Genomic DNA, 57,671 nt, shown 5'->3' on the forward strand with positions numbered 1-57,671 from the left:
GGCTTGCTCCAGCGCTGCATTGGAAGGCAGCGTAGTTGGTCGAGGGCGCGATCAAAGTGCGCGCGTGTCTTTATTGCCCAGTGGCTTGACTCGATCCATCGAGAAATTACTCCACTATCGCGATCAAGTCGCTCATGGAAGTTCCATGGTCCCACAGGCGGTAGCGGCACAACCACTAATGGCCCTTGCGGGGCCTTTTTTTGTGCCTGTCTCTTTCGGTCTTTTTTTTCAGTCATCTTCAAGAATGGGGCGGCCGACGGTGCGCGCATTGTCACACGCAGGTCGGCGTCGCTTGTGTGCTTCAAATCACGGTGTGGGAACCATCGAGCGCCGCCGCAAGTTTTACAAGATGGCTCGGTGTGGGCCTCAATCTCTCGCTGGCCTACCTCGCAGCGATCGTCGAGCGGTCCGATAGGATGAGTGGCTTATCGCGCACCACACGCGCATTGCGCACTCACGATGCAGACCCTTCAAGCCTTCGCCCGACTCGTCGGCAGGCACACCCTCACCGCCTCGTCGCGCAGTGCGTCCATCGTCTGGAAACCCAGCACCTGCGCCATGCGGTCGAAGTCGTCTTTGCCGAATGACCTGAAGCCGTTGTGCGCGTGCTGGCGCCACTGCCGGCCCACCATGGGCACGTGAACCGGCCAGGTTGACCGGTTCGGATTGGTCCACGGCTTGGCGATGGCCAGGTCGAGCAGGAACTCGCAGCACTGGCCGGCCTTGCTCATCATGTCCAGCACCGGCATCACGACCTCGCGCCGGTAGAGCTTCACGCCGTGGACGTGCACGCCCTTGCAGACGTGGCTGACCGGATCGTAGCCACCGGCCCACACGTGCGGCCGCATTGGCCAGGGCTTCAGGTGCTCGTCGACCATCTGCTCGCCGGCCCACGCGAATGGCGCGGTGGGGTTGTCCTGCAGCGCCTGCAGCAGCGCGGCATAGGTGCCCGGCATGATGCGGTCGTCTGGGTCCGCACTGCTCACGAAGGGCGCACTGCCTGCAGAAAAGCCCGCCACGCGCGACGCGGCCAGGTCGCCATCAATTCCAGGCATCCAGTGCTGATTGACGGGCTCACGGTCCAGATCACTTCGCAGCTCGGCAACCCATCGGGCATCGAAGCGCGGCAGCGTGAGAACGTGGCAGTCGATCAGGTGGTGTCCCACACTTTTCCTTCGTTGCACGAAAAGGGGTGCAATTCGAGGTTGCACCCCTACGCCCATCGCTTAGGCCCGAGCGGTGCACGTGAGATGGGGCGCGGTTTCCAAAAAAGGCTCTTCCGCCAATGGCGGATGTCCCCCCGGGTTCACTGCGCCGACTCCCGCCGGTGGATGTTGCAGAGCCAGCCGAGGCAGAGACGCTTGCAGCCAGGTGCATGGCAGAGGTAGATCGAGGCCTTGCCCATCAGTGCAACGCCCCGGCGTGGCGTGCCACAAAGGCTTCTATGCTGGCTCGCACAGTCTCGGAAGCCATCGTGGCTTCGAGATAGACATCGACCATGTCGGCGGGAACGCTGCCCGCGCGCACGCCGTCGGCCACTTGGCGCGCAATGTCCTCGCGGAAATGCTCAACGACGGAGGCCCGCAGCTCGGTCAGTTGCTCTGCGTCCATCATCATCGTGCGTCCTTTCCGCGTTTCACCGCTAGCGTCCATGCCTGGCCATCGCCGGGCCGGCTGGCTGTCCGATAGTTGCAATGCCAGAGACTTCCTTCATGTGTGACAAACATGCCCTTGCCGTAGACCTTGCCGCTTTCGTGCGGACCGTCGTACTGCACCGGGTTGGCTTCAAGAGTGGCCAGGCGCTTCTCCAGCGGCTCAACCACCTCCCGAATAAGGTCGCCCATTGCGGCGCCGAAAACTTCCGGATCGATGTTCATGCCGCCCCTTTCAGGCCCAAGCGCTGCAGGATGCCGGGTCGTTGTTGTTCGGTCTTGAGCTTTGCGACTTCGCGCTCCAGTTCGGCAATGCGCTCCTTAAGCGGCGCCAGCTGAATCTCGACGAACTTTGGAATTGCGTTCGGGTTGTCCATCAGCCCACCTCCACCACGGTGTCGCCCTGGGCGATGCGGAACATGCGCTCCACGGCGATCGCCTTCGAGTTCGTTTGAAACAGCGAGACCTGCGTCGCCGGGGATGTGGGCGAGTCGGCCACGCTGAGCGAGGTCTGGGACGCGCGGCGCACTTCCAGGCCATAGTCGACGATCGCAATGCGCGAAGCCGGAATGACACGCAGCTCAGGCACCGCAGTGCCGAAGTCCTCGACGGCCACCACATGCACGCCGGGCGTGAACTCACCGCCGTTGATGGACATGCGGCCGTCGGATGCCAGGGCCAGCTCGCGGGTCACGCTGGGCTTGGCGGCCACCACGTACACGTCGGAGTCGGGCGCGATGGCCAGGCCGGCTGCAAGGTCGCCGGTGGCAGTGCCCGTGCTGGCGATGTTGGTGGTCTGCGTCAAGGCCTGCAGGATGGCCAGGTTCATGGCCCGCAGGACGGAGGTGCGCAGCTCGGCCTCGAAGATGGCGTCACCGCCGATCATCCGCTCCAGTTCGGCGGTGTACATGGTCAATGCCACTGCTTTCACGCGATCGGTGTCGAGGTTCGTGAAGTTGAGTTTGGACACCAGCTTGGGCGCCCCCTCGGAAACGTTCGACGCGAAGCCCCCAGACGCCAGCAGCACATGCTGGATCTTGTCGGGAATCGATCGGCCGTTGGCCAGCACCAGGTCAAGGACGCTGCCCGGGGCGATGCTGGCCAGGTAGCCGGCGGCCATTTCGCGGCCTTCGGCAGAGTCCCAGCCGCCCGTGGTGCTCGCGGTGGCGGCTTTCACGAAACCCAGGATCCGATTTGTCGGCAGGTCGCTCAGCGCTTTGAACACAGCCTCGTCATTGCTGTACGCGCCGATGGCGCTGGCCACGCGCAGGAACTCGCGCTGCGCCCACCCGTCGGCGCTGCGATCCTGCCGTGCTTGAAGGTCTATCAGTTGTTCAGGTGTCATGTGGAAAATCCGTGACGGTTGCGATGCCATCAGTGTGTTTCGCAGGCCGCCCGCAATCAATGCAATGCGATGACGTTTGATGACGCTCGATGCATCAATGTCCGCGCCGGCTTTCAAGCCAGGTTGCGAGGTCGATGATTCGGACCGTGCGCTGGTGGCCACCACCGCCGAGCTTGTAGGTGGCCGGACCCTTGCCCTGGGTAATCAGGTTGCGCAGAGAGCCCTCACCCATGCCGATCAAGCCGGCCGCGTCGCGCAGGCCCACGCGCAAGTCGCCGGAAAGCCACAGGCCTTGCTCGCGAGCCGCGCCGAGCAGCACCTGGGCCGTGCTTTGAATCTGGTTGTTCATTTTGATTTCGGCTGTTAACAGCGGGTTGTTAACGAATTCAAACGGGGTCGATCGGTCTGGAAGCCGCGTGCACGCTGGGTTTCAGGGCTTTTTGATTTCGGCATTTGCTGATTAACAAATTCAAAAAGGGGAAAATTTTCTGCGCGTGAGATGGGGCGCGGTTTCCGCCCCGAGGGCTGGCCCACTTTTGGACCTACCCCCCGGGGGGGGGTGCACAGATTCGTGCACCGGATGGTCTTTGGACACCGCGCCTCCAGTCTTTTATTCACACCGTCAAGTTAGAAAAACGGTTTTTTGACACTGCCCGGCCTTCGAAAATGGGCTCCCTACGCCCGTGCGGCGTGCTGCCGCGAGGGTCAACTTTTGAATTGCGGATGTGCGAAAAGACGGTGGGGCGCGGTGTCCGCCAGTAACCGTTACCAGCTTGTCATGGCCCCCCCGATGTTGGCCATCCCGGCTCATGGCGTGCTCTCTTCCGATATGCACTTCGCGCCGTCTTCTGTGTGCGCTCTAACCCCCATACCCCCTACGCAGGTGGGCGCGGTGGGCGCACCCCCTGCGCCATGCGCGCCATCCTCTTGGGTGGGCGCGGTGGGCGCGGTGGGCGCAGACAATCCAGCGAAGGCATGACCCGTTGGCGTGACCATCCACCGCTGGCGTTCCTTCCGGTCCGCACTGCGGTAGTCCAGCACCTCAAGCCAGCCGGCGCGCTGGCACTGGTTCACGATGCGGCGGGTGTCGTCCGAGCGCAGCTTCAATGCGAGGAATGCAGGCTCGCTCTTGAGAAGAGAATGGACGTTGTTGCGCGCGAACGTGGCCGGGCTGGCGTACTGCTCTCGGCTCTCGAACTCAATCAGCAGGCGCAGCACGGCAGCGGCCTTTTCGTCGTTGATCCTGCTCTCCATGCGCGTTGTGAAGGCAGACGGCCCGGCTTGGTTGGCCAGCTCAGGAAGACCACCGTCTGGCCAGTGCAGGGACAGGGGTTCCTGCAGCTTTCCCAGGTTGCTCTTCTGATGCTCAAGGGTCAGGCTTCCATCCTCGGCACGGCTCAAGAACAGCCGACTGCGTGCGGAGTTGTGCCAGGCTGTCGAGCCCGAATAGCCCTCGGACCCTTCACCCTTGCGCGCGCGGCTCGTGCTTTTGTCCACGTGGGCCAGCAGCAGAACAGCCGCATTGGTGTCGCGGGCGATCTCGACCAGGCTGCGCATGAACGCGCGCACCTGCCGGCGCTGGATCTCATCGCCGCCGAATGCATCCGATGCGTTGTCGACCACCACCAGGCCGGCGCCCACCGACTGCACCAGGTCGCGCATCTCGGAAAACGTCGCTGTGGTCTCGCCCGGCCCGCGCGTCTCGGCGGTGAACAGCTCGGGGTACTCCGTGCCATCAACGATGTGCAGGCGGCCGTCGAGCAGCGCCGGGTTGACTCCCCAGCATCGGCAGACATGGGCCAGGCGGTGGCGCACGATGCCGGGGCCGTCTTCCAGGCTCACGAATACTGCGGGGCCAGGCTCTACCGCAATGTCGAACAGCGGCCGGCTGGTGGCAGCGGCCACCCCCAGCATGAGCGCGAGCGTAGATTTCCCCGTGCCTCCGTGGGCGCTCAGCAATGACACTGTGCTGCGCGGCAGCAGGCCATGCCAAAGGAAGGCGGGCGGCGGCGATGGGTGGGTGAAGACATCGGCGACGCTCACGGGCTTGAGTCGAGGCGCGCGCTCGACAGTCTCAGCCGGCCAGTCCATAGCGTCCATCAGAACCTCTTGCATCAGCGCTTGCTCGCGTTTCATGCAGCCACCTCGCACAGCGCGTCGTTCAGGTCGTTGGCGGCCTGCCGGGTGACGCGGACGGCAGCACCAGCAGCGGACCAGCGGCTGGCGCAGGCACGGGCTGCGGCGTGGCCTGCCGGGTCGTTGTCGGCCGCGATCACAAGAACCTCCACACCGGCCAACACGGGCATCTCAGCGAGGTTTCCGGCATCGATGCATGCCCACACCGGCTGGTAGGCGTGCGCGAGGCTAAGGGCGGTCTCTGTGCCCTCAGCAATGGCGAGGCCATGGGTGACGTACTCATCGGGCCAGAGGCGGATCACGCCGCCCTGTTTGCGGTGGTTGCCCAGCAGCATGCGCGGCGGGTCGAGTTGAGCTTTGCCCGTGGGCGTGATCCAGGTGCGGTGCAGCGTCAATGGGGCGCCCGTCTTTGCGTCGGTCACCAGGCCCACCAGGGCGGGGCCGCTGGTGCCGCTCGGCTTGTGTGGCAGGGCCGGGTGGAAGCGCAGATCGCCGGGCGGGACCACGCAGCGGCGGTGTACCAAGTACTGCTCGCCCATGGTGCCGATCAGCGGCTGGCATGCGGCCCACAACGCGCGGCCGTAGTCGCTCAGGGTCTCATGCTTCGCCGGGTTGGGCTTCACCAGTGCCGGCGCGCGGCGCATCGCGCTGGTGTCGTCGCGCAGCGTCTCCGTGAAGCTGCATCGGAAACAGTGCGCAACGCCCTTTCCCGCGTCGATCGTGATCCCCAGCGTCTTGTCGCGCTTGCCACGGCTGCACGCGGGGCACGCTGTGCGGTGCTCGCCGTCGGCGAAGTCGAGCCAGGCGATCATGCAGCGCCCACCTGTTCCGCAAAGGCCTGCACGTCTTCCAGTGCTGCGCAGTACTTCGTCAAGTTCCATTTGCAAACGAAGAACCCGCCAACGGCCAGGGGATGCACCTGGAAGCCCTTGAGTGCGAGTTGAGCGGTAAGGGTGGCCTGGTACTTGCCGGAGTCAACCGGATCGATAGGAGTGCCGGTGCTCACAGCATCCCCTTCGCTGGCAGCGCTGCCCGTTCGCGGGTCAACGAGTCGAGGTACTTGGCGACGGCCTTGCGCGGATAGAGGAATCTGCGGCCGAGTCGCACATAGGCAGGGCCGGTGCCGCGCTTGCGCCATGCCTCCACGGTTCCTGGGGTTGCATTGGCCAGGAGGGTGAAGTCCTCCTCGGTCAGAAAGTCGAGCTTGTCGGCCATTTGCCGAATTCGCTCATGCTCTGCGGTATCGCTCATGGTGTCCATCCTTTTGCCAGCGCATTCACCGGCTGTTGTGATGGACAGAGAATTCCAGCGAGAGCGGAATTAACCGGGTTTCTTGTTTTTGGCTTGGTAGTTCCGGACGGTGCGGGAAGTGATGCCGTGTTTCTCCGCCGCGGCGACTTGAGGTGCAGGGTGCCATGCCTGCTCGAGCGCGCTTTGAGAGCGCAGCACGGCGGTCGGCTCGGCTTTCGTTGGCCGGCCGCCGCCATGGTTTGCGAGGAGTCGGCGCAGGGGCTCCACCAAGTCGCCCAGGCCATACCCGGGGACAAACTCTGCCAAGGTTTCGCGCATCAGGAACACGAACTCGCTCAGCACCGGCGACGCGCTCAGCTCAGGCGACATGTGCGCCTGTGTGAGAGCCTCCTCCAGGCGCTTGAGCGCTGTGGCGTCAGGATGGCGCTGGATGTCGTGCATCAGCTCGACGCGCGCTTCGGGCGTCATTCCGCTCATGTACGCGCCCAGCGCTTCCTTTGCCTTGGACACGGGCATAGGCGTTGCGTCGCGGGGGCCGGCGCCTTTTGCCTTTTTGGGGGTCTTCTTCGAGCTCATTGGAGTGCCACGCCCGAAGGCGCGGCTGTGGATCAGGGGAAATACCCTGTGGTGAGATGCACTGCATACGCTGCGGGCGTGCGCCGCCGCACTCGCTTGAGTACGCGCCTAGCAATCGAAACCCGGGCGAGCGGGCGAGAGAGGCGTTCTCCGATCAGCGTGCCACCTTCCTCAAGCCGGCGGTCTTGAACCACGTAGAAAGCCGTGCTCTGTGTGCATTCAGCCATGGCTCACCTCCTTACCTGCGCCGGCGAAGGCCCGGCCATAGTTCCAACAATCGTGATTGCCAATGATTGCGCCGCCAGGGCGCGCCGCGTTGTCTGCCATACCGCCGATGTACGTGGCAAGCATTTTCCCGGCGTCGATCAGGTTTGTGACCTGATGGTCTTCAGCCTCGATCGCCTCAATCAACACGTTTCTGAGCGTATCGCAGCAGCCGGCGATCCTCTCAAGAACTATTCGGTACTGCTCGGGAGTGAGCGCATTTGAATGCTTTGCGAGATCTGCAGGGGTGGCGGGGATAGACTTCAAAGTAGCCATGATGTGCGGTCCTTTCAGGTGTTGCACGTTGTGGTTAGGGGCCGGCTGGCGTTAGAGCGCCTTCTGGTCCCGCTTTTTCCCCTTGCTTGTCGGCGCAGGGGTTGCCGTTTTCTGAATCGCCGCGTGCACGTCCTCGGGCTTGATGTCGGTGTACCTGCGCAACATGGCCCAGGTCTTGTGCCCGGTGAGCAGCGCCACGCGCGGGATGTCCAGGCCCATGCGGAAGAACTGCGCCGTGGCTCGGTGCCGCAGGTCGTGGAATGTGAGGTCGAGGATTGGCGGCGTGACGTCCTGGCACGCACGCGTGAAGGCAGTCGAAACCGACGCGGCGCGCACGCCGAACACATTCCCCTCTGTCCTGTCCTTGATCAACGGCTCGACGATCGCCCAGGCATCAGGGAGGAGGGGAACGGTCTGGTGATTGCCGGCCTTGTTTCTTGGATCCTTGCGATCGCGGATCACCGCAGTCTTGCGCGCGCTGTCGACGTCTTCCACCTGCAGCCCGCATATCTCACCCTGACGCATGCCGGTGGCCAGCGCGAAGCGGCAGAGCAGGGGCATGTCGATGCGCTGGCGTGGTCGAGCGGCCCAATGGGCATACAGGCGTGCCAGTTCGTCGTCTGAGGGCTCGCGCTCGCGTTCCTTGCTGCGGGTGTTCAGGCCGCGATGCTTGAGGCTCTCGCGGGCCTCCAGTGCCAGCGCCTCCGGAATGTCGAGCTTGCGGGCGTGCCGGCCCCACTTGAGCACGGCAGAGAGAAACGACAGGTCTGCCGCGATAGTCACGCCGCCGGCGCCGGCCTTGAGCCTGGCGTCGATGAAATCGCGCAATACCACGGCGTTGAGGCTGGCCAGTTTGATCGCGCCAAGATCACGCCGAAACATGGCCAAGGTGGCCGCCTTGGTCTTGCCAGGCTCACGCCCATGGGTCTCGGTGTACTTGTCGATCAGGTCCGCGAGGGTGGCACCCTTGGGGATGGGCGCGAAGCCGGAGGCAGCTACATGCCCGAGCTGCGACTCCACCGCCATGGCCCAGTCCTTGGCCTCGCGCTTGGTGGTGAAGCTGGCGGCTCGATACAGCCCACCGCGCCTTACTTGCGCGCGCCACTTGCCAGAGGGTAACTGCGAAAATGTCGGCATTCGTGTGCAACCTGTGTACGTCCAATCGTGCTCACATGCTACACCTGTCATTCACCTTTTGTGCACTTCGTGTGCACTGATTACTGCACACGACCGATAAAAGGTCAAAATGCATCTGAAAAAATGCAATTAAATCAACAACTTAGCCCATGGCGGCTTTCCGTCGCGCCGATGATGGATTGGACGGACCGGCATTGCCGTTACTTGCACCGTTTGCTGTCCAAGCACACCTTGCTCTACACCGAGATGGTGACCACGGGCGCGCTCACCCACGGCAGCGTGCAGCGGCACCTGCGCTTCAACGCCGAGGAGCATCCTGTGGCCCTGCAATTGGGCGGCAGCGATCCCGCGGACCTGGCACATGCAGCGCGCCTGGGCGAGCAGTGGGGTTACGACGAAATCAACCTGAACTGCGGCTGCCCGAGCGACCGCGTGCAGCGCGGCGCGTTCGGCGCCTGCCTGATGGCCGAACCGCAGACCGTGGCCGATGGCGTCAAGGCGATGCGCGATGCGGTGTCGATCCCGGTGACCGTGAAGCACCGCGTGGGCATTGACCGCGTGGAGAGCTACGACTTCGTGCGCGATTTCGTGGGCACGGTGGCCGAGGCCGGCTGCGAGGTGTTCCTGGTGCATGCGCGAAATGCGTGGCTCGATGGCCTCTCACCCAAGGAGAACCGCGAGATCCCGCCGCTGCGCTACGAGCTCGCGCACCGGCTCAAGCGCGACTTTGCGCAACTCACTTTCAGCATCAATGGTGGGTTCACCACCAACGCGCAGATCGCCGAGCACCTGGCGCATGTGGACGGCGTGATGGTGGGCCGCGAGGCGTACCACAACCCCTGGGTGCTCACCACCTGGGACGCAGCCTTCTTCGGCGCGGCGCCGTCGACCGTGACACGCGAGGAAGTGGAAGACCAGATGGTGCGCTACATGGAGCGCGCCTTCCTGGAAGACGGCTGCCCTTGGTACGCGATTGCCCGGCACATGCTGGGCCTGCGGCATGGCCTGCGCGGTGCGCGCCGCTGGCGCCAGATCTGGAGCGACCACCGCTTGAAGCCCCTGCCGCCGCGCGAGGTCTGGCGCATGGCGCAGGAACATGTGGGCCTGGAGGCCGAGCACCCACTCGACGCCTGAACGCAGCGGCCCGCACAGCGGCGGAGCGTGGGCTCCAACAGCTCAAGCAGCGGCTTCCAGCCCGCCCTGAAAATGCTCGCGCATGCGTTGCACCGTGAGCGCCGCATCGCGCTGGAGCAAGGCCTCCACCACGGCGCGGTGTTCGGCCAGGGATTCCTCCACACGCCCGCTCTTGAGCAAGGAGTTGTGCCGGTTGAGCTTCATGACCTTGCGCAGGTCGGCCACCATCTGTTCGCGCCAGCGGTTGCGCGCCAGTTCGAGCACGCGCATGTGGAATTGCTCGTTGAGCGCGAAGAAACGGTCGCGGTCGCCCACGGCCGCTTCCAGTTCGTGGTGCAGCGTCTGCAGGCTGGCGAGTTCATCGTCGCTGGCGCGCTCGGCCACCACGCCAGCGGCATCCGATTCGAGCAGGGAGAGCAGGTGGTAGACGTCGGCCAGGTCTTTCTCGGACACTTCGGTGACGTAGGCACCGCGCCGCATCTTCATCGTCACCAGGCCCTCGGCGGCCAGCACCTTGAGCGCCTCGCGCAGGGGCGTGCGGCTGATGCCGTATTCCTCGGCAATCTTGAGTTCGTCGATCCAGCTGCCGGGCTCGAGCTCGCGCCGGAAGATGCGCTGGCGCAGCAGCTCAGCAACTTCTTCGTAGAGGGCGCGGGGGGCGAGGGACTGGACGGTCATGGAGGGCGGCAACGATCCGTGGGATGGGCGGGGGCCAGATTGTAGGCGCAAAGGAATATTCTGCATCAATAATTATGAATGATGTAAACTTCGGCCGGTCCGATCCAGCCCCGCTACCGAGTCACTCCCATGAGCGCCAAACAGCCCGAATTCGCCCCTGCCACCCTTGAAGCCTGGGCCCAGGCCGCCCGCAAATCCGCTCCTGGCGGCGATGTATCGGCGCTGGACTGGATCACGCCCGACGGCATCCGCGTCAAGCCGCTGTACACCGCCGAGGACACGGCAGGGTTGCCGCACACCAACACCTTGCCGGGTTTTGCGCCCTTCATCCGCGGCCCGCAGGCCACCATGTACGCGGTGCGTCCGTGGACCATCCGCCAGTACGCGGGCTTCTCCACCGCCGAGGAGTCCAACGCCTTCTACCGCAAGGCCTTGGCCGCAGGCGGGCAGGGCGTGTCGGTGGCGTTCGACCTGGCCACGCACCGCGGTTACGACAGCGACCACCCGCGCGTGACAGGCGACGTGGGCAAGGCGGGTGTGGCGATCGACAGTGTGGAGGACATGAAGATCCTGTTCGACCAGATCCCGCTGGACAAGGTGAGCGTGTCCATGACCATGAACGGCGCGGTGCTGCCGGTGCTCGCGGGCTACGTGGTGGCGGCCGAAGAGCAGGGTGTGGGGCAGGACAAGTTGAGCGGCACGATCCAGAACGACATCCTCAAGGAGTTCATGGTTCGCAACACCTACATCTTCCCGCCCGAGCCGTCGATGAAGATCATCGGCGACATCATCGAGTACACGGCCAAGCACATGCCGAAGTTCAACTCGATCTCGATTTCGGGCTACCACATGCAGGAAGCCGGCGCGAACCAGGCGCTCGAACTCGCGTTCACGCTGGCCGACGGCAAGGAATACGTGAAGACCGCCATCGCCAAGGGCATGGACGTGGACGACTTCGCCGGCCGCCTCTCGTTCTTCTGGGCGATCGGTATGAACTTCTATCTGGAGATCGCCAAGATGCGCGCGGCGCGCCTGCTGTGGACGCGCATCATGACGGGCTTCAACGCCAAGAACCCCAAGAGCCTGATGCTGCGCACGCACAGCCAGACCTCGGGTTGGTCGCTCACCGAGCAGGACCCTTACAACAACGTGGTGCGCACGACGATCGAAGCCATGGCCGCGGTGTTTGGTGGCACGCAGTCGCTGCACACGAATGCGCTGGACGAAGCCATCGCGCTGCCTACCGAGTTCAGCGCGCGCGTCGCGCGCAACACGCAACTGATCATCCAGGAAGAGACCCACATCACCAATGTGGTCGATCCCTGGGCCGGCAGCTACATGATGGAGAGCCTCACGCAGGAGATGGCCGACAAGGCTTGGGCCATCATCGAAGAGGTCGAAGCCATGGGCGGTATGACCAAGGCGGTGGACAGCGGCTGGGCCAAGCTCAAGATCGAGGCCGCCGCCGCCGAGAAGCAGGCGCGCATCGACTCCGGCAAGGACGTGATCGTGGGCGTGAACAAGTACAAGCTCGCCAAGGAAGACCCGGTCGATATTCTGGAGATCGACAACGTGAAGGTGCGCGAAGGCCAGATCGCGCGCCTGCAGCAGATCAAGGCCACGCGGGATGGCACGAAGGTGCAGGCCGCGCTCGATGCGCTCACCGCTGCGGCCGAGAGTGGTGAGGGCAATTTGCTCGATCTGTCGATCCAGGCGGTGCGCTTGCGTGCCACGGTGGGCGAAGTGAGCGATGCCCTGGAAAAGGTTTACGGGCGCCACCGCGCCGATACGCAAAAGGTGACCGGTGTGTACGCTGCTGCCTACGATTCCGCTGAGGGCTGGGAAGCCTTGCAGAAAGAGATCAACGCCTTCGCCGAAGACCAGGGCCGGCGCCCGCGCGTGATGATCAGCAAGCTCGGCCAGGACGGGCACGACCGCGGCGCCAAGGTGGTGGCCACGGCCTTTGCCGACCTGGGCTTCGACGTCGACATGGGTCCGCTGTTCCAGACGCCCGAAGAATGTGCGCGCCAGGCGATCGAGAACGACGTGCACGCGGTGGGTGTTTCCACGCTCGCGGCCGGCCACAAGACGCTGGTGCCGGCCATCATTGCCGAGCTGCGCAAGCAAGGCGCGGACGACATCATCGTGTTCGTGGGCGGGGTGATCCCGCGCCAGGACTACGAGTTCCTCTACGAAGCCGGTGTGAAGGGTATCTACGGTCCGGGCACCCCGATCCCCGCCAGCGCGAAGGACGTGCTGGAGCAGATCAAGAAGGCGCAGAAGGTCTGAGTGTGATACCGTATTACGGTATTTGATCTGGAGCTTGTCATGGCTGTGTCTGTGCGGATGGACCCGTTGTTGGAGAAGGAACTGGAATTGGCTGCGCGCCGACAAGGCGTGACGAAGTCCCAGTTCATCGTGGATGCGGTGGAGCGTGCGCTCGGCCGCAAGAACCCTTATGAGCTTCTGGTCGCGTTGAAAGCCGAAGAGTCCCGGCCGGAATACAAGGTTGTGAGCAAGGCCTTCAAAGGCGTGGAACAGGCTTACGAATCCGAGGCGTCGCGCGCTGCCATCGTGAAGAAACTCAAGGCCAAGCATGGCGGCCGTGCTGGTTGACGCGGGCCCGATGGTGGCGATCTTCGGTGCCAGGCAGCCTCGCGCCAAACACTACCTGGAGCTGTTCAAGCGCGCGGCCGAGATGCGCTGCTCGCTGTCCACCACCTGGCCCTGCGTGGTCGAGGCCAGCTACCTGCTCGCGCCGCCGCAGCGCTACACCTTCTTGCGCTGGGTGGGCGCTGGCGCGCTGGCGGTGTTTCCCTTCCAGCAGGAAATGCTGGAGGAGTTCGTGGCGCTCATGCAACGCTACACGCAGACGCCACGCACCGAGATGGACCTGGCCGATGCGTCGCTGCTCTGGCTGGCATCGGACACGGGCGTGACCACCATCATGACCACCGATGTGCGCGACTTTTCCCGCTACCGGCTGGCCGACGGACGAGGCTTCGACATCCTGTGACGCCAATTCCCTCCCCATTGCACGAGCGCGTGCAGACCATCGTGGACGGCGCGGCGCTGGCCCAGCGCCGCGCCATGGCCAAAGCCATCACGCTGCTCGAATCCACCCGCGCTGACCACCGCGCGCAAGGCGATGAGTTGCTCACCGCCTTGCTGCCCCACACGGGCCACGCGCTGCGCCTGGGCATCAGCGGCGTGCCGGGCGTGGGCAAGAGCACCTTCATCGAAGCGCTGGGCCTGTACCTCATTGGCAAGGGGCACCGCGTGGCGGTGCTCACCATCGATCCTTCGTCCACGGTCTCCGGTGGCTCGATCCTGGGCGACAAGACGCGCATGGAAAAGCTCTCGGTGCACGAGCAGGCCTACATCCGTCCCAGCCCGAGCAGTGGCACGCTGGGCGGCGTGGCCGAGAAGACGCGCGAGGCCATGCTGGTGTGCGAGGCCGCCGGCTACGACATCGTGATCGTCGAAACCGTGGGCGTGGGCCAGAGCGAGACCGCGGTCAGCGGCATGACCGACATGTTCGTGTTGCTGCAACTGCCCAATGCGGGCGACGACCTGCAGGCGATCAAGAAGGGCGTGATGGAGTTGGCCGACCTGGTGGTGATCAACAAGGCCGACATCGACCCCGATGCGGCCACGCGCGCCCGCGCGCAGATCACCTCTTCGTTGCGCCTGCTGGGGTTGCACGGCCATCCCGAGCACGCCCACCACGACGAGAACCTCTGGCATCCGCAGGTGATCCAGCTCAGCGCGCTGCTCGGCCGTGGTGTGGACGCGTTCTGGGCCGAGGTCTCGCGGTACCGAACGCTGCAGACCGCCAACGGCCACCTGGCCCAGCGCCGGCAACAGCAAGCCCGCGCCTGGATGTGGGAGCGCATCGACGCGGGACTCAAACAACGCTTTCGCGCACACCCGAAGGTGCGCGCCGAGCTCGACGAGATTTCTCACCGTGTGCTCGCGGGCGAGCTGCCACCGTCCACCGCTGCACGCCAGCTGCTCGACCTTTTTGACTGATCCAACGTTTCAGACCGACGGTTTTTTTCTGGAGAAATTCCATGCAGGACATCCTTGAACAACTCGAACGCAAGCGCGCCGCCGCGCGACTGGGCGGCGGCGAGAAGCGCATTGCCGCGCAACACGCCAAAGGCAAGCTGAGCGCGCGCGAGCGGCTGGAGGTGCTGCTCGATGAGGGCACCTTCGAAGAGTGGGACATGTTCGTCGAGCACCGCTGCACCGACTTCGGCATGGCCGACAACAAGATCCCGGGCGATGGCGTGGTCACCGGCTACGGCATGATCAACGGCCGCCTGGTGTTCGTCTTCAGCCAGGACTTCACGGTCTTTGGCGGCGCGTTGTCGGAGGCGCATGCCGAAAAAATTTGCAAGGTGATGGACCAGGCCATGAAGGTCGGCGCCCCGGTGATCGGCCTGAACGACTCGGGCGGCGCGCGCATCCAGGAAGGCGTGGCCTCGCTCGGCGGCTATGCCGACGTGTTCCAGCGCAACGTGATGGCCAGCGGCGTGGTGCCGCAGATCAGCATGATCATGGGCCCCTCGGCCGGTGGCGCGGTGTACTCGCCTGCCATGACCGACTTCATCTTCATGGTGAAGGATTCCAGTTACATGTTCGTCACCGGCCCTGAGGTGGTGAAGACGGTGACGCACGAGGAAGTGACCTCCGAGGAGCTCGGTGGCGCCATCACCCACACCACCAAGAGCGGCGTGGCCGATCTGGCGTTCGAGAACGACGTGGAAGCCCTGCTCATGCTGCGCCGGCTCTACAACTACCTGCCGCTCAACAACCGCGAGAAGGCGCCGGTGCGCCCCAGCGGAGACCCGAGCGACCGCGCAGAGTCCAGCCTGGACACGCTGGTGCCGGAGAATCCGAACAAGCCGTACGACATGAAGGAACTCATCGTCAAGACGGTGGACGATGGCGACTTCTTCGAGCTGCAGCCCGAGTACGCGAAGAACATCTTGATCGGCTTTGCGCGCATGGACGGCCAGACCGTGGGCATCGTGGCCAACCAGCCGCTGGTGCTGGCTGGTTGCCTGGACATCAAGAGCTCCATCAAGGCCGCGCGCTTCGTGCGCTTCTGCGACGCCTTCAACATTCCCGTGATCACCTTCGTGGACGTGCCCGGTTTCATGCCCGGCACCTCGCAGGAGTACGGCGGCATCATCAAGCACGGTGCGAAGCTGCTCTACGCATACGCCGAATGCACGGTGCCCAAGATCACCGTGATCACGCGCAAGGCCTATGGCGGCGCCTACGACGTGATGGCCTCCAAGCACCTGCGCGGCGACGTGAACTTCGCCTGGCCCCATGCCGAGATCGCGGTGATGGGTGCCAAGGGCGCGGTGGAGATCATCTTCCGCGAAGAGAAGAAGGACCCGGCCAAGCTGGCCCAACGCGAGGCCGAATACAAGGCCCGTTTCGCCAACCCCTTCGTGGCCGGCGCGCGCGGTTTTATCGACGACGTGATCCTGCCGCACGAAACGCGCAAACGCATCTGCCGCTCGCTGGTGATGCTCAAGGACAAGAAGCTCGAAAACCCGTGGCGCAAGCACGGCAACATCCCGCTTTGAGCCACAAGGAGAAGAACAAGATGTTTACCAAAATTCTGATTGCCAACCGCGGCGAGATCGCCTGCCGCGTGATCGCCACGGCCAAGAAAATGGGCATCGCCACGGTGGCGGTGTACTCCGAGGCCGACAAGGAAGCGCGCCACGTGCAACTGGCCGACGAAGCCGTGTTGCTCGGCCCCGCGCCCTCGCGCGAGTCGTACCTGGTGGCCGACAAGATCATCGAAGCTGCCAAGAAGACCGGTGCGCAGGCCATCCACCCGGGCTACGGCTTCCTCTCCGAGAACGAAGCCTTCGCCAAACGCGTGGAAGACGAGGGCATGGCTTTCATCGGCCCGCGCCACTTCAGCATCGCGGCCATGGGCGACAAGATCGCCTCCAAGAAGCTGGCCAACGAGGCCAAGGTCAACACCATTCCGGGCTGGAACGACGCTATTGAATCCGCCGAGCGCGCGGTGGAAATCGCGAAGGACATCGGCTATCCGGTGATGATCAAGGCCAGCGCCGGCGGCGGCGGCAAGGGCCTGCGTGTGGCCTACAACGACAAGGAAGCTCTCGAAGGTTTCACCGCGTGTCAAAACGAGGCGCGCAACAGCTTTGGCGACGACCGCATCTTCATCGAGAAGTTTGTGCAGGAGCCGCGCCACATCGAGATTCAGGTGCTGGGCGACTCGCACGGCAATGTGATTTACCTGAACGAGCGCGAGTGCTCCATCCAGCGCCGGCACCAGAAGGTGATCGAGGAAGCGCCGTCGCCTTTTATTTCGGAGGCGACGCGAAAGGCCATGGGCGAGCAGGCCGTGGCCCTGGCCAAGGCCGTGAAGTACCAGAGCGCGGGCACGGTGGAATTCGTGGTCGGCAAGGACCAGGACTTCTACTTCCTGGAAATGAACACCCGCCTTCAGGTGGAGCACCCGGTGACGGAATGCATCACCGGCCTGGACCTGGTGGAACTGATGATCCGCGTCGCGGCGGGCGAGAAGCTGCCGTTGGCGCAGGCCGACGTGAAGCGCGACGGCTGGGCCATCGAGTGCCGCATCAACGCCGAAGACCCGTTCCGCAACTTCCTGCCGAGCACCGGCCGGCTGGTGCGTTTCGCGCCACCCGCGCAAACCATGTTCCAGGCCAACACCGCCGACCGGCTCGGTGTGCGCGTGGACACCGGTGTGCAGGACGGTGGCGAGATCCCGATGTTCTACGACTCGATGATCGCCAAGCTCATCGTGCACGGCAAGGACCGGGCAGACGCGATCGCCAAGATGCGCGAAGCGCTCAATGGCTTTGTCATCCGCGGCATCAGCAGCAACATCCCGTTCCAGGCTGCGCTGCTGGCGCACCCGAAGTTTGTCGCCGGGGACTTCAATACCGGCTTCATCGCCGAACACTACGGCCAGGGCTTCCGCGCCGAAGATGTGCCGCACAGCGACCCGGACTTCCTGGTGGCACTGGCGGCCTTCGTGCGGCGCAAGTCGCGCGAGCGCGCTGCCGGCCTCTCGGGCCAGCTGCCGGGTTATGGCGTCAAGGTCGGGCACGACTACAGCGTCATCGTGCTCAGCACCACGGGCGAACACACGTACAAGGCGGTGCACGTCGACGAGGTAGTGGGCCAACTCGGCTCGGCCATGGTTTTGGTCGATGGCAAGCGGTACGCCATGTCCAGCCCGTCGCGTCTGAACGACATTTGCGTGATCGGCACCTGCAATGGCCAACCCTATACGGCCCAGATCGAGCGCGGCACGCCACGCAACCCGCTGGCCCTGGTGGTGCAGCACAACGGCACGCGCATCGAAACCATGGTGGTGTCGCCACGCATGGCCGAATTGCATGCCCTCATGCCGTTCAAGGCGCCGGCCGACATGAGCAAATACGTGCTCTCGCCCATGCCCGGTTTGTTGGTGGAGGTGGCGGTGCAGCCCGGCCAGAAGGTGCAGGCGGGCGAACGCGTGGCCGTGATCGAGGCCATGAAGATGGAGAACGTGCTGTTCGCCGCTGCCGATGGCGTGGTGGCCAAGGTGTTGGCCCACAAGGGAGAGTCGCTGGTGGTGGACCAGCCCATCGTCGAGTTCGGCTGATTCAACGGAGTTCATTGACACATGCTTTCTTCTCGTCCCTTCAAAGTGCTGGGCATCCAGCAGATCGCCATCGGCGGGCCCGACAAGCAGCGCCTGCAGAAACTCTGGGTCGACATGCTCGGCCTGGAGGTCACCGGCACTTTCCGCAGCGAACGCGAGAATGTCGACGAGGACATCTGTGCCATGGGCAGTGGTCCCTTCAAGGTCGAGGTCGACCTGATGCAGCCGTTGGACCCCGAGAAGAAACCGGCGGTGCACACCACGCCGCTCAACCACGTGGGCCTGTGGATCGACGATCTGCCCCAGGCGGTGGCGTGGCTGAGCGCGCAGGGTGTTCGCTTCGCGCCTGGCGGCATTCGCAAGGGCGCGGCGGGTTTTGACATCACCTTTCTGCACCCCAAGGGCAACGAGGAGTTCCCGATTGCGGGGGAGGGCGTGCTGATCGAACTGGTGCAGGCGCCCGCCGAAGTGGTGGACGCGTTCGCGCGCCTGGCCGGCCCGGCCACCGCATCCTGACGCCGCCGGTCGGAAACCGGCTTTGACGGGGAGAGCAGGGGCTTTTCCCGATCAAGCGCCCGCGTGGGCTTGCCGATAGCCTGACATCCCCGTTCAGGAAAGCGGTACGGCCATGTCCAGAATTCATCCCCTGTCGCCTGGCATCTGGCTGATGCGGCGGCTGCGCTTGCGCGCCAAATTGTGGCTGTTGAGCGCTACTTGCGTGCTACCGCCGCTGGCCTTGTGGCTGCTGACGGACCGCGCTGGCTCGGTGGCGGTGGTCGGCCTCGTTTTGCAGGCCTATTTCATGCTGGCCTTCTATGTCAGCTTCCAGCGCGACTTTCACCAGGTGCTGGAAGCGACGGCGCAAACCGCCTCGGGCAACCTGCGCTCGACGGTGGTGACACAGGGCCACGACGAACTGGCCGATCTGGCGCGCCTGCTCAACCGCACCACCAGCCAGCTCTCGGCCATGGTGGCCGAGGTGCGCAGCCATTCGGCGCTGGTGGCGCATGCCGGCAAAAGCCTGGCAGCGGGCAACCGCGATCTGGCCGAGCGCACCGAGCAACAGGCGGCCAACCTGGAGCAGACCGCAGCCAGCGTGCAGGAACTCTCCGGCACGGTGCAACAGAACGCCCGCACCGCGGGAGACGCCGATCAGCAGGCCGCACAGGTGCGCGACGTGGCCGAAACGGGCGCGCAGTCCATGGCCGGGGCGGTGGCGTCGGTGGATCGGATACAGAAGAGCGCCCAGCAGATGAGCGAAATCATCGGCGTGATCGATGGTCTGGCCTTTCAAACCAACATCCTGGCGCTCAACGCGGCCGTGGAAGCGGCGCGGGCGGGTGAGCAAGGCAGAGGCTTTGCCGTGGTGGCCAGTGAGGTGCGCAGCCTGGCACAGCGCTCGGCCGCCTCCGCCAAAGAGATACGCGTGCTCATCGAGGCGTCGCGCAGCCAGGTGGAAGCCGGTGTGTCGCAGATCCGCGCGGCAGGCGGTGGCATTGGCCAGATCGCCGCGGGTGTGCGCGGCGTGGCCGCCAACATGTCCTTGATCTCGGCGTCCAGCGCGGAGCAGAGCACGGGCCTGAGCGAGATTTCCTCGGCGGTCTCGCAGCTCGACCAGATCACCCAGCGCAACGCGCAGATGGTGGAGCGTGCGGTGACGCAGGCGGACCAGCTTGAACAGCGCGCGGCGCACCTGTCGCGCGCGGTGTCGTCCTTCATGCTGCAGCAAGGCACGGCCGAAGAGGCCATGCAACTGGTGGGACGGGCGCAGGCGCAACGCAGCCGGGGAGGGCGCGAGGGCTTCGCGCGCGCCTTGAGCGAGCCTTCGAATGGTTTCCACGACCGCGACATGTACGTGTTCGCGCTCGACCGCGCGGGCATCTACCGCGCCTTCGGCGGCAAGCCGGAGAAGGTGGGCAGCCGGGTGCAGGACATTGCGGGGGTTGACGGCAACGCCTTGCTCGGCGCCATCGTGGCGCAGGCCGAGGTGGGCGAAGGCTGGGTCGAGTACGACATTGCCAACCCGGTGACGGGCGCCATCCAGGGCAAGATGTCCTACGTGGCGAAGGTCGACGACTTGTACGTGGGCTGCGGCGTGTACAAGACTGCCGCACACGCCCCGGCCTGAGTCTCAGCCGCCAGGCGGAACGCGCTTGGCACGCGAGCGGGCCAGCGCGGCCTCGATCACCGCGCGCTTCTTGTCCAGCACCGCCTCGTCGGTGATCTGCGAGTGGGCCGCGAGATCGGCGAGTTTCTCGCGCGCCTGCGCCTCCATGCGTGCTTCGTGTTCTCGTTTTTCTCGTGCCAGGCGTTCCTGCCGTTGCTGGTATCGCTCGCGCCCTTGTCGGGCCTGCTCGGCGCTCCAGGCCTGCCAGCCGGTGCGCTCGCCGCTGACGATCTCCAGCGAAATGCAATCGACCGGGCATACCGGCAGACACAACTCGCACCCCGTGCAATAGGGCTCGACCACGGTGTGCATGCGCTTGTGGATACCGACGATCGCATCGGTGGGGCAGGCCTGTATGCACAGCGTGCAGCCGATGCACCAGTTCTCGTCGATGACGGCGATGGTGAGCGGGCCCTCGATGCCGCAGCTGGGGGCCAGCGGCTGCACCGGCAGGCCGGTGATGGCCGCCAGGCGTTCGATGCCTTCAGCGCCCCCGGGCGGGCATTGGTGGATGCCGGCGTCACCGGCGGCGATGGCTTGCGCGTAGCGGGCGCAGTCGGGATAGCCGCAGCGCGTGCACTGCGTCTGGGGCAGGGCGGCGTCGATGCGCTGGGCGAGTTCGTTCATGCGGCGAATATACCGGCGCTGCCGTGGCGCCCGTGGCCTTGCGGACGCGTTCAGGCTTTGGCGGTCTTTCGCACCGGACGTTGGGCGGCAATGGGCGCCGCCTTCTTCACCACGGCTTTGCGGGGGGCCTTCTTGGTGGCAGGGCGTGGCTTGGCGGCGGGTGTGGGCGCGCCGGCAGCCGGTTGGTGCGCCAGGATGAACGACTTCACGACCGGGTACACCATGTCGCGCCAACGCCGGCCGCTGAAGATGCCGTAGTGGCCCGCACCCTTGGCCTCGTAGTGCATGTGGTGCGACTTCGGGATGCTGGTGCACAGTTCGTGCGCCGCAGCGGTCTGGCCCGAGCCAGAGATGTCGTCGAGCTCGCCTTCGATGGTGAGCAGCCCGCTGCGTTGGATGTCCTGAGGGCGCACGCGCTCGCGCTTGCCGTCTTCGTTCTGCACGTCCCAGGTGCCGTGGACCAGCTTGAATTCCTGGAACACCGTCTCGATGGTCTCGAGGTAGTAGTCTGCGTCCATGTCGAGCACGGCGTTGTACTCGTCGTAGAACTTGCGATGGGCTTCTGCGCTGTCGTTGTCGCCCTTGAGCAGGTCCTTGAAATAGTCGTAGTGGCTCGACGCGTGGCGGTCCGGGTTCATGGCCACGAAACCGGTGTGCTGCAGGAAGCCCGGGTATACGCGGCGGCCTGCACCGGGGAAGTTGTCGGGCACGCGGTAGATCACATTGTTCTCGAACCACTCGAAGCTGCGCTGCGTGGCCAGGTTGTTCACCGCGGTGGGCGATTTGCGCGCGTCGATCGGGCCGCCCATCATGGTCATGGACAGCGGCGTGGTTTCGCCGCGGCTGGCCATCAGCGAGACCGCAGCCAGCACAGGAACGGTGGGCTGGCAAACGCTGATCACATGGCAATTGCCGTAGCCCTTTTGAAGGTGGCGAATGAATTCCTGCACGTAGTTCACGTAGTCGTCCAGATGGAACTCGCCATCGGCCAGGGGCACCAGACGCGCGTTCTTCCAGTCGGTGATGTAGACCTTGTGGTCCTTGAGCATGGTGCGCACCGTGTCGCGCAGCAGAGTGGCGTAGTGGCCAGAGAGCGGCGCGACGATCAGCACCACGGGCTGTCCTTTGAGCCGCGCCAGGGTGTCGGTGTCGTCCGAGAAGCGCTTGAAACGGCGCAGTTCGCAAAACGGCTTGTCGATCTCGACCCGCTCGTGGATCGCAATCCCCACCCCATCGACGTCCACGGTGTGGATGCCGAAGACCGGCTTTTCATAGTCCTTGCCCAGGCGGTGGAGCAGGTCGTACCCGGCAGAGATGCGTTGGGCTCCCGGCAACTGCGCCAGGGGCAGCATGGGGTTGCTGTAGAGCCGGGCCGCCACCTCCGCGAGATCGGAGAACGGCTCCATGATCGAGCGCTGGGTTTCGTAGATTTGGTACAGCATGGGGCAGGCGGCCAAAACAGTTATGTTGCGGTGCAATATAGCAGCATGTGGCGGCCCTTGCACCCGGTGGTGGTGTTGATATCACTTGACTTCTGCGGACAACTGTCACCTTCGTGAAAGAATCCGCCAGAGCCTTCAAGACCTATATGACCCAAATCCCCACCACCCCCGTTGCTGCCGACCAGCCGCTCGCCGATCTCGCCGGCCTTCTACCGGTCACCGAGCGCCTGCCCGCGATCTTCCTGGGGCACGGCAGTCCCATGAATGCCATCGAAGACAACCGCTGGCGGCGCAGCTGGGTGTCTCTGGGCGACGAACTGCGCTCCCTTGGCAACACCCCGAAGCTGATTCTTTGCATTTCGGCGCATTGGCTCACGCCCGGATGGCAGCTCACCGCCATGGCCCAGCCACCCACCATCCACGACTTCGGCGGCTTTCCGCAGGCCTTGTTCGACCAGCAGTACCCAGCGCCCGGCTCGCCCGACATGGCGCGTGCGATTGGTGCGGCGGTAAAGCAGCCCGACTCGGGCCGCGGGCTCGATCTGGATGGCGATGCCTGGGGGTTGGACCACGGCGCCTGGTCGGTCCTCAAGCCCATGTTTCCCGACGCAGACATCCCGGTGATCCAGTTGAGCATGGACTATCGGCGGCCCGCCGCCGAGCACTTCGCCGTCGGCCGTCAATTGGCGCAACTGCGCGAGCGCGGCGTGTTGATCGTGGGCAGCGGCAACATCGTGCACAACCTGCGCACCATGCGCCGCGATGCCGCCGACAACCAGGCCTACGATTGGGCGATCGAATTCGACCGGATCACGGCCGAGCACATCGCGCAGGGCCGGCTGGAGGCTTTGAACGATTTTCAGCAGCTCGGCGCGCTGGCCCAGATGGCCCACCCGAGCTGGGAGCACTATTTGCCGCTGCTCTACGCGGCCGGGGCCGCTGGTGTGGACGAAACCCCCCGGTTCTTCAACGATGGCTTTCAGGGCGCATCGATTTCGATGCGCTCCGTGCTCTGGTCCTGAACGCCACGCGCCCATGAAAAAGCCGCTCGGTGAGCGGCTTTTTTCGATCCCGCCCGGCGGTGTCAGACCACCTTGGCGATGGCCTGGCAGACGTAGTCGATGTTCTTGCTGTTGAGCGCGGCTACGCACATGCGGCCGGTGTCCGTGCCGTACACGCCGAACTCGCTGCGCAGGCGCACCATCTGGTCTTTGCTCAGGCCGGAGTAGCTGAACATGCCGATCTGGCTGGTGATGAAGCCCATGTCCTGTTTCACGCCCGCAGCCTTGAGGCCGTCCACCAGCTTCTGGCGCATGGCCTTGATGCGCACGCGCATCTCGCCCAGTTCCTTTTCCCAGACGGCGCGCAACTCGGGGTTGTTCAGCACCGCGGCCACCACCGCGCCGCCATGGATGGGCGGGTTGGAGTAGTTGGTGCGGATCACGATCTTGAGCTGCGACAGCACGCGCGAGGCTTCTTCGGCGTTCTCGCACAGCACCGACAGCGCGCCCACGCGTTCGCCATACAGGCTGAAGCTCTTGGAGAAGGAGGTGGAGACGAAGAAGGTGAGGCCGGCGGCGACGAACTTGCCGATGACGGCGCCGTCTTCGGCAATACCATGGCCGAAGCCCTGGTAGGCCATGTCGAGGAAGGGCGTCAGGCCGCGGGCCTTGACGACGGCAATGACCTGGTCCCACTGCGCAGGCGTGATGTCGTAGCCGGTCGGGTTGTGGCAGCAGGCATGCAGGACGGCGATGCTGCCGGCCGCGGCCGCGTTCAGGCTGGCCAGCATGCCCTCGAAATTGACGCCGCGCTTGTCGGCGTCGTAGTAGGCGTAGGTGTCGACCTTGAAGCCGGCGTTGGTGAACAGGGCGCGGTGGTTCTCCCAGCTCGGATCGCTGATCAGCACCGTTGCCTCGGGGTTCAGCCGCTTGAGGAAGTCGGCCCCGATCTTGAGGCCGCCCGTACCGCCAATGGCCTGCACGGTGGCGACGCGTCCCGATTTCACGGGCTCGGACTCCGAGCCGAACACCAGGCTCTTGACCGCCGCGTCGTACGCGGCGATGCCGTCGATGGGCAGGTAGCCCCGCGCGGCGGGCTTGTCCATCATGGTCTTCTCGGCGGCCTGCACACATTGCAGCAAGGGCAGTTTGCCGTTGTCGTCGAAATACACACCGACGCCAAGATTGACTTTGTTGGGGTTGGCATCGGCGGCAAACTGTTCGTTCAGACCCAGAATCGGGTCGCGCGGCGCCATTTCGACGGCGGAGAAGAGGGACATGCTGGGGTTCCTGGGGTTGAGGGCGAAAGCAGCTGGCATTTTAGCGTCGCGCCTTGCGCGCTTTCGTCCGCCCGCATCGCGCCGTGTCAATGCTTCGTAGGCTGTATTTTTTGTCCTCATCCGTGTGCTTCCGCATACTCGGCACGATGTTGTGCGATGCTCGCCCAGGGTCTGGAGCGCGTCGGCGAGGAGCTCTGGGTTATATTCAAAAGGGAATTAACTTTTATTAACATTTCGCCGCGTTTAGGAGGAAATGGGTCATGCGAAAACATACGTCGGGTCTTCTTCGTGCTCTTGCCACCGCTGCATCTGCGGGCGCGTTGCTGCTGGGTTTGAGTGGTTGCGCCAGCACGGGCAATTTGCCTGCGGCGCCCGTCGTGGCGAGCACCTCTGCCTATGCCTACCTCGTGGGGCCTGGTGACACGCTCAACATCACTGTGTGGCGCAATCCCGAGCTTTCATTGACGGTCCCGGTCCGTCCCGATGGCAAGGTTTCCGCACCACTTGTCGATGAGCTGATGGCGCAAGGCAAGACGTCCTCGGAAATCGCCCGCGACATCGAGAAGGCTCTGGGCAAATTCGTTCGCGACCCGGTCGTTACCGTGATCGTGACCAATTTCGTGGGGCCCTACAGCGAGCAGATCCGTGTGGTGGGTGAGGCGACCAAACCGCAGTTCCTGCCCTATAAGCAGAAGATGACGGTGATGGACGTGATGATTGCGGTCGGCGGCCTCACCGATTTCGCTGCAGGTAACAAGGCCACGATTGTGCGCGCCTCCGAAAACAACAAGCGCTACAGCGTGCGGCTGCAGGATCTGGTCAAGCGCGGTGACATTTCCGCGAACGTGGAAATGCTGCCGGGCGACATTCTCATCATCCCGCAAGGCTGGTTCTAAGCGGCCTTCGGATGGGCACGTGGGCTGGTCTGGCGACCCGCCCTTCCTTCGCTGTCACACACAGATTCGCGCATGCATGATCTCCTGAACCAAATCGCCACCACCCTGCGGGGCATGTGGAAGTACCGCCGGATGGGCGTGCTGATCGCGTGGATCGTGGCCGCCATCGGCGCTGCTGGGGTGCTGATGATCCCCGATCGCTATGAAGCTTCTTCGCGGGTCTATGTGGACACGCAGTCGATCCTGCGGCCGCTGATGGCTGGGTTGGCGATCCAGCCCGATGTCGAGCAGCAAGTGGCCATGCTCAGCCGTACCCTGATCAACCGCCCCACGGTGGAGAAACTCATCCAGATGGCCAATCTGGAAACGCCCGGCCAGACCAAGGCCGAGCGCGATGCCTTGTACGCGAACCTGTCGAAATCGCTCGCCATCCGCTCGACGGGACGGGACAACCTGTACACACTGTCGTACCGCGATGAGAACCCCGAGCGTTCGCTGGAAGTGGTGAAGTCCTTGTTGACCATCTTCGTCGAGTCGGCCAAGGGCGCTTCGGGTGCGGACTCGGACAGTGCCCGCCGCTTCATCGAAGAACAGATCAAGAACTACGAGCAGAAACTCTCCGAGGCGGAAGCCCGTGTCAAGGAGTTTCGCCTGCGCAACCTGGACATGCAGGCCGCCGGTGGACCGGATGTCGCTGCGCGCATGGCCGAAATGCTCAGCACCTTGAGCCAAGCGCGCCTGGAGCTGCGCGAGGCCGAGAGCGCCCGCGAAGCAGCCCGCGTGCAACTGGAGAAAGCGCGCGAGATGGCGCGCTCGGCGCCCGACGGAGCCTTGTCCAGCTTCGCAACGCCCGAACTCGATTCGCGGCTGGATGCGCTCAAGCGCAGCCTCGACGGGCTGCTGCAGCGGTTCACCGAGCAGCACCCGGACGTGTTGAACACACGCAAGCTGATCAGGGAACTGGAAGATCAGAAGCGCCGCGAGATCGCGGAAATGCGCCGTGCGGCGGCCGCTTCGCCGAGCACGCCCGTGATCGGCAGCAATCCGGCCTTTGTCGAGATGTCACGCACCTTGGCGTCGGCCGAAGTGCAGGTGGCCTCGCTGCGTGCCCGCGTAAGCGAGTACGAGAGCCGTGCAGCCCGACTGCGTGAACAGATGAAGGTGGCGCCGCAGATGGAGGCCGAGCTCGCGCAGCTCAACCGCGACTATGAAGTCCACCGCAAGAACTACCAGGATCTGGTCTCACGCCGCGAGACTGTGCTCATGAGCGGTGAGCTGGAGAGCACCTCCAGCCTGGCCGATTTCCGGGTCGTCGAGCCGCCTCAGGTGTCTCGCAAGCCTGTGGCGCCGAACCGCGCGCTGCTGTTGCCGGTGGCTTTGATCGCCGCCTTGGGAGCGGGTATTGGCGTGACCTTCCTGGTGAGCCAGTTGCGCCCCGTGTTTTTCGATGCATCGGCCTTGCGTGGCGCTACCGAACTGCCCTTGCTGGGGGTTGTGACCCTGGTGAAGAACGACACCATGCGCCGACGCGAGTCTCGAAGCCTTCGGCGGTTTCTGATGGCGATCCTGACGCTGGTCGTGTTGTTCCTTTTGGGTATGGCGGCGCTGTCGTACCACTCGAGCCTTTGAAGGGGAGTCGAATACATGTCCAGCCTGATTGAAAAAGCAGCCCAGCGACTAGAACAACTGCGACAGGCCGGTGCCGATGTGCCGCCTGCCGCCGATGCGCCTGCCACTGCGGCAAAGGCTGCGGCACCCGCAGCCGCGCCGTCGGTGCCGCCCAGCGAGCCGCCCAAGACCGTTTCCAAGACGGTGCGTCTGGATCTGGCTGCACTGACCGAACTGGGATTCGTGACCTCGAATGCGCCGCGGGCCGTGATCGCCGATCAGTATCGGGTGATCAAGAGACCTTTGATTGCCAATGCCACGGGCAAGGGTGCGTCGGCTGTCGCCCACGGCAATCGCATCATGGTGACCAGTGCCATGCCGGGCGAAGGCAAGAGCTTCACGGCGATCAACCTGGCCATGAGCATCGCCATGGAATTGGACTACACCGTCTTGCTGGTCGATGCCGATGTATCCCGTCCCTCCATCATGAAGACGTTGGGCCTGCCTCAGGGGCCGGGTCTTCTCGATCTTCTGACCAACGACAAGATCGAAATGTCCGACACCTTGTTGCGGACCAATGTTGACAAGCTGAGCCTGCTGCCCAGCGGCACGCCCCATCCGCGCGCGACCGAACTCCTGGCCAGCGATGCGATGACCCGATTGATTGAGGAGATGGGGCACCGCTACCCGGACCGCATCATCATTTTCGATTCACCGCCGTTGCTGCTCACCACGGAATCCCGTGTGCTCGCCACGCACATGGGTCAGATCGTGATGGTGGTGCAGGCGGAGAAGACCTTGCAGTCCCAGGTCAAGCATGCGCTGACCACCATCGAGTCCTGCCCCATCAAGCTGATGGTGCTCAACCAGGTGCACGGTGGTGACCAGGAGGCGCATGGCTATGGCTACGGCTATGGGCACGGCGCTCCGAGGAAATCGACTGCGTCCGACGCAGTCGCGGCATGAAGCGTTCAGGGAGGAGATCGAGTGACAAGTAGATCGTTCACCCGCCCGATGGCCCTGCGGGCTTCTGCGCTGGCGCGCGCCATGTCCGGGCTGCTGGTGCTGTCGTTGCACGTTGCCGTCGACGCGCAGGAGTTGCCAGCGACGCAGGATGTGGCCGAGGTCGAAACGCCCACGGGGCCGCCACCGAGTTTCTGGCTGGTGCCGCGCATTTCGTTCTCGCAGGGCTTTTCCAACAACGGAAATCTGGCGGGGCCGGGCCAGACGCGCGAATCGGAACAGATCACGGAAATCAGTCCGGGCGTGGGCCTCGTGTTCAACAGCGGCAGGCTCAAGGGCTTTCTCGATTACTCCGTGCGCGCCATTTACGACGCACAACGCACCGCGGGAGACAACATCCAGCAGGCCTTGAACACCAATGGCACGTTCATGGCCTGGGACAACCGCGCGTTCATCGACTTTGCCGGCCTCATTGGCCAGCAACCCATCTCCGCGTTCGAGTCGCCGGAAGTCAATCTGGTGGGCAACGGCAACCTGTCTGAAACGTCCAGCTTCTACTTCTCGCCGTATTTGCGGGGCGAGCTGCCCGGTAGCCTGGACTACGAGCTGCGCTACGGTTGGCAGCAGAACCGCACGGACACGACGTTGCGCTCCGACAGCACAAGCAAGAGCACGCGCGCGCGCCTGAGTCGGCAGACCGAGGGGCGGGCGCTGTACTGGACCGTGGAAGCGGGGCGCACCGAGCTCGACTATTCACTGGGATCGTCGCAAACCCTGGACGAACTCAACGGCCGCCTGTTCTACCCGGTGACATCCACAGTCACGCTCTCGGCCCTGGCGGGCGTCGAGTCCAACGATTTGCTCACGCCCGAGAAGAAGTCGTACAGCGAGACCGGGTTGGGGTTGCAATGGCAACCGACCGAGCGCATGCGACTGGTGCTGGAAGGGAACCGGCGGTTTTTCGGCAACGGCCACAACGTCGAGTTCGAGTACCGCGGCCGGCGCACGATCTGGCGCTACACGGACGCGCGCGATGTGTTGACCACACCGCTTGACGGCGTTGTGGGCGACCGCGGTTCCATCTACAGCCTGCTCGATGCGCTTTCGACAGAGAGCGATCCTGTGCTGAGAGCTCAGCAGGTGAATGCCGAACTGCAGCGTCTGGGTTTGCCCGCAGACTATCCCGTTTCGGGCGGCTACCTGACGTCAAGAGCCACCGTGCAGCGCATCCAGGAACTGTCGCTTGCGCTCACCGATCCGCGAAATGCGCTCATCGTTGCCGTTTCACGCAACACGGCGCGCCGCCTGGGTGCCGCGATCGCGCTGATCGACGATTTCGGCATGGCGTCCGACATCCGCGAAAAGGCCTGGCGCATCACGTACGCCCACCGTCTCACGCCCCTCACCTCGATCAATGCCGGCTTCGTCAGGCAGAGCGCCGAGGGTATCAACACCGGGATGCGCTACACCCTCAAGACCTTTACGCTGGGGATGACCACGCGTCTGGCCCAGCGCACAAGCGCCTCCCTGCAATTGCGGCATTCGAACTTCGATGGCCCCTCGCCCTACAAGGAAACCTCCGTGCTGGGTGTCATCACGTACCGGTTCTGATTCATGTACGAAGCCTATTACGGGTTGACCAGCAAACCCTTTCAACTCAATCCCGATCCGCGTTTCTATTACAGCAGCAAGCCGCACCGGCGCGCACGTTCGTACCTGGTCTATGGCGTCATGCGTGGAGAGGGTTTCATTGTCATCACCGGCGAGGTCGGAGCGGGCAAGACCACCATCGTGCGCGACCTGCTCGACAGCCTGGAAAACGGCTCGGTGGTGGCCGCGCATCTGGTGAGCACACAACTGGGCGCCGACGATGCGCTCAAGCTGGTGTGCGCGGCTTTCGGCGTGGCGGTGCGTGGCGCCGGCAAGGCCGACATGCTGATGGCACTCGAAGCCTTTTTCATCACGCAGACCACGCAGGGCAAGCGTTGCCTCCTGATCGTCGACGAAGCACAGAACCTGCAGCCGCAGGCGGTCGAGGAGTTGCGCATGCTCTCCAACTTCCAGTTTGGCGAGCAGGCCCTGTTGCAGACGTTCCTGGTGGGCCAACCCGAGTTCCGCAACATTCTGCAAGGCCCGGGTATGTTGCAATTGCGCCAGCGGGTCACGGCGCGCTGCCACCTGGGGCCGCTGGACGAAGAAGACACCCGTGCCTACATCGAGCACCGCATCAAGTGCGCCGGTGGCACCGACAAGCCTGTGTTCGAGCCGGGCGTGTTTGCAGGCATCTTCCATCACAGCGGTGGCATTCCCAGACGCATCAACACCTTGTGCGATCGCTTGCTGCTGCAGGGCTACCTCCTCGAAGCGACCACGCTCACCGTGGACGCGCTCAACGAGGTGGTTGCGGAGATGCACGCAGAAAGCGCCGTCCCGCTGCCGCAGGCGCCGGCAGCCGAGGACGACCGCTGGGCGCATCTGCCCAAGGCCGGCGAGGGCAGCGAGCTGCGCTCATCGCTGGCCGATGGCATTGGTTCGGAAGACCTGGACCTGGATCCGTCGTTGGTGGATGGCATCGGCGAGGAACTGACCCGCGTGTCGGCCGAACAGCTGAGCACCCGTTTGCTGCGTATGGAGCGCAGCGTGTTGCGGCAGGAGCGGGTGAGCCTGGAAATCCTGAGCGCCTTGAAGAAGATCGTCGCCGCCACCCGCAAATCCCGCAACAACGGCAGCAGCAGCTGATCCATCGGGGGTTTTATGGCATCCAGCACACCCATTACCAATGCGCTGACCATCGACGTCGAAGACTATTTCCAGGTCTCGGCCATGGCGCCCTACATCGAGCGCGCCGAATGGGACCAGCGCGAATGCCGCGTCGAACACAACATCGACCGCATTCTGCAGTTGCTGGCGGTCAAGCAGACCCGCGCCACCTTCTTCACCCTGGGCTGGGTGGCCGAGCGCTACCCCGACATGGTCAGGCGCATCGTGCGCGAAGGCCATGAGCTGGCCAGCCACGGTTATGGCCATCAGCGGGTGAGCGATCTGTCGGAGCCAGCGTTCTTTGAGGACATCACGCGCGCCAAAGGCCTGCTCGAAGACATCGGCGGCCAGCAGGTGCTCGGCTACCGGGCGCCGAGTTTCTCGATCGGCGCGGGCAACCTCTGGGCGCTGGACACCTTGCTGCGTGCGGGCTACCGCTACAGCTCCAGCATCTACCCCGTCAAGCACGACCACTACGGCATGCCCGATGCGCCGCGCTTCGCCTACCAGGCGCGTGAAGGCCTGCTGGAGGTACCGCCGACCACGCTGCGCCTGTTCAACCGCAACCTGCCGTCCAGCGGCGGCGGCTATTTCCGCCTGATGCCTTATTCCCTGTCGCGCTGGATGCTGCGGCAGGTCAACCAGCGCGACGCGCAGTCCGCCATCTTCTACTTCCACCCCTGGGAGATCGACCCAGGTCAACCGCGGGTGGATGGTATCGACCTCAAGACACGCTTTCGCCACTACGTCAACATCGGACGGACCGAACAGCGCCTGGCGCGCCTGCTGGACGATTTCCCATGGGGGCGCATGGACCAGATTTTCCTGAACGATCGTGTGCAGGGGGCGAGCGTTGTCTGATCCGACCGTCCTGCGCCTCCATCGTCTCGACAGCACCCGACCCGATCAGGTCGCGCGCTGGGACGCCTTTGTGCTCGCGCAACCGCAAGCCACCTTTTTCCACCGGGCGGGCTGGCAAACCGTCATTCGCGACGTCTTTCGCCACGACACGTACTTCCTCTATGTGGAGGCGGACGGTGACATTCAGGGCGTGCTGCCACTGGCGCATGTGAACAGCCGCCTGTTCGGCAACGCGCTCACCGGTCTGCCGTTTGCCGTGTATGGCGGCACCGCGGCCGCAACGCCCGAGGCTGCGGCGGCCCTGGAGGCCGAGGCGCAACGCCTGGCGGTCGAACTGGGCACCGACCACCTGGAGCTGCGCCACATCGAGCGCCGGCATGATGACTGGCCGGTGCAGGAGCTCTACGTCACCTTCCGCAAGGCCATCCTGCCCAAGGAAGAGGACAACATGCTGGCCATCCCGCGCAAGCAGCGCGCCATGGTGCGCAAGGGCATCAAGAACGGCCTGAGCTCGCACATCGATACGGATGCCGAGCGCTTCTTCGCGATGTACGCGGACAACGTGCACCGGCACGGCACACCGGCCATGCCCAAGCGCTACTTCGAGACCCTGCTCAAGACCTTTGGCGCGGATTGCGAGGTGCTGACCGTGTGCTCGGCCCAGGGCCGCCCATTGTCCAGCGTGCTCAGTTTCTATTTCCGCGACGAGGTCCTGCCGTATTACGCCGGCGACGACGAGGCCGCGCGCGATCTGGCCGCCAACGACTTCAAGTACTGGGAGCTCCTGCGCCTGGCCTGCGCCCGCGGGCTCAAGGTGTTCGACTACGGGCGCAGCAAGGAGGGCACCGGCCCGTATGCGTTCAAGAAGAACTGGGGCTTCGAGCCCACGCCCCTGCACTACGAATACCGCCTGTACAAGCGCGAGAGCATTCCGCAGAACAACCCGGCCAACGCGAAATACAAACTGCTGATCGCGACCTGGCGCAGGTTGCCCATTGGCGTGGCGAACTGGCTGGGCCCTTTCATCGTGCGCAATCTCGGCTAAGGCCACCTCCGACGCGCACCATGGCCAACCTGCTGTACCTCGTTCACCGCCTGCCTTACCCGCCCAACAAAGGCGACAAGGTGCGCTCGTACCACTTGCTGCGCCACCTACTGCAGAAGCACCGGGTGTTCCTGGGCACCTTCATCGACGACCCGGATGACGCGCAGCACCTGCCCGTGCTCAAGGCCATGTGCCCCGATCTGCACGTCGAACGCATCCAGCCCCGCACCGCCAAGCTGCTGAGCGCCACCGGCTTGCTGCGCGGTGAAGCCTTGTCGCTCACCTACTACCGCAACGCCGGCATGCGGCGCTGGGTGGAGCAGGTGGGACGGGCGCACACCTTGCAGGCGAGCGTGGTGTTTTCCTCGGCCATGGCGCAGTACGCGCAGCCGCTGGCGCCGCAGGTGCCGATGCTGGTCGATTTCGTCGACGTCGATTCGGCCAAGTGGACGCAGTACGCCCCGGCGCACCGCTGGCCCATGTCGGCGGTGTACCGACGCGAAGGCGAACGGCTGCTGGCCTATGAGCGCGAAGTGGCGCAACAGGCCCGCCGCTCGTTCTTCGTCACGCCCAACGAGACCGCCTTGTTCGTTTCCCAGGCCCCCGAGGCCGAGGGCCGCGTGCAGCCGCTGAGCAACGGCGTCGACGCCGATTTCTTCGCGCCCGACCCGGCGCGCGAAAACCCGTTTGCGCCGGGCGAGCGGGCCGTGGTGTTCACCGGCGCAATGGACTACTGGCCCAACATCGACGGCGTGAGCTGGTTCGTGGCCGACATGCTGCCGCGCCTGCGCGCCCACTGGCCGAACGCGCGCTTCTACATCGTGGGCCGCAGCCCCTCACCGCAGGTGCAGGCCTTGGCGGGTGAGCATGTGGTGGTCACCGGCACCGTGCCCGACGTGCGGCCCTACCTGCAGCACGCCGCGGCGGTGGTTGCGCCATTGCGGGTGGCGCGCGGCATCCAGAACAAGATTCTCGAGGCCATGGCCATGGAGCAGGCGGTGATCACCGTGCCATCGTGTGCCGACGCCATTGGCGCCACAGCCGAGCAGGGCCTGTTGCGCGCCGACGATGCCGACGGTTTCCTGCAGGCGCTGCAGGCATTGCTCGATGCCCCCGAGCGGGCGGCCGAGCGGGGCCGGGAGGCCCGCCGCTTCGTACTGCAGCAGTTCAGCTGGCAGGCGCACCTGAGCGGCATAGACGCCTGCCTGGACCTACCTCAGACCCGCGCGCAGGAGGTGCACTGACATGTGCGGCATCTCCGGCATGTTCGACACCATGGGCCTGCGTGACTACGATCGCGCCCTGGCCGCACGCATCAACAACATCCAGGCCCACCGGGGCCCGGACGAAGACGACCTGCACCTCGAACCCGGCCTGGCGCTGGGCCACCGCCGGCTCTCGGTGATCGACCTGGCCACAGGCCAGCAGCCGCAGTTCAATGCCGATGGCAGTGTGGGCATCGTGTTCAACGGCGAGATCTACAACTTCCAGGAACTCGTGCCCGAACTCAAGGCCCTGGGCTACCTGTTCCGCACGCGCAGCGACACCGAGGTGATCGTGCACGCGTACTCGGCCTGGGGCACCGCCTGCGTGCACCGGCTGCGTGGCATGTTCGCTTTCGCGATCTGGGACCGCAGGCAGCAGACGCTGTTCCTTGCGCGCGACCGCATGGGCGTCAAGCCCATGCACTACGCCTGGCTGCCCGACGGTACGTTCATCTTCGGCTCCGAGCTCAAGGTGGTCACGGCTCATCCCGCCTTCGTGCGCGACATCGACCCGCTGGCCGTGGAGGACTACTTCACGTTCGGCTACGTGCCGGACCCGCGCTGCATCTACCGCAATGCCCGCAAGCTGCCGCCTGCGCACACCCTGTTGCTGCGCCGTGGCGAAGCCGATCAGCCCGAGCCGGTGCCGTACTGGGACGTTCAGTTCACCAACGACAACCCGATCGACCAGGCCGATGCCCAAGCCGAGTTGCGCGAGCGCGTGCGCGAGTCGGTCAAGCTGCGCCTGATCGCCGATGTGCCACTGGGCGCATTCCTCTCGGGTGGCGTCGATTCGAGCGCGGTGGTCGCCACCATGGCGGGGCTTTCCGACACGCCGGTGCACACCTGCGCCATCGGCTTTGACGATCCGCGCTTCAACGAGTCCGAATTCGCCCAGCAGGTGGCCGACCGGTACCAGACCGATCACCGGCTGGAGATCGTCAAGAGCGACGACTTCGACCTGATCGACACCTTGGCCTGGCTGTACGACGAGCCCTATGCCGACAGCTCCGCCATCCCGACTTACCGCGTCTGCGAAATGGCGCGCAAGCACGTGACCGTGGCACTGTCGGGCGACGGCGGCGACGAAAGCCTGGGCGGCTACCGGCGCTACCGCATGCACCTGGGCGAAGAGCGTGTGCGCAACCGCTTGCCGCATGGCGTGCGCCGCCCCTTGTTCGGTGCGCTCGGCCAGATCTACCCCAAGGCGGATTGGGCGCCGCGCATGTTCCGTGCGAAGACCACCTTCCAGGCCATGGCCATGGACAGCGTGGAGGCGTACCACCACAGCATGTCGCACCTGCGCGCCGACCAGCGCGAGCGCCTGTTTTCCTCCACGTTCAAACGCCAATTGGGCGGCTACTGCTCGCTCGAAGTGTTTCGCCGACACGCGCATCAGGCGCAGACAGACGACCCCCTGGCCCTTGTTCAGTACCTGGACTACAAGACCTGGCTGGTGGGTGACATCAACACCAAGGTCGACCGCGCGGCCATGGCGCACTCGCTGGAAGTGCGCGAGCCGCTGATGGACCACAAACTGATCGAATGGCTGGCCACGCTGCCCAGTGACCTGAAGGTCCAGGGCGGGGAGGGCAAGGCCGTGTTCAAGAAGGCGTTCGAACCGCTGCTGCCGCACGACGTGCTGTACCGGCCCAAGATGGGCTTTTCGGTGCCGCTGGCGAAATGGTTGCGAGGTCCACTGGCCGATCGCATGCGAAAGACCGTGTTGGGCGATCGTCTGGCCCAATGCGGCTATTTCGACCCGGCTTGTCTGCGTACGCTCGTCGAAGAGCATTCGCGTGGCGTTCGCGACCATTCCACGCCCTTGTGGATGCTGATGATGTTTGACGCCTTCCTGCGTGTTCGCGAGAACGCGCCGGGTGCGTGACGGGGTGGTGCGCTTGCATTTACGCAGAGGATCCTCATGACCAGGCTGGCACAGAAATTCAAAGACCGCTTCTACCAACGGCATGAGCATCCGTACATGACGTTCGAAAAGCTCGCAGAAGTCCATCTTCCACCGGGTGGCGTGCTGCTGGATGCGGGATGCGGTCGCACCGCACCCGTGTTGCGCAAGTACTCGGACATCGCCACGCGGTTGATTGGCGTCGATCTGGTGGACCCTCGCGACGTGGCCGCTGGCATCGAATACCACCAGGCAGATCTGGCGAATTTGCCCGTGGAGGATGCCTCTGTCGACCTGATCATCTCGCGCTCGGTGTTCGAGCACCTGGTCGACCCGGTCAGCGTCTATCGCGAGATGCACCGTGTGCTCAAGCCCGGAGGCAAACTGATCTTCCTCACGGCCAACATCTGGGATTACGGCACGGCGATTGCGCGCATCGTGCCCAACCGCTTCCACGCACGCATCGTGAACAAGGTGGAAGGCCGCGCGGAGGAGGACACGTTTCCGACTGCCTACAAGACCAACTCGCGCTCGGCAGTGGACCGCCTTGCACAGGGTGCAGGGTTTCGCGTGCACAGCTTCGACTACCTGAACCAGTACCCCAACTACTTCATGTTCAACGCGGCATTGTTTCTGGTCGGGGTTGCCTATGAGCGGGTGACGTCCGCGGTGCCGGTGTTGAAGTACTTGAGAGGCTGGATCCTGGTCACGCTGCAGAAGACCTGATCCGGGACGCAGCCGTCTCCGTTTGTTTTTTTCTTTATCGGAATGATTGTGAACAAGCTCAAGGTTGGATTGGTGGGGGCGGGAAACATCGCCAAGACACACGCGGCCGCGCTGCGCGAACTGGGACAGACCGAGCTGTCCTGCGTCTTCGACGTGAATCTGCACGCAGCGCAGGCCTTGGCCCGGGAGTTCGGTGCGCGCCACGCCTGCGATTCGCTGCAGGAGATGAACATCGACGAACTCGACAGCGTGCACGTGCTGACGCCGCCGGATTTCCATCTGAGCAGCGCCGAACCGTTCGTGCGGGCGGGCAAGAAGGTCTTGCTGGAAAAACCGGTCGGTGTGAGCAGTGCCGAATGCGATGCGCTGCGGGAGATGGCCGCCGCTTCTGGGGCCGTGATCGGTGTGAACCAGAACCTGGTGTTCAATCCGGCTTACGTGAAGCTCAAGGAAACGATTGCTTCAGGGCGCCTGGGCAAGCCACGTTACCTCGACTACATCTACGAAGTCCCGCTGCGCCAGTTGGCCGCCCGGCAGTTTGGCCATTGGATGTTCCGCAAGCCCCTGAACATCCTGCTGGAACAGGCCGTGCACCCGTTGTCTCAGATCCGGGATCTGGCAGGGGCCGTGCGCGAACTCTCCGTGCTGGCCGAGGAACCCGTGGAAATCTCGCCGGGTGTCGGCTTGCACAACGCGTGCCAGGTGTCGCTGCTGTGCGAGCGCATGCCGGCGCACATGCGGTTTCATGTGGGCGCCGAGTTCACGGTCTGCCGCATGACCGTGGTGTGTGACGACGGCGTGGCCGTGGCTGACATGTTCGCCAACCAGTTCCACACCGTGCAGCGCACCGCCTACATGGAGCCCGTGGACGCCTGGCTCTCGGCGCGTGCCACGGGCCGACAGGTGGCATCGCAGGGCTTTGGCGTGCTGCGCGACTACGTTCTGGCCATGGCCAAGCTGCGCCCGCGCTCCGATGCTTTCTACCTCGGCATGAAGGGCAGTCTGCAGGCCTTTTATACGGAGCTTCAAGCACAGGGCAAACCCCGGATCGATCTGGACTTCGGCGCGGAACTCGTGTGGGTGTGCGAGCAGATGGCGGCGGCCTTCAAGCCACTGCCACAACGCGCGGTGCACGAGACCGTGCCACAAGCAGCGCCTGCCGGCGAACTCGTGACCGTGCTGGGCGGCACGGGTTTCATCGGTTCGTACACCGTGGCGGCGCTGCTCGACAAAGGCTACCGCGTGCGTGTGATGGCGCGTGGCATCACCAATCTGCAACAGGTGTTCAGCCGCCCCGGTGTGGAGCTGGTGCGAGGTGACGTGAAGAACCGCGCCGATCTCGAGCGGGCTATCACGGGCGCACCGTATGTGATCAACCTGGCGCATGGCGGTGGTGGTCCCAATTTCGAGGCCATTCGCGCCGCCATGGTCGATTCGGCCACCCTGGTGGCCGAGTTGTGCCGGGCCGCTGGCGTGCAGAGGCTCGTGCACGTCGGCTCCATCGCCAGCCTGTATCTCGGCGATGCCGGCGAGACGATCACGGGCGACACACCGCCCGACCCGCGCCCGGAAACCCGCAACGACTATGCCCGCGCCAAGGCGCTGGCCGACATGGCCTTGCTGGACATCCACCGCAAGACCGGTTTCCCCATCGTGCTGATGCGTCCCGGTCTCGTCGTCGGTTCAGGCACCTCGCCCTTCCATGGCGGATTGGGGTTCTTCAACAATGACCAGTATTGCGTGGGCTGGAACGACGGCGGCAACGCCTTGCCCTGGGTGCTCGCCAGTGATTGCGCCTCGGCCATTGCCCATGCGCTTGCTGCGCCAGCGGCACCCGGGCGGGCCTACAACCTGGTGGGTGACGTGCGGCCCAGCGCACGCGAATACCTGCGCGATTTGTCCTCCACCATCGGGCGCCCGCTCCAGTTCGTCCCCTCGTCGCCCACCGGGTTGTGGCTGGCGGAGATGGGCAAGTGGTTGATCAAGCGCCTGACGGGGCGCGTGGTACCGCGGCCCTACAAGCGCGATCTGGTATCGCGCGGCCTGCTCGCCCGGATCGACTGCGCCAACGCCAAAAGCGATCTGGCGTGGCAACCCGTGGCCGATGCGGCCGAGTTCCACCGCCAGGCCATGGCGGTGCATGCGGGCAAAGGATCTGTGTGAACCCGCCGGGCAGCCGTCGCCAGCGCGTGCTTCTGCACGCGTTTTCGACCTTCACCCTGGGTGGCCCGCAGGCGCGGTTTGTCCAGTTGGCCAACGCCTTCGGGCCCGAATACCGGCACATCGTCGCGGCCATGGACAACCGCTTCGAGGCCGGGGAGCGCCTGGAGCCGGGCGTGAACTGGCAACCGCTGAAGCTCGATGTGAAGAAGGGCGGGGCGCTGGCCAACAGAGGCGCGTTCCGTGCCGTGCTCCAGCGCACGCGGCCCGATCTGCTGGTGTCGTACAACTGGGGTGCGATCGAATGGTCCGCGGCCAATGTGCCCGGCGTCGTGCCGCAGGTGCACGTGGAAGATGGCTTCGGACCTGAGGAAGCCACGCGCCAATTGCCGCGCCGCGTCTGGATGCGCCGCATCCTGCTGGGTTGGCGCGGTGTGCCGGTGGTCGTGGCGTCCCGCAACCTGGAGCGCGTGGCCAAAGAGGTCTGGAAGCTGTCGCCCCGGCGGGTTCGTTTTCTTCCCAACGGTGTGGAGATTCCCTCCGCGCGGATCGTCGAAGACCTGACTGGCGCGCAGCGGCCCATCCGCATCGGGACGGTGGCGGGATTGCGGCCCGAGAAGAACATTGCCCGCTTGATCCGTGCATTCGCGGCCCTGCGGGCGCAGCGTGCCGCGCGCCTGATCCTGGTGGGCGACGGACCTCTGCGCGCCGATCTTCAGGCCCTCGCACGCGAGCTGAACGTCGATCGGGACGTGGAGTTCGTGGGCTATCTGGCCGATCCGTCGTTGCGCTTGCGGGATTTCGACCTGTTCGTGCTGACCTCCGACACGGAGCAATTGCCCATCGCGCTGCTGGAAGCCATGGCCACGGGCATGCCCGTGGTCGCCACACGCGTGGGCGACGTGCCTGACGTGCTGGCCGACGTTTCACCACAGACGCTGTGCCCGCCCGACGACGCAGCGGTGCGCGACACATTGACCCGTGCCTGTGAACAATTGCACCTGTGGCCGGCTTGGGCGCAAGCGGGTCGTGAGAAGGTGATGAACGCCTACGCCAAACCGCGCATGCTCAGCGATTGGAAGCAGGTGTTCGATGGCGCAAACTTCAACGCCGCTTGACCGGGCCACGTTTCAACTCTCTGGCAGCCTTCCTATGCGTGTACTGCATGTCCTTGATCACTCGATACCGCTGCACAGCGGATACACCTTCCGGACCGCGGCGCTGTTGCGCGAGCAACGCGCGCTGGGCTGGGAAACGCACCATCTGACATCGCCCAAACAAGGTGTTTGCGAGGAGGCCGTACAGACGGTAGACGGCCTGAGCTTTCACCGCACGGCGCCGGTGGCGGGCATGGGCTCGCGCTGGCCGGTGGCGGGCGAACTGCTGCTGATGCGGCAACTGCGAACCCGCCTCGACGAGGTGGCCCGGCAGGTCAAACCCGATCTCATACATGCCCATTCGCCGGTGCTCAATGTGCTTCCCGCGATTCAGGTGGGCCGGCAACTGGGCATTCCGGTGGTGTACGAGATCCGTGCCTTCTGGGAGGATGCGGCGGTCGACCACGGCAGCACGCGGGAAGGCAGCTTGCGCTACCGCCTCACCCGTGCCCTGGAGACGCGCGCCATTCGCCAGGCGGCTCACGTGTTCACCATCTGCGAAGGCCTGCGGCAGGACATCGCTGCGCGCGGCGTCCCACCGTCGCACGTGACCGTCATCCCCAATGCGGTCGACGTTGAAGCGTTCCAGCCGTCGGGCACGCCGGACCCGGCGCTGGTCAGCCGCTGGGGCCTCGGCGGCAAGACCGTGGTCGGCTTCGTCGGTTCGTTCTACGCCTACGAAGGGCTGGATCTGCTGGTTCGCTCGATGGTCGAGCTGCGCCAGGTGCGCCCCGACGCCTGTCTGCTGCTGGTGGGCGGCGGGCCGCAGGAAGCCGCGCTCAAGGCCCTGGTGCAGGCCTTGAACCTGCAGGAACACGTCGTGTTCACCGGCCGCGTGCCGCACGCCGAAGTGTCGCGCTACTACGAACTGATCCGGGTCCTGGCCTATCCACGGCACTCGATGCGTTTGACCGAGCTGGTGACGCCGCTCAAACCGCTCGAAGCCATGGCCCAGGAACAGCTCTTCGTCGCCTCCGACGTCGGCGGGCACAAGGAACTCGTCGAGCACCGGAAGACCGGCATTCTTTTCAAGGCCGACGACGTCGCCGCGCTGACGTCGGCATTGCTCGAACTGCTGCAGAGCGAGGCGCAGTGGCCGGTCTTGCGAGCCAATGGGCGCCACTTCGTGGAGTCGGTCCGCAATTGGCGCAACAGCGTGGCGAACTACAAACCCGTTTACGAGCGACTGACCAGGAAAGCCGCGCCATGAAAGTCATGACCGTGTTCGGCACACGCCCCGAGGCCATCAAGATGGCGCCCCTGGTCAAGGGCTTGCAAGCCCGGCAAGGCCAATTGGAAACCGTGGTGTGCGTGACGGCGCAGCACCGCGAAATGCTCGATCAGGTGCTGCGGCTGTTCGATATCGTGCCCCAACACGATCTCAACATCATGAAACCGGGGCAGGACCTGTTCGATGTGACCCGCAACATTCTGGACGGCATGAAGCCGGTGCTGGCACTGGAAAAGCCGGACCTGCTGCTCGTGCACGGCGACACCACCACCACCTTGGCCGCCAGCCTTGCGGGCTACTACTCGCGTGTTCCGGTCGGACATGTCGAGGCCGGCCTGCGCACCGGGAACAAGCTGGCGCCGTATCCTGAAGAAATGAACCGCAGGATCACGGGCGCGATCGCCGACCTGCATTACGCACCCACGCCGGTGGCTCGGGACAACCTGCTGCGCGAAGGTGTCGCGGCCGACACCATCCACGTCACGGGTAACACCGTGATCGACGCGCTGCTGGCGGTGGCGGACAAATTGCGCCACGACGCGCAGGCCAGACGCGCGCTCGACGAGCAGTTCGCCTTCCTCAACCCGGACCGCCGCCTGATCCTGGTGACCGGGCACCGCCGCGAGAACTTTGGTGAAGGCTTCCGGAACATATGTCACGCCCTGGTCGACATTGCCACGGAGCACGACGATGTCGAAGTGCTATACCCGGTGCACCTGAATCCCAACGTGCGACAGCCCGTCGCCGACATCCTGGCCGCACGTGCCTTGACCAATGTCCACCTGATCGATCCCGTGGACTACCTTCCGTTTGTGTATCTCATGGACCGATCGCATCTGATCATCACCGACTCGGGCGGTGTGCAGGAAGAGGCGCCTTCGCTGGGCAAGCCGGTTCTGGTCATGCGCGACACCACCGAGCGACCCGAAGCGGTCGAGGCCGGCACGGTGAGGCTGGTAGGAACGCAGAGAGAGCGGATCGTGGCCGAGGCCGGCCGGCTGTTGAAGGACAACCAGGCCTATGCCGACATGTCGAGGGCGCACAACCCCTACGGCGATGGCAAGGCCGTGCAGAGAATCATCGAAACCATCTTGTCAATGCGGGGGAGAGCTTGAATGGCGCGTGAAACGCAAAAAATCGTGGTGGTGGGCCTGGGCTATATTGGCCTGCCCACCGCTTCCATGTTGGCCACCAAAGGCCACACCGTGCTCGGTGTGGATGTGAACGAGGCCGCGGTCAATACCATCAATTCGGGGCGCATCCACATCATCGAGCCCGATCTGGACATCCTGGTGCGCTCGGCCGTCAACAGCGGGAATCTGCGGGCATCCACCGTGCCGGAGGAGGGCGATACCTTCATTCTGGCCGTGCCGACACCCTTCAAGGAGGAGAACGGCAACCCGAAGGCGCCCGACCTGTCCTATGTGGAAACCGCCACCCGCGCGATCGCGCCGTACGTGCGCGAAGACAACCTGGTCATCCTGGAGTCGACCTCGCCCGTGGGCACGACCCAGTTCATCCAGCAGATCATCGAGTCGATGCGCCCGGAACTCAAAGGCAAGGTGCACTTCGCCCATTGTCCGGAACGGGTGCTGCCCGGTCACATCCTGCGCGAGCTGGTGGACAACGATCGGATCATCGGGGGCACCTCCAAGATGGCCTTGACCAAGGCCAAGGCGCTTTACAAGACCTTCTGCAACGGCGCCATCCTCGAAACCGACAGCCGCACGGCCGAATTGAGCAAACTGGTGGAGAACTCGTTTCGCGACGTCAACATCGCATTCGCCAACGAACTGTCCGTCGTTTGCGACCGCCTGGGCATCAGCGTGTGGGAAACCATCGGGCTGGCCAACCGCCATCCGCGCGTGAACATTCTGCAACCCGGACCCGGCGTGGGCGGGCATTGCATTGCCGTCGATCCCTGGTTCATCGTGGCCAGCGCGCCCGACGAGGCCCGCCTGATCCGCACCGCGCGCGAAGTGAACGATGCGAAACCCCATTGGGTCATCGAGAAGGTTCGCGCCAAGGCCGAGCGCTTTCGCACGCCGGTGATCGGCTGCCTGGGACTGACCTTCAAGGCCAACATCGACGACATGCGCGAGTCGCCTTCGATGGACATTGTCCAGATGCTGATGGCGTCGAACATCGGTACCGTCATGGCCTGCGACCCGAACGTGGCGGCAGAGAAGGTGCCTTTCCCGCTGCACGATCTGAAAGACGTGATCCGGCAAGCCGACATCCTTCTGCTGCTGGTGGACCATGAAGAGTTCCTGGAGATCGATCCGCAGATCGTCAAGGACAAGGTGGTCATCGATACCAAGGGCGTGTTGCGTTGAAGGTTCTGCTCTTCTCCTCGCTGTACCCAAGTTCGGTCCGGCCCATCCACGGAATCTTCGTGGAGACGCGCCTGCGCGAACTGCTCAAGCTCGGCGGGATTGAAGCCAGGGTGGTTGCGCCGGTGCCGTGGTTCCCGTCGAAGCACCCCCGCTTCGGCGACTACGCCAAGTTTGCGGCGACGCCCAGGACCGAGCTGCACAATGGCATCGAAGTCCACCATCCGCGCTACCTGCTGCCTCCCAAGGTCGGGATGACCGTGGCTCCCTACACCATGGCGATCAGCGCCTTGAGGACCATCCGCCGCCTTCAGCGCGATGGCTTCGACTTCGATCTGATCGACGCCCACTATTACTACCCTGACGGCGTGGCGGCCAGCATGTTGGCGCGCTGGCTCAAGAAACCCTTCGTCGTCACCGCGCGCGGCACGGACCTCAACCTGATTCCCCAGTACACGCTTCCGCGCCGCTGGATCCTGCAAACGGCTGCGCAGGCCCATGCCTCCATTGGCGTGTGCCGGGCACTCATGGACGCCTTGCGCGACCTGGGGGCCGATGCCTCCAAGTTGCATACCCTGCGCAATGGCGTGGACCTGGAGCGGTTCCGGCCGGAGCCGCGCGAAACGGCACGGCAGAGACTGGGCCTCGAAGCCGGGCGCACCTACCTGCTTTCGGTCGGGCATCTGATCGAGCGCAAGGGGCATCACATTGCGATCGAGTCGCTGGTTGAGCTTGAACAGGACGTTCGCCTGCTTGTCGTCGGCGGCGGCCAGGAAGAAGGCAGCCTCAAGGCGCTGGCCAGGCGCCTTGGGGTGGAAGACCGGGTGCTCTTCGCGGGTGCGGTTGCGCAGACCGAATTGCGTTGGTGGTATAGCGCCGCCGATGCGCTGCTGCTATGTTCGAGCCGGGAAGGGTGGGCCAATGTGCTGCTGGAGGCCATGGCCTGCGGCACACCGGTGATCGCCACGAACATCTGGGGCACGCCGGATATCGTCACGGGCCCCGATGCGGGCGTGCTCATGGCCACGCGCGATGCCCGCGGTCTGGTCGACGCCTGGCATCGCCTGCGCACGAAGCTGCCCGCGCGCGAAGCGACCCGGGCACATGCCGAGAAGTTTTCCTGGCAATCGACGTCCGAAGGGCAATACGAACTTTTCAGGAGCATGGTGTGATCGACGCGGTTCTGTTCATTCTCGAACTGCTCGCCATGGGCGTGCTGCTGTATGCGAGCGACCGGGTCGACGCGCGCAAGCTCAAGTCCTTGCCGGGGCTGTTCGCGTATCGCAAAGACCCCAAGGACAAATGAGGATGGTGCATGCGTGACGCTGTGGTGGCCCTGGCCTTGCTGGGCTTTATCTTCTTTGCCGTCAAGAACACGTTCAATGCCTACGTGCTCTGGGGATGGGCCGGGCTGGCGTCGCTCGGCACCTACGTGTACGGCCCGATGGCGTCGATCCCGTACGTCATGCTGTTCGCGGCCATCACATTGGTGTCGGTGGTGTTGCGCAGGCAGTTGGACATGACGGCACAAGGGATCATGCCGATCGGCGGGCTGGTGCTTCTCCTGTTTCTCATCTGTTTCCACGGTTTCCTGTGTGCGTTGTTCGCTTACGCCGGCACGGGGCGAAACTGGGAGATGTGGGGCGACATGGCCAAGACCATCACCTTCTGCCTCATGATGCCGCTCATGGTGAACAGTCGGGCCCGGGTGGTGGTGCTGGTGACGGCCATCGTCCTGGCCATCGGTACACGCGGCATCGTGGACGGGGCCAAGTCCATCGTCAGCCTGGGGGCTCACAACGCTTCGGGCATCGTGGGCGTGGCCGACAACAACCACTACGCCATGATGTTGCTCATGATGATGCCGTTGGTTTACACCCTCTTCAGCCACGCCAGCCATCGCCTGGTGCGCCTGGGATGGCTCGGCATGCTGGGCTTCATTGCACTGGCCGTGGTGGCCACGAACTCGCGTGGCGGCCTGATCGGCCTGACCGTGTTTACCGCCTGGATGCTGCTCATCAGCCGCCACAAGGTCGGTGGCTTCTTTCTCATCCTGGCAGTGGTGCTGGTCCTGTCTCAGATCGTGCCGGAGTCCTGGTACCAACGCATGGAGACGATCAAGGAGGCCAACGAAGACGACTCCTTCATGGGCCGTGTGGCGGCCTGGAAGATCAGTTCGGCGATTGCGCTGGCTCACCCGATCTTTGGCGGTGGGTACCGTGCCATCCAGTCGTACGAAGTCTGGGACCGATTCAAGTACTCCCAGGGCTTCATGGGTTTTGTGGAAACCCCGGTGTTGAACTCCAGCGCGGTGGCGGCTCACAGCATCTGGTTTGAAGTGGTCGCCGATCAAGGCTTCGTGGGGCTGGGCCTGTTCGTCTTGCTGATCCTGAGTTCGCTGTACTACTGGCGCAAGGTGCGCCTGCTGGCCAGAAAGAACATGCAGCAGGTGCACTGGGCGTTCGACCTGGCCAATGCCTTGGCCGGTTGTGTGGCGATCTATGTGATCACCGGGTCTGCGTTGAGCGCAGCGTACTTTGAACTGCCCTACATCCTGATGATGCTGATGGGCGTGGTGTATCTGGTGGCACTCAAGGAAGTCAAGGCGTCGCACCTGCCTGCGACAGCGACGGCGTCATCGTCATCGTCATCGTCGAATGCTCGAACCGCAAAAAGGGGCGCAACATGACCGCACACCCCATCAAGATCCAGTCGATCGAGGCTGCCCGTGCGGTGGCCGCGCTTCTGGTCGTGTTCCTTCACGCAGGCAACATGATGCGTGTGGAGCACCTCACAGGCCACGTGGGGGTGAACAACTTCTTCGGCTTCGGTTATGTGGGCGTTGATTTCTTCTTCGTGCTGAGCGGTTTCGTCATCGCTTACATACAGCGCGACAAACTGGGTCGACCTGGTGTGGCGCTGGACTATCTCTGGCGTCGGGTCACCCGCATCTATCCCATCTATTGGTTCATTCTCCTGCTCACCATCGCCATCACCCTGGGAGGCAAGTTGGCCTTGGGCAAGGAAGTGTTCCTGGACATGTCGCTCGCTGATGTGCCGGGCACCGTGTTTCTTTTGATGGACAGCGAGCCTCCCAAGTACGTCGGGGTGGCCTGGTCCCTGCAATACGAGATGATGTTCTACGTCATGTTCGTGCTGCTGATCCTGAACCGCCGGCTCGGGCTCATGCTCTTTGGCGTCTGGGCCATCTTCGTATTGATGAACATATTTGGCGTGACCAAGGATCTGTTGCCGCTCAACCTCGACAACAGCTACTGCATCCAGTTTCTGATGGGGGTGGCGTGCGGCCTGCTGCTGGACAAGCTGCCTTTGCGCGGGCGCCTGTCCTACTGCTACTGGGCCGTGGGCTTCTACGCGGTCTGCATCTTCATCGAGATGTTTGGGCCCATGGGGTTGCACAGTCACCTGGGGCGCCTGATGCTCGGCGTTGCCGGCGCATGCGTGATCGTGGCCCTGGTGACGGCGGAGCGGGATGCCGGCCTGCGCGCTCCGAGCTGGCTGGTCTGGCTGGGGGCGGTGTCCTACTCCATCTACCTCGCACACATCGTGCTGATCAACGTCGCGTTCATGATCCTGCTCAAACTCGGCATCTACCACCAGTTGCCCGAGTTGGCCACGTTCGCCTTCGCGGTGGTTTTCGCTGTGCTGCTTTCCTCGCTGATCGGGGCTTACGTGGAATTGCCCCTGATTCAACGGCTCAAGCGTGTGCACTGGCGCAAAGCCCAGCCGGTGGTTCAAGGCAAGGTGCTCTGAGCACGCACAGCTTCTCGTCGTATCTCTTTGTGTTGCCTGGCGGTTCGGCCCGCCGTCAGGCTTGAGACCCGGATCGGGTGCCGATTTCAAGGCGGTTGTCTTATGTTGTTCACCACGAGCACATTCGCGTTTCTGTACCTGCCGATCGTCTTGTGCGGCTACTTCCTTCTGGGATGGCGCTCCAGCACCTGGCCCGCGGTGTGGCTTTTCCTGGCGTCGGTCTTCTTCTACGGCTACTGGGTGCCCGAGTTCACGCTGCTGCTGCTGGGTTCGATCGCCGCGAACTTCCTGATCGGCCGGCGCATCGCAGCGTCCGAGCGGGCAAGCCGCTTCTGGCTGGTGGTGGGCCTGGTGTTCAACCTCGGGCTCCTGGCCTATTTCAAGTACGCCAACTTTTTCGTCGACAACATCAACGCGGTGCTCGGAAGCGAATGGCGCCTCGGGCGGATCGTCCTGCCCATTGGCATTTCGTTCTTCACGTTCACCCAGATCGCCTACCTGGTGGACACCTGGCAGAACAAAGTGCGCGAGGTTCGTTGGGTCCACTATGGCCTGTTTGTCACCTACTTCCCGCATCTGGTGGCGGGTCCGGTGTTGCACCACGCGCAGATGATGCCGCAGTTCGCCAACCCGGCGGTGTACCGCTTCGATGCCACGCACTTTGGGCTAGGCTTGGTGATCTTCTCCATCGGTCTGTTCAAGAAGGTGGTGCTGGCCGATGGCATCGCCCCGTACGCAGACGCCGTTTTCAACCCGGCCGACAGCGGCGTGACGCCGGGCAGCGCGGAAGCCTGGATCGCCGCGTTGGCCTATACCTTCCAGCTGTACTTCGATTTTTCGGGCTACTCCGACATGGCCATCGGCCTGTCTTGGATGTTCAACATCCGGCTGCCCTTCAACTTCAATTCGCCCTATAAGGCCACCAGCATCAGCGACTTCTGGCGGCGCTGGCACATCTCGCTGTCCAACTTTCTGCGCGACTACCTGTACGTGTCGCTGGGTGGCAATCGGCGTGGCGTGGTGCGTCGCTATCTGAACCTGGCGTTGACCATGTTGCTGGGTGGACTGTGGCATGGTGCGAGTTGGTCCTTCATCTTGTGGGGTACCTTGCACGGCGCCTATCTCGTGATCAATCACCTGTTTCGCGCCGCGATGGAGCGGCTGGGCCTGCGCTCGGCGCTGGACGCCAGCCGCGCGTTCACGCTATTGGCTTGGGCCTTGACCTTCCTGGCGGTGGTGGTCGCCTGGGTGTTCTTCCGCGCCGAAACCCTCGATGGTGCACAGCGTGTGCTGCTGGCCATGCTGGGGCGAACCCCCGCGCACACGGATGCCGGCTTGCTGCTGTGGAACGCCGGCCTCGAAGCGGGGACGGCCATCGGATGGTGCGTGGTGCTGGGCGCGATGGCTGTGCTGTTGCCCAACAGCAATGCCATGGGGGAGCGGTTGTCGATCTGGCTGCGCCGTAGCGCTGCATGGCGTCCCGCCGTCATCGCTGCCGCCTTGGTGTTCTCTGCCTGCATGGTGGTGCTCAACACCGCACGCGACGCGGTGAGCGCCTTCATCTATTTCAACTTCTGAGGACGGCGATGGTGCGAGCCCTTGTTTCCGCTGGCGTCGGTGTTCTGGCGTTGCTCGTAGCGGGCGAGCTGGTCTTTCGTGTCCTGCCCGTGTCGACCGCCACGCAGACCGATTACCACCTCGATCCCGACCTTCTGACCTATCCACCGCACCACCGCTGGCAAGTGTCTTCGGGATGGGCGCTGCGCCATGCGCAATCGCTGCAGGCCAACAACTGGGGCTTCCTGGCCGACCACGACTTCGCCCCCGACGCCGATGCCGTGGCCCTGATTGGCGACAGCTATGTGGAATCCTCCATGCTGGATGCGAAGGACCGTCCCGCCGCGCAACTCGAGCGCCTGTTGGGCGGGCGCAAGGTGTATGCCATGGGCACGCCCGGTACCGCGCTGCTGGACTATGCCCAGCGCATTCGCGTCGCGCATGAACGCTTCCAGGTGCGAGATGTCGTCATCTTCATGCAACCGCTGGACGCCGGGCAGTCCTTGTGCGGTTCGGGGCACGTGGTGAGCCGATGCCTGGATCCCGGCAGTTTCGAGCCTCGCATCGAGCGGCAAGCCCCTTCAGGCTTTCTGAAGAATGTGCTGCGCCACTCCGCGCTGCTCCAGTATGTGATGAGCCAGATTCGATTCAAGCCTTCCGCCCTGGTGCGCAGCATGTTCACCCGCTCCACGCCGGAGATGCAGGATGCGCCAGCGCCTGCGCACGAGGGGCGCAGCCTGCCGGTCGATCCGAATGCCGCGGCGCGGTCCAGGCAGATGGTGGACGCAGTGCTGGAGCACTTCTTTGCCACCGTCGCGCCGCTGGGCTTGCGCAAGCTCGTGGTCGCCATGGACGGCGATCGCAGCGGCCTGGCACCGGAGACGCCGCTCATGAAGCTCGAGCGCGACCATCTGATGCGCAGGTTGCGCGAACGGGGCGCGCTGGTGCTGGACATGCAGCCGGTGTATGCCGCGAACGCGGCGCTGACCCGGCGGGCCATCAATGTCGCGCCGCAAGATGCCCATCTGAACCGCATCGGTGTGCGCCTGGTGATGGAGCCGGTCTCCAACGCGTTGTGAACGCGCTCAGGTGTCCGACCAGCGCCGACGGAGGATGCCGCGGGCACTGGCGCTGAAACGGCGTACTTCCACCTCGATGGGTGGCTTGATGGTGATCACGCACACGTACCAGGCCACCAGGAATCCCACGCCATTGATCAGCAGGCTGAAGAAAAGGGACGCATTGGGGTGGACGTAGGTTTTCATCAGCCAGCTGACGCAACCCGTGGCCGCCGACACGATCAGGATGGAGACGTTGCCCCGCAACCAGCGCCGCACGCCCAGGCCGAAATAGTGCCTGTTGATGAAGAGCAAGGCGGGAATGCCGATGATCTGACCCACGGCCATCGCGATGCCGAAGCTGACCAATGAGCCATCGAAAAGAACCAGGGCGAGCGCGATCTTGATGCTGAGGATGAGCAACAGCGGAACGGCTGCCACATAGGGCTTGCCGATGCTCATCAGCGCGGGAGGGGTGAGCCTGAACAGCACGGCCACCGCGCCGCCCAGGCACAGCCAGGGCATCACGTTGACGCTGCCTTCCCACTGCGGCCCGAACAGGAAGAGGATGATCTCGCGGTCCATCACGGTCATCCAGACCATGGCGGGAATGATGATGACGGAGATGTAGGACGAGGCCTGCTGGATGGCGCCGGCCATGTCTTCGTTGGCGTGGTGCAGCCTGGACAGGTAGGGCAGGGCGAAATAGTCGATCGTGGACTTGAACACCGTGTAAGGCAAGGCCACGGCCGAGACCGCCTTGTTGAAGTACCCGACCGCCGAGGGGGTGCTCATTTTTCCCAGCATCACGTCGGGCAGGGCCATGTCCAGCGCCGCGATGGTGGAGGTGGTGATGGAGCCGGTTCCGAAGTGGGTGATCCTCTGCCACCCCTTGAGGCTGGGAATCCAGGGCATGGGCGTGGTGGAGTACCAGTGGTAGGCCGCGCCGGTCACGATGATGTTGATCAGATTGGCCCACGCCATCGTCATGTGGCCGTGGCCCGTGTAGGCGAGCACGATGCTGGCGATGAAGTAGGTCACCACCGAGATCGCCATGACCTTGGACGTTCGCTTCACCTCGAGGTTGCGGGTGAGCAGCGCGAAGGGGATGGAGCCGAAGGGGATGAAGACGAAGCCGATCGCCAGCACCTTCACCACGTCGCCGACTTCTGGCGTCTTGAAGAAGTCGGACCAGAGATACGAGGAGAAATACAGGATGGCGGCCACACTCCATGATGAAAGCAGCAGAACGCCGAGCGCCGTGCGGATGGTCTGGAGGTTGACCTCTTTCTCCTTGACGATGTAGGAGAACACACCGAAGTCGCGAAACACGTGCGCGAAGGTCACCAGAATCGCGCTCATGGAGAAGATACCGACGTCTTCGGGTGTCAACAGGCGCGCAAGGATGACCGACAGGGAGAAATTGGCGACCGTGGCGCCATTGCTCACCAGAAACTGAAGGCCGATTTTTTTTCTGAGCGAGTTCAATGGCGGGTAGAGGTTGATCGCGGGATGGCACCGGCAAGTGCCCGCACATTGTAGAGAGGCAGACTTCCTGCGCGCCGCATGCACAGGCCGAATTGAGGTATTTGGCACCACATCTACACTTGAATTGCCATGCCCGCGCTACATGGCCAGATCTCCGTCCTGAGCCAACAGGTGCGCGCAAGCCGCTTTGGCGGCGATGGGCAGGTCGATGTGCTCGACCTTCATGCGGCAGGGTCGACCATCGACATCGATGAAGGTCGACATGGATTCGGTGCCCAGCCCCGCTTCGAAGACATGGGGTTCGATCGAGAGGCCGCTGCCCAAGGCTTTCAGGCAGGCCTCCTTGCGGGTCCAGCAGCGCAGGAAGGCGTCGAGCTGCGTGGTCGACGCGGTCGCCTCGAAGGCGGCAAACTCCCTGGCGCTGAAATTGCGTCGGGCCAGCGCCTGCAGATCGTCCATCGGTTGCATCACTTCGATGTCCACGCCAATCGGCACGGCGTCGCACACGCCGATGAGCGCCCAGTCGCCGCTGTGGCTCATGTTGAAGTGCGGCATGCCGGCGCCCACGAGCCGTGGTTTGCCGAAGGCGCCTTCGGTGAACGCCAGCGCAGCGGCAGGTCTGCCCACGTGGTCACCGAGCACGCTGCGCAGGGCCTGGTGGCTGATCCGGTAGCGGCGCGCGTCGCGCTCGAAGCGAAAGCGCGCGGCCTTGGCCAGTTCGTTCGCGTCCAGCTGGGGTGTGCGCATTGCGTTGTCGAGGCCCGCGCCCAGATCCACCAGCCACAGGTGAATGGCGGGCGAGACGAGGGAAGTCAGTGGTATCGGATTCATCGTTGGACCGGTAGGATAGCGGGCGCTTGTAGCGCCATGCACGTCTGTGTTGCGCACACCGATCGAATTCAGACCCACTTCACCATGACTCCGGCTCTTTCTGTTTGGATGGATCTGTGCCGCGTGCTGGCCGCGCTGGCGGTCTACGTCGGGCACTCCTCTTTGCTGCTCGTGGCGCCCGAGGGTGTGAGCGCGACTTGGCAGCGCTCTGCCGATGATGCGGTCACCGCGTTTTTCGTGATCTCGGGCATCGTCATCGCCCACACCAGCCGCCAGCGGCTGGATGCAGGTGGCGCGGGGCACTACGCGCTGGCGCGCCTTTCCCGGGTGTATTCGGTGGCGATTCCCGCGGTGCTCTTTGCGCTGGCGGTGGATCTGATCGGGATGCGCTGGGACCCCAGTCTCTACGTGGTCGACTGGCAATACCCACGGCTGTGGCTGCACCTCCCGTTTCATTGGCTCTTTCTCGGGGAAACCTGGTTCGGTGCCATTCAGCCGTTGAGCATGGCGCCCTACTGGTCGCTGGGATACGAAGTCTGGTACTACGTCCTGTTCGGCTGTCTGCTGTACCTGCAAGGCCGGACGCGCCAACGGGTCGTGGTCGTGGTTCTGCTGATCATGGGGCCTCGTATTCTGCTGTTGTGGCCGGTGTGGTGGCTGGGCGTGGTGCTGTATCGGCGCATGGACCGCCTGCGCGTGACACGCGCATGGGCCTGGGCCTTCATGCTCGCGGCCATGCTGGGTTATGGCGTGTTCTTTCTCTCGGGTCTTCGCGCCGAAACCGATGCTGCATCGAAGGCGTTGTATGCCTGGATCAGCCGCGGGTTGCCCAGCCCGTTCGATCCAGGTTCCACGGTGCACGTCCTCTCCGACTATGTGATGGCGCTGTTGTTTGCGCTGTTCGTGGTGGGGGCCGCGCATTGCGGGTGGAGCTTTGGCGATCGGGGCGCGCGGGCCATCCGTTTTCTCGCCGGCTTCACTTTCACGTTCTATCTGATTCACTACACGCTGCTGCTCTGCGCACAGGCCATGGGCTTTGGCGCGCCCTCCTGGGGCATCTACTTCGTGACCTTCCTTGTCGTCTGCTTCTTCACCTGGGTCGTGGCGCAGGTGGGGGAGTTGCGCCGCGACAGGTACCGCCAGTGGCTGCGGGCCTTGGCGCGCAGGCTGGCCCCAGAGTGACGCTGACCCGCAGGCCGCGCTACCACACCGTGTGTTGCGGGCGGTCGCAAATGTTGTCGACCCACTTGCCCAGGTTGTCGATCAGCCAGCGCTGCGACGACAGGCGTGTGGCCGTGTGGTCCATCTCCGGAAGGTGCTCGCATCGCACCTGGTCCACGAAGGCCCGGTCCTTGAAGCTGTCGCGCCATTGGCCAGCGTAGTTGTACGTCCACCACACGCTGGCGGTGTACACCATGAAGACGTCCACACCGCGGTCGACGATGGTCTGCATGGTGTTTGCAAAGGCCTCCTTGGAGGGAGTCTCACGCCCCATGTCCAGCACGGCCAGGTGGCGGTTCTGGCGTCTCATCAGTCTGCGAAGGGGAAACAGGGCCAACCCCACCAGCGACTTGCTCCACTGGAGCAGGGTTTGCAGAGGACGCCGCGTGAGCTGCGGAATGCGCCGCCGCCAGAGCGACTTGAGGGTGGGATATGCGTGCCCGTCTACCATCCACAGGCCGACCACCCGCGGGTCGATGTCCGCGACCGCCAATCCGGTGTGTGCGCCGGAACAGATGCCACCAACCACGAAGTGCTTGATGTTGCAGATGCGCTCCATGTGGTCCATGGCCGCCTGCAGGTCCAGCACGGCCTGGCGCTCGAAGGTGTGGCCCTGTGCGCACACGCGGCTGTCACCCTGCCCGGACAAGTCAAAGCGCAGGCTTGCCACGCCGCGCGCGCTCAGGTCGCGCGCCAGCTTGACGTTCAGGCGGTGCGGACCCATGCGGGAGATCACGCCCGCGTTGTAGAGGAGAACGCCCACCGGCTCGGTCTCGCCGCCTTCGGGCAGGTTCAAGGTGCCCGCCAGATGCCGGTCCGATCCAAACACCACCAGGATCTCGCTCATGGCTCAACTCCATCGATCAACGATTGCAGCAGTTTCAGTGCCTCGGCGGGCACCAGCGCGGTGTTCAGCGCTTCTTCCGATGTCCAGTCGAATGCGTGCTCGAACGGCACGCTCTCGCACGCGGGCACGGCACGCGCCATCACCGAGGCCAGCGCAGGCTGGCGCAGCGCCACGGGGGTGTGCATCACCACGGCCCTGCGCGCACGAAGCGTGCTAAGGGGGGCGGTGTCGATCTGGCGGATCTGCTCCACCAACCTCGGGCTGACAGAGAAACCCATGTATTCGGTAAAGGGGGCGATCGGCTTGCCAGGGCGCTTGAGCACGTGATTGAGAAACTGGTTGTCGGCTTCCTCAAGTTCCTGAAGGTAGGCGTCGCCCTGGAGGATGGGCTCCCAGAGCACGAGATTGTCGATGGACCTTGAGGCGTTGGCCGAGGCCAGCGCGGCCAAGGTGGCACCCAGACGCGCGCCGACCCAGCTCACGCTGGAACAACCCGAGCGCTTGCGCAACTCGGCATCCGCCATGAGCAGGTCGCCACACCAGCCACCGAGCTCGCCATCCTCGTCCGCACCCGACGACTCGCCCGTGCCGAAATAGTCGAACCGCATCACATGCGTGCCGTGATGGCTGAGCCGGTCGGCCAGCACGCGGTACAGCCGGTGCAGCCGCACCGCCTCCTGCCCGAACGGGTTGCACAGCAGCACGCCCCTGCCGGTCGGGCGTTGGGGGTTGGCCGGGTGGAACACGCCGTACAGCTGCCGCTCGCGCGGTCCAAAACGGATCGGGTTCACCGGATGCGGTCCATCAATTTGCCGAGCCAGCCCTCGCGCGGTTTCTCATCGAGGTCCGCCTCGGATGCGTGCGGCACGTCTTTCAAGGTGGCAGCGATCTGGCCGAGGTTGTCGAAAATGAGCTGACGCACCGTCAACACGGCACCATGCCGCTGGTGGAGTTCGTTGATGGCTCGCATGGCCAGGAGCGAATGGCCGCCGAGGTCGAAGAAGTTGTCGTTCACGCCCACTTGCGCAAGACCGAGCAAGCGTTGCCAGACTTGCGCCACCGCCTGTTCCGCCGGGGTGCGCGGCAGCACGAGGTCTTCGGCGTGGGCTGTTGAACCTTGTGACGGTACCGGCAGTTCGTGGCGGTTGATCTTGCCGTTGGGCAGCAGGGGAATGCTGGGCAACTCGATGAAGTGCTGGGGCACCATGTAGTCGGGCAGGGAGGCGCGCAGATGGTCGCGCAAGGCTTGCACGGCCGGCATCTCGGCATGGGGCACGACGTAGGCCACCAGGCGCACGTCGCCCGGCACATCCTCCCGCACGATGACCACGGTTCTGGCGACCTGCGGATGGGACGCCAGCTGGGATTCGATTTCTCCCAGCTCGATGCGGTAACCGCGAACCTTGACCTGGAAGTCGAGCCGTCCCTGGTGCTCCAGCAGTCCGTTGTTGCGCCACCGGCCGCGGTCTCCCGTGCGGTACAGGCGCGCCCCGGGCTGGAACGGATCGGGAATGAAGCGCTCGGCCGTGAGTTCCTCGCGGTGCAGATAGCCCAGCGTCACACCTTGACCACCAATGTAGATTTCACCCGGCACCCCAATGGGGCAGGGCTTTTGTTGCTCGTCCAGGATGTGGATGGTGGTGTTGGCAATCGGGCTGCCGATGAAAATGCCCTGTTCGGGTTGGGTTACTTTCCAGCACGTGGACCACACGGTGGTTTCCGTGGGCCCGTACATGTTCCAGAGTTCACCCGTGCGCGCCAGCAGCAGCTCCGCCAGGTCCTGTGGCAAGCCTTCGCCACCGATCAGCGCCTTGAAATTCGGCGAGCCTTGCCAGCCGGATTCGATCAGGATGCGCCAAGTGGAAGGGGTCGCTTGCATGACGTTGGCATGGTTGCTCTCGATGAGTTGGCGCAAGGCTTCGCCATTGAGCGCCTGATCCCGGCTCGCCAGCAGCACGCGAGCGCCCACGCTCAAGGGCAGCAGCAACTCGAGCACCGCGATGTCGAAGGACAGCGTGGTCACGGCCACCAGTGTGTCTGCCGCGCTCAGGCCAGGTTCGCGCGCCATGCTGGAGAGGAAGTTGACCACCGCCTGGTGGTGCACCACCACACCCTTGGGCTTGCCGGTGGAGCCGGAGGTGTAGATCACGTAGGCAGGGTCGCCGGGGCCAGCGTCGCGCTCGTCGGCCGCCTCCAGCGGCGAATCGGGCTGAGCTGCAATGATGGCGATATCGACATCGAGCAGCAGGGAGCGATCGCGTGGCCATTGCAGAGCATGGACCAGCGCGGACTCCGTGACCAGAAGGGCGAGCTGGGCGTCTTCGGCCATGTAGGCCAGGCGGTCGGACGGGTACGCCGGATCCAGGGGCACATACGCCGCACCGGCCTTGAGAATGGCGAGTTGGGCCACCACCATGTCGATGCTGCGCTCCACGCACAACCCGACCAGGGCACCGCGCCCGATCCCACGCTCTCGCAGCGCATGTGCCAGGCGGTTGGAACGCGCTTCGAGCTCCGCGTAGTCGATCCCGCCCAGGCCGGTTTGCTCAAGTGCCACAGCAGTTGGTGTTCGCGCTGCCTGTCGTGCAATCAGATCGTGGACCCTGTGCGCCGGGCCCGTGGGTACAGTGGTGTCGTTCCAGGCCAGCAGGCGCTGGTGGTCTTCATCGCTCACCAGGTCGATGGCCGACAGGCGCTGGTGCGGATCCGCCACGGCGCTCTCGACGATCGCCATGAAAGAGCGCAACAGGCGCTCGCCCGTGGCCGGCTCGAACACCTCCGTGGAATACGACAGGCTGGCCCTGCCGTGCGCATGGGTGTCGACCCCCAGCGCAAGATCGAATTGAGTGCTGCCGCTGTCAAACTTGAAGAAGTCGTAGACGATGCCTTCGACCGCCTGGGCCGGTTGGGTGGCCGTCAGCACGTTGAAGAGCACCTGCACCAGAGGCGCCGTGTCCGTGGTGCGCTTGACGCCGACCGCCTCCACCAGTGCCTCGAAGGGGAGGTCTTGGTGTGCGTACGCTTCCAGCGCGGTTTCGCGCACGCGCTCGAGCAGCTCCACGAACGTGAGATCGTCGGCGAACGCCGTGCGCATCACGATGGTGTTGACCAGCGTGCCCACCAGATGCTCGGCGTGGACCTGCGTGCGGTTGGCAATCGGGGTTCCCACGGCCACGTCCTTCACCCCGCAGTACCGCCCCAGCGTGAGCTGGAAACATGCGAGCAGCAGCATGAAGGGTGTGGCGTTGTGCTCGGCGGCAACTTGCCGTATCGCGGCCAGGGTCTGGGGGGCGAAGGTGCCGGTGGCGCGCGCGCCCTGTCCCTTGTCCAGGCCCTGTCGCCG

Annotated in this window: 55 protein-coding genes (2 of these 55 cut by a window edge); 32 read left to right on the plus strand and 23 right to left on the minus strand. The window is 64.3% G+C overall.

Annotated elements, in window-relative coordinates; translation table 11 throughout:
• The 14 genes from F9K07_RS31855 to F9K07_RS13770 form a co-directional block, all read right to left on the minus strand.
• Positions 1–236, minus strand: the 5' portion of a protein-coding gene (locus F9K07_RS31855) for a hypothetical protein (RefSeq protein WP_236581957.1). The gene continues 271 nt to the left of window position 1, outside the view; 236 of the gene's 507 nt are visible here — the first part of the coding sequence; it begins with the start codon at positions 234–236; its stop codon lies off the left edge, out of view.
• A gap of 234 nt (positions 237–470) precedes the next feature.
• Positions 471–1,166, minus strand: a complete 696-nt coding sequence (locus F9K07_RS13710) for a hypothetical protein (protein ID WP_159593958.1) — start codon at positions 1,164–1,166, stop codon at positions 471–473.
• A gap of 238 nt (positions 1,167–1,404) precedes the next feature.
• On the minus strand, positions 1,405–1,617 hold the full coding sequence (locus F9K07_RS13715) for a hypothetical protein (protein ID WP_159593960.1): 213 nt from the start codon (positions 1,615–1,617) through the stop codon (positions 1,405–1,407).
• Positions 1,614–1,877, minus strand: a complete 264-nt coding sequence (locus F9K07_RS31580; RefSeq protein WP_201451553.1) for a hypothetical protein — start codon at positions 1,875–1,877, stop codon at positions 1,614–1,616. The genes F9K07_RS13715 and F9K07_RS31580 overlap by 4 nt, the downstream gene beginning before the upstream one ends.
• The gene (locus F9K07_RS13725) at positions 1,874–2,029 is read right to left on the minus strand and encodes a hypothetical protein (RefSeq protein ID WP_159593962.1); all 156 of its coding nucleotides are present in this window, start codon (positions 2,027–2,029) and stop codon (positions 1,874–1,876) included. The genes F9K07_RS31580 and F9K07_RS13725 overlap by 4 nt, the downstream gene beginning before the upstream one ends.
• Positions 2,029–2,997: a hypothetical protein gene (locus tag F9K07_RS13730; protein ID WP_159593964.1), complete on the minus strand. Its 969-nt coding sequence runs from the start codon at positions 2,995–2,997 to the stop codon at positions 2,029–2,031. The genes F9K07_RS13725 and F9K07_RS13730 overlap by 1 nt, the downstream gene beginning before the upstream one ends.
• 94 nt (positions 2,998–3,091) lie before the next feature.
• On the minus strand, positions 3,092–3,346 hold the full coding sequence (locus F9K07_RS13735; protein WP_159593966.1) for a hypothetical protein: 255 nt from the start codon (positions 3,344–3,346) through the stop codon (positions 3,092–3,094).
• Between the two features lie 458 nt (positions 3,347–3,804).
• Positions 3,805–5,133: an AAA family ATPase gene (locus F9K07_RS13740; protein ID WP_159593968.1), complete on the minus strand. Its 1,329-nt coding sequence runs from the start codon at positions 5,131–5,133 to the stop codon at positions 3,805–3,807.
• Positions 5,130–5,945, minus strand: a complete 816-nt coding sequence (locus F9K07_RS13745; protein WP_159593970.1) for a DUF7146 domain-containing protein — start codon at positions 5,943–5,945, stop codon at positions 5,130–5,132. The genes F9K07_RS13740 and F9K07_RS13745 overlap by 4 nt, the downstream gene beginning before the upstream one ends.
• Positions 5,942–6,139 (minus strand): hypothetical protein, encoded by a 198-nt coding sequence (locus F9K07_RS13750; protein WP_159593971.1) that lies wholly within the window; start codon positions 6,137–6,139, stop codon positions 5,942–5,944. The genes F9K07_RS13745 and F9K07_RS13750 overlap by 4 nt, the downstream gene beginning before the upstream one ends.
• Positions 6,136–6,384, minus strand: coding sequence for a helix-turn-helix transcriptional regulator (locus F9K07_RS13755; protein ID WP_159593972.1), 249 nt, complete (start codon positions 6,382–6,384; stop codon positions 6,136–6,138). The genes F9K07_RS13750 and F9K07_RS13755 overlap by 4 nt, the downstream gene beginning before the upstream one ends.
• A 69-nt stretch (positions 6,385–6,453) precedes the next feature.
• Positions 6,454–6,960, minus strand: a complete 507-nt coding sequence (locus tag F9K07_RS13760; RefSeq protein ID WP_159593973.1) for a hypothetical protein — start codon at positions 6,958–6,960, stop codon at positions 6,454–6,456.
• 219 nt (positions 6,961–7,179) lie between these two features.
• The gene (locus tag F9K07_RS13765; protein ID WP_159593974.1) at positions 7,180–7,500 is read right to left on the minus strand and encodes a hypothetical protein; all 321 of its coding nucleotides are present in this window, start codon (positions 7,498–7,500) and stop codon (positions 7,180–7,182) included.
• A gap of 51 nt (positions 7,501–7,551) precedes the next feature.
• Positions 7,552–8,637 (minus strand): tyrosine-type recombinase/integrase, encoded by a 1,086-nt coding sequence (locus F9K07_RS13770; RefSeq protein WP_159593975.1) that lies wholly within the window; start codon positions 8,635–8,637, stop codon positions 7,552–7,554.
• Between the two features lie 123 nt (positions 8,638–8,760).
• Here F9K07_RS13770 and dusA point away from each other — a divergent pair, with 123 nt between their 5' ends.
• Entirely contained in the window at positions 8,761–9,771 is a 1,011-nt protein-coding gene (gene dusA / locus F9K07_RS13775) for a tRNA dihydrouridine(20/20a) synthase DusA (RefSeq protein ID WP_159593976.1), read from the plus strand.
• A 42-nt stretch (positions 9,772–9,813) separates the two neighbouring features.
• On the opposite strand, the gene F9K07_RS13780 is transcribed toward dusA, so the two are convergent.
• Positions 9,814–10,449 carry a GntR family transcriptional regulator gene (locus F9K07_RS13780; RefSeq protein ID WP_159593977.1) on the minus strand — a complete coding sequence of 212 codons (636 nt, stop codon included), beginning with the start codon at positions 10,447–10,449 and terminating at the stop codon, positions 9,814–9,816.
• A gap of 129 nt (positions 10,450–10,578) precedes the next feature.
• Between F9K07_RS13780 and scpA the strand changes: the two genes are divergently transcribed.
• From scpA to F9K07_RS13820, 8 genes are all read left to right on the plus strand, one after another.
• On the plus strand, positions 10,579–12,738 hold the full coding sequence (gene scpA / locus F9K07_RS13785; protein ID WP_159593978.1) for a methylmalonyl-CoA mutase: 2,160 nt from the start codon (positions 10,579–10,581) through the stop codon (positions 12,736–12,738).
• 69 nt (positions 12,739–12,807) lie between these two features.
• Positions 12,808–13,065: a hypothetical protein gene (locus F9K07_RS13790; protein ID WP_159593979.1), complete on the plus strand. Its 258-nt coding sequence runs from the start codon at positions 12,808–12,810 to the stop codon at positions 13,063–13,065.
• On the plus strand, positions 13,046–13,465 hold the full coding sequence (locus tag F9K07_RS13795; protein ID WP_236581959.1) for a type II toxin-antitoxin system VapC family toxin: 420 nt from the start codon (positions 13,046–13,048) through the stop codon (positions 13,463–13,465). Before F9K07_RS13790 ends, F9K07_RS13795 begins: the two co-directional genes overlap by 20 nt.
• A 5-nt stretch (positions 13,466–13,470) precedes the next feature.
• Positions 13,471–14,481: a methylmalonyl Co-A mutase-associated GTPase MeaB gene (gene meaB / locus F9K07_RS13800; RefSeq protein WP_159596930.1), complete on the plus strand. Its 1,011-nt coding sequence runs from the start codon at positions 13,471–13,473 to the stop codon at positions 14,479–14,481.
• Positions 14,482–14,522: 41 nt separating this feature from the next.
• Positions 14,523–16,055 (plus strand): acyl-CoA carboxylase subunit beta, encoded by a 1,533-nt coding sequence (locus F9K07_RS13805; RefSeq protein WP_159593981.1) that lies wholly within the window; start codon positions 14,523–14,525, stop codon positions 16,053–16,055.
• A gap of 20 nt (positions 16,056–16,075) precedes the next feature.
• Positions 16,076–18,124 (plus strand): acetyl-CoA carboxylase biotin carboxylase subunit, encoded by a 2,049-nt coding sequence (locus F9K07_RS13810; protein WP_159593982.1) that lies wholly within the window; start codon positions 16,076–16,078, stop codon positions 18,122–18,124.
• A gap of 21 nt (positions 18,125–18,145) precedes the next feature.
• Positions 18,146–18,640 (plus strand): VOC family protein, encoded by a 495-nt coding sequence (locus F9K07_RS13815; protein WP_159593983.1) that lies wholly within the window; start codon positions 18,146–18,148, stop codon positions 18,638–18,640.
• Positions 18,641–18,752: 112 nt separating this feature from the next.
• The gene (locus F9K07_RS13820; RefSeq protein WP_159593984.1) at positions 18,753–20,252 is read left to right on the plus strand and encodes a methyl-accepting chemotaxis protein; all 1,500 of its coding nucleotides are present in this window, start codon (positions 18,753–18,755) and stop codon (positions 20,250–20,252) included.
• Positions 20,253–20,255: 3 nt separating this feature from the next.
• Here F9K07_RS13820 and rsxB read toward each other — a convergent pair whose 3' ends face one another.
• Together rsxB and F9K07_RS13830 are read right to left on the minus strand one after the other, a co-directional pair.
• The gene (gene rsxB / locus F9K07_RS13825) at positions 20,256–20,918 is read right to left on the minus strand and encodes an electron transport complex subunit RsxB (protein WP_159593985.1); all 663 of its coding nucleotides are present in this window, start codon (positions 20,916–20,918) and stop codon (positions 20,256–20,258) included.
• A gap of 50 nt (positions 20,919–20,968) precedes the next feature.
• Positions 20,969–22,360, minus strand: a complete 1,392-nt coding sequence (locus tag F9K07_RS13830; protein WP_159593986.1) for a polyhydroxyalkanoate depolymerase — start codon at positions 22,358–22,360, stop codon at positions 20,969–20,971.
• 146 nt (positions 22,361–22,506) lie between these two features.
• Here F9K07_RS13830 and ygiD point away from each other — a divergent pair, with 146 nt between their 5' ends.
• Positions 22,507–23,382, plus strand: coding sequence for a 4,5-DOPA dioxygenase extradiol (gene ygiD / locus F9K07_RS13835; RefSeq protein ID WP_159593987.1), 876 nt, complete (start codon positions 22,507–22,509; stop codon positions 23,380–23,382).
• Positions 23,383–23,444: 62 nt separating this feature from the next.
• On the opposite strand, the gene F9K07_RS13840 is transcribed toward ygiD, so the two are convergent.
• Entirely contained in the window at positions 23,445–24,641 is a 1,197-nt protein-coding gene (locus tag F9K07_RS13840; protein WP_159593988.1) for an amino acid aminotransferase, read from the minus strand.
• Positions 24,642–24,901: 260 nt separating this feature from the next.
• Here F9K07_RS13840 and F9K07_RS13845 point away from each other — a divergent pair, with 260 nt between their 5' ends.
• The 21 genes from F9K07_RS13845 (at position 24,902) to F9K07_RS13945 (ending at position 49,962) form a co-directional block, all read left to right on the plus strand.
• Entirely contained in the window at positions 24,902–25,537 is a 636-nt protein-coding gene (locus F9K07_RS13845; RefSeq protein ID WP_159593989.1) for an XrtA/PEP-CTERM system exopolysaccharide export protein, read from the plus strand.
• 72 nt (positions 25,538–25,609) lie between these two features.
• Positions 25,610–27,166, plus strand: coding sequence for an XrtA system polysaccharide chain length determinant (locus F9K07_RS13850; protein ID WP_159593990.1), 1,557 nt, complete (start codon positions 25,610–25,612; stop codon positions 27,164–27,166).
• Between the two features lie 15 nt (positions 27,167–27,181).
• Entirely contained in the window at positions 27,182–28,111 is a 930-nt protein-coding gene (locus F9K07_RS13855) for an XrtA-associated tyrosine autokinase (protein WP_159593991.1), read from the plus strand.
• A 21-nt stretch (positions 28,112–28,132) separates the two neighbouring features.
• Positions 28,133–29,719 carry a TIGR03016 family PEP-CTERM system-associated outer membrane protein gene (locus F9K07_RS13860; RefSeq protein WP_159593992.1) on the plus strand — a complete coding sequence of 529 codons (1,587 nt, stop codon included), beginning with the start codon at positions 28,133–28,135 and terminating at the stop codon, positions 29,717–29,719.
• 3 nt (positions 29,720–29,722) lie between these two features.
• Positions 29,723–30,847, plus strand: a complete 1,125-nt coding sequence (locus tag F9K07_RS13865) for an XrtA/PEP-CTERM system-associated ATPase (RefSeq protein WP_159593993.1) — start codon at positions 29,723–29,725, stop codon at positions 30,845–30,847.
• A gap of 15 nt (positions 30,848–30,862) precedes the next feature.
• Entirely contained in the window at positions 30,863–31,729 is an 867-nt protein-coding gene (locus F9K07_RS13870; protein WP_159593994.1) for an XrtA system polysaccharide deacetylase, read from the plus strand.
• A complete protein-coding gene (locus F9K07_RS13875) occupies positions 31,722–32,774 on the plus strand; it encodes a FemAB family XrtA/PEP-CTERM system-associated protein (protein ID WP_159593995.1) in 1,053 nt (350 codons plus the stop codon). Before F9K07_RS13870 ends, F9K07_RS13875 begins: the two co-directional genes overlap by 8 nt.
• Before the next feature lie 20 nt (positions 32,775–32,794).
• Positions 32,795–34,018, plus strand: coding sequence for a TIGR03087 family PEP-CTERM/XrtA system glycosyltransferase (locus F9K07_RS13880; RefSeq protein WP_159593996.1), 1,224 nt, complete (start codon positions 32,795–32,797; stop codon positions 34,016–34,018).
• Between the two features lies 1 nt (position 34,019).
• Complete coding sequence (locus F9K07_RS13885; protein ID WP_159593997.1) at positions 34,020–35,927, plus strand: XrtA/PEP-CTERM system amidotransferase; 1,908 nt, start codon at positions 34,020–34,022, stop codon at positions 35,925–35,927.
• Between the two features lie 36 nt (positions 35,928–35,963).
• Entirely contained in the window at positions 35,964–36,671 is a 708-nt protein-coding gene (locus F9K07_RS13890; RefSeq protein ID WP_159593998.1) for a class I SAM-dependent methyltransferase, read from the plus strand.
• A gap of 48 nt (positions 36,672–36,719) precedes the next feature.
• The gene (locus tag F9K07_RS13895; protein ID WP_159593999.1) at positions 36,720–38,834 is read left to right on the plus strand and encodes an NAD-dependent epimerase/dehydratase family protein; all 2,115 of its coding nucleotides are present in this window, start codon (positions 36,720–36,722) and stop codon (positions 38,832–38,834) included.
• Positions 38,831–39,949, plus strand: coding sequence for a glycosyltransferase family 4 protein (locus F9K07_RS13900; protein ID WP_159594000.1), 1,119 nt, complete (start codon positions 38,831–38,833; stop codon positions 39,947–39,949). The genes F9K07_RS13895 and F9K07_RS13900 overlap by 4 nt, the downstream gene beginning before the upstream one ends.
• 34 nt (positions 39,950–39,983) lie before the next feature.
• Positions 39,984–41,198, plus strand: a complete 1,215-nt coding sequence (locus F9K07_RS13905; RefSeq protein ID WP_159594001.1) for a TIGR04063 family PEP-CTERM/XrtA system glycosyltransferase — start codon at positions 39,984–39,986, stop codon at positions 41,196–41,198.
• Positions 41,195–42,334, plus strand: coding sequence for a non-hydrolyzing UDP-N-acetylglucosamine 2-epimerase (gene wecB, locus F9K07_RS13910; RefSeq protein WP_159594002.1), 1,140 nt, complete (start codon positions 41,195–41,197; stop codon positions 42,332–42,334). The genes F9K07_RS13905 and wecB overlap by 4 nt, the downstream gene beginning before the upstream one ends.
• Entirely contained in the window at positions 42,335–43,555 is a 1,221-nt protein-coding gene (wecC, locus tag F9K07_RS13915) for a UDP-N-acetyl-D-mannosamine dehydrogenase (RefSeq protein WP_159594003.1), read from the plus strand.
• Positions 43,552–44,724, plus strand: a complete 1,173-nt coding sequence (locus F9K07_RS13920; RefSeq protein WP_159594004.1) for a glycosyltransferase family 4 protein — start codon at positions 43,552–43,554, stop codon at positions 44,722–44,724. The genes wecC and F9K07_RS13920 overlap by 4 nt, the downstream gene beginning before the upstream one ends.
• Entirely contained in the window at positions 44,721–44,858 is a 138-nt protein-coding gene (locus tag F9K07_RS13925) for a hypothetical protein (RefSeq protein WP_159594005.1), read from the plus strand. The genes F9K07_RS13920 and F9K07_RS13925 overlap by 4 nt, the downstream gene beginning before the upstream one ends.
• A 9-nt stretch (positions 44,859–44,867) precedes the next feature.
• Positions 44,868–46,241, plus strand: a complete 1,374-nt coding sequence (locus F9K07_RS13930; protein ID WP_159594006.1) for a putative O-glycosylation ligase, exosortase A system-associated — start codon at positions 44,868–44,870, stop codon at positions 46,239–46,241.
• The gene (locus F9K07_RS13935) at positions 46,238–47,326 is read left to right on the plus strand and encodes an acyltransferase family protein (protein WP_159594007.1); all 1,089 of its coding nucleotides are present in this window, start codon (positions 46,238–46,240) and stop codon (positions 47,324–47,326) included. Before F9K07_RS13930 ends, F9K07_RS13935 begins: the two co-directional genes overlap by 4 nt.
• Positions 47,327–47,428: 102 nt before the next feature.
• Entirely contained in the window at positions 47,429–48,904 is a 1,476-nt protein-coding gene (locus F9K07_RS13940) for an MBOAT family O-acyltransferase (protein WP_159594008.1), read from the plus strand.
• Between the two features lie 8 nt (positions 48,905–48,912).
• The gene (locus F9K07_RS13945; protein ID WP_159594009.1) at positions 48,913–49,962 is read left to right on the plus strand and encodes a hypothetical protein; all 1,050 of its coding nucleotides are present in this window, start codon (positions 48,913–48,915) and stop codon (positions 49,960–49,962) included.
• 6 nt (positions 49,963–49,968) lie between these two features.
• On the opposite strand, the gene F9K07_RS13950 is transcribed toward F9K07_RS13945, so the two are convergent.
• Positions 49,969–51,429: an oligosaccharide flippase family protein gene (locus F9K07_RS13950; RefSeq protein WP_236581960.1), complete on the minus strand. Its 1,461-nt coding sequence runs from the start codon at positions 51,427–51,429 to the stop codon at positions 49,969–49,971.
• A 138-nt stretch (positions 51,430–51,567) separates the two neighbouring features.
• The gene (locus tag F9K07_RS13955; protein ID WP_159594011.1) at positions 51,568–52,260 is read right to left on the minus strand and encodes a 4'-phosphopantetheinyl transferase family protein; all 693 of its coding nucleotides are present in this window, start codon (positions 52,258–52,260) and stop codon (positions 51,568–51,570) included.
• 84 nt (positions 52,261–52,344) lie between these two features.
• Here F9K07_RS13955 and F9K07_RS13960 point away from each other — a divergent pair, with 84 nt between their 5' ends.
• Complete coding sequence (locus F9K07_RS13960) at positions 52,345–53,442, plus strand: acyltransferase family protein (RefSeq protein WP_159594012.1); 1,098 nt, start codon at positions 52,345–52,347, stop codon at positions 53,440–53,442.
• 19 nt (positions 53,443–53,461) lie between these two features.
• Here F9K07_RS13960 and F9K07_RS13965 read toward each other — a convergent pair whose 3' ends face one another.
• The 3 genes in view from F9K07_RS13965 to F9K07_RS13975 are tightly spaced (each overlapping or abutting the next) and all read right to left on the minus strand, a layout consistent with a single transcriptional unit that may run on beyond the window.
• Positions 53,462–54,328, minus strand: a complete 867-nt coding sequence (locus F9K07_RS13965; RefSeq protein ID WP_159594013.1) for an alpha/beta fold hydrolase — start codon at positions 54,326–54,328, stop codon at positions 53,462–53,464.
• A complete protein-coding gene (locus F9K07_RS13970) occupies positions 54,325–55,119 on the minus strand; it encodes a serine aminopeptidase domain-containing protein (RefSeq protein WP_159594014.1) in 795 nt (264 codons plus the stop codon). Before F9K07_RS13970 ends, F9K07_RS13965 begins: the two co-directional genes overlap by 4 nt.
• Positions 55,116–57,671, minus strand: partial view of a non-ribosomal peptide synthase/polyketide synthase gene (locus F9K07_RS13975; protein WP_159594015.1) — the final stretch only. Its footprint extends 15,762 nt past the window's final position; 2,556 of the gene's 18,318 nt are visible here — the last part of the coding sequence; its start codon lies beyond the right edge, outside the window; it ends in the stop codon at positions 55,116–55,118. The genes F9K07_RS13970 and F9K07_RS13975 overlap by 4 nt, the downstream gene beginning before the upstream one ends.

This window comes from Hydrogenophaga sp. BPS33 (genome assembly GCF_009859475.1).
Lineage (GTDB): Bacteria > Pseudomonadota > Gammaproteobacteria > Burkholderiales > Burkholderiaceae_C > Hydrogenophaga.

Coding starts and splice junctions, on each gene's coding strand:
- F9K07_RS13880 (WP_159593996.1), top strand. CDS start 32,795: ATGGCCAACCTGCTGTACCTCGTTCACCGCCTGCCTTACCCGCCCAAC.
- F9K07_RS13960 (WP_159594012.1), top strand. CDS start 52,345: ATGACTCCGGCTCTTTCTGTTTGGATGGATCTGTGCCGCGTGCTGGCC.
- F9K07_RS13760 (WP_159593973.1), bottom strand. CDS start 6,960: ATGAGCTCGAAGAAGACCCCCAAAAAGGCAAAAGGCGCCGGCCCCCGC.
- F9K07_RS13955 (WP_159594011.1), bottom strand. CDS start 52,260: ATGAATCCGATACCACTGACTTCCCTCGTCTCGCCCGCCATTCACCTG.
- rsxB (WP_159593985.1), bottom strand. CDS start 20,918: ATGAACGAACTCGCCCAGCGCATCGACGCCGCCCTGCCCCAGACGCAG.
- F9K07_RS13965 (WP_159594013.1), bottom strand. CDS start 54,328: ATGAGCGAGATCCTGGTGGTGTTTGGATCGGACCGGCATCTGGCGGGC.
- F9K07_RS13935 (WP_159594007.1), top strand. CDS start 46,238: ATGACCGCACACCCCATCAAGATCCAGTCGATCGAGGCTGCCCGTGCG.
- wecC (WP_159594003.1), top strand. CDS start 42,335: ATGGCGCGTGAAACGCAAAAAATCGTGGTGGTGGGCCTGGGCTATATT.
- F9K07_RS13890 (WP_159593998.1), top strand. CDS start 35,964: ATGACCAGGCTGGCACAGAAATTCAAAGACCGCTTCTACCAACGGCAT.
- F9K07_RS13805 (WP_159593981.1), top strand. CDS start 14,523: ATGCAGGACATCCTTGAACAACTCGAACGCAAGCGCGCCGCCGCGCGA.
- F9K07_RS13730 (WP_159593964.1), bottom strand. CDS start 2,997: ATGACACCTGAACAACTGATAGACCTTCAAGCACGGCAGGATCGCAGC.
- F9K07_RS13845 (WP_159593989.1), top strand. CDS start 24,902: ATGCGAAAACATACGTCGGGTCTTCTTCGTGCTCTTGCCACCGCTGCA.
- F9K07_RS13815 (WP_159593983.1), top strand. CDS start 18,146: ATGCTTTCTTCTCGTCCCTTCAAAGTGCTGGGCATCCAGCAGATCGCC.
- F9K07_RS13830 (WP_159593986.1), bottom strand. CDS start 22,360: ATGCTGTACCAAATCTACGAAACCCAGCGCTCGATCATGGAGCCGTTC.
- F9K07_RS13745 (WP_159593970.1), bottom strand. CDS start 5,945: ATGATCGCCTGGCTCGACTTCGCCGACGGCGAGCACCGCACAGCGTGC.
- F9K07_RS13930 (WP_159594006.1), top strand. CDS start 44,868: ATGCGTGACGCTGTGGTGGCCCTGGCCTTGCTGGGCTTTATCTTCTTT.
- F9K07_RS13755 (WP_159593972.1), bottom strand. CDS start 6,384: ATGAGCGATACCGCAGAGCATGAGCGAATTCGGCAAATGGCCGACAAG.
- F9K07_RS13725 (WP_159593962.1), bottom strand. CDS start 2,029: ATGGACAACCCGAACGCAATTCCAAAGTTCGTCGAGATTCAGCTGGCG.
- F9K07_RS13850 (WP_159593990.1), top strand. CDS start 25,610: ATGCATGATCTCCTGAACCAAATCGCCACCACCCTGCGGGGCATGTGG.
- F9K07_RS13715 (WP_159593960.1), bottom strand. CDS start 1,617: ATGATGATGGACGCAGAGCAACTGACCGAGCTGCGGGCCTCCGTCGTT.
- F9K07_RS13865 (WP_159593993.1), top strand. CDS start 29,723: ATGTACGAAGCCTATTACGGGTTGACCAGCAAACCCTTTCAACTCAAT.
- F9K07_RS13740 (WP_159593968.1), bottom strand. CDS start 5,133: ATGAAACGCGAGCAAGCGCTGATGCAAGAGGTTCTGATGGACGCTATG.
- F9K07_RS13870 (WP_159593994.1), top strand. CDS start 30,863: ATGGCATCCAGCACACCCATTACCAATGCGCTGACCATCGACGTCGAA.
- dusA (WP_159593976.1), top strand. CDS start 8,761: ATGCAATTAAATCAACAACTTAGCCCATGGCGGCTTTCCGTCGCGCCG.
- F9K07_RS13780 (WP_159593977.1), bottom strand. CDS start 10,449: ATGACCGTCCAGTCCCTCGCCCCCCGCGCCCTCTACGAAGAAGTTGCT.
- scpA (WP_159593978.1), top strand. CDS start 10,579: ATGAGCGCCAAACAGCCCGAATTCGCCCCTGCCACCCTTGAAGCCTGG.
- F9K07_RS13795 (WP_236581959.1), top strand. CDS start 13,046: ATGGCGGCCGTGCTGGTTGACGCGGGCCCGATGGTGGCGATCTTCGGT.
- F9K07_RS13820 (WP_159593984.1), top strand. CDS start 18,753: ATGTCCAGAATTCATCCCCTGTCGCCTGGCATCTGGCTGATGCGGCGG.
- F9K07_RS13855 (WP_159593991.1), top strand. CDS start 27,182: ATGTCCAGCCTGATTGAAAAAGCAGCCCAGCGACTAGAACAACTGCGA.
- F9K07_RS13765 (WP_159593974.1), bottom strand. CDS start 7,500: ATGGCTACTTTGAAGTCTATCCCCGCCACCCCTGCAGATCTCGCAAAG.
- F9K07_RS13940 (WP_159594008.1), top strand. CDS start 47,429: ATGTTGTTCACCACGAGCACATTCGCGTTTCTGTACCTGCCGATCGTC.
- F9K07_RS13885 (WP_159593997.1), top strand. CDS start 34,020: ATGTGCGGCATCTCCGGCATGTTCGACACCATGGGCCTGCGTGACTAC.
- F9K07_RS13840 (WP_159593988.1), bottom strand. CDS start 24,641: ATGTCCCTCTTCTCCGCCGTCGAAATGGCGCCGCGCGACCCGATTCTG.
- wecB (WP_159594002.1), top strand. CDS start 41,195: ATGAAAGTCATGACCGTGTTCGGCACACGCCCCGAGGCCATCAAGATG.
- F9K07_RS13770 (WP_159593975.1), bottom strand. CDS start 8,637: ATGCCGACATTTTCGCAGTTACCCTCTGGCAAGTGGCGCGCGCAAGTA.
- F9K07_RS13735 (WP_159593966.1), bottom strand. CDS start 3,346: ATGAACAACCAGATTCAAAGCACGGCCCAGGTGCTGCTCGGCGCGGCT.
- F9K07_RS13945 (WP_159594009.1), top strand. CDS start 48,913: ATGGTGCGAGCCCTTGTTTCCGCTGGCGTCGGTGTTCTGGCGTTGCTC.
- ygiD (WP_159593987.1), top strand. CDS start 22,507: ATGACCCAAATCCCCACCACCCCCGTTGCTGCCGACCAGCCGCTCGCC.
- F9K07_RS13810 (WP_159593982.1), top strand. CDS start 16,076: ATGTTTACCAAAATTCTGATTGCCAACCGCGGCGAGATCGCCTGCCGC.
- F9K07_RS31580 (WP_201451553.1), bottom strand. CDS start 1,877: ATGAACATCGATCCGGAAGTTTTCGGCGCCGCAATGGGCGACCTTATT.
- F9K07_RS13905 (WP_159594001.1), top strand. CDS start 39,984: ATGCGTGTACTGCATGTCCTTGATCACTCGATACCGCTGCACAGCGGA.